This is a genomic window from Acinetobacter sp. 1207_04 (genome assembly GCF_052850415.1).
Genome location: NZ_VXCQ01000017.1, coordinates 1 through 56,534, shown reverse-complemented (window position 1 = coordinate 56,534; position 56,534 = coordinate 1). Strand labels below are relative to the sequence as shown.

Annotated in this window: 50 protein-coding genes; 28 read left to right on the top strand and 22 right to left on the bottom strand. The window is 36.4% G+C overall.

The annotated features are described in order from the left end of the window. A partial coding sequence (locus tag FW754_RS14280; protein ID WP_446325015.1) for an Ig-like domain-containing protein occupies nt 1-819 on the bottom strand: 819 nt, incomplete at its 3' end. Between the two features lie 350 nt (nt 820-1,169). Between FW754_RS14280 and FW754_RS14275 the strand changes: the two genes are divergently transcribed. After that, nucleotides 1,170-2,540: a phosphomannomutase CpsG gene (locus FW754_RS14275; RefSeq protein ID WP_446325014.1), complete on the top strand. Its 1,371-nt coding sequence runs from the start codon at nt 1,170-1,172 to the stop codon at nt 2,538-2,540. Nucleotides 2,541-2,616: 76 nt separating this feature from the next. Here FW754_RS14275 and galE read toward each other — a convergent pair whose 3' ends face one another. Genes galE through tviB form a run of 12 tightly spaced genes read right to left on the bottom strand, consistent with a single transcriptional unit; the run spans nt 2,617 to nt 15,905 of the window. After that, a complete protein-coding gene (gene galE / locus FW754_RS14270) occupies nt 2,617-3,636 on the bottom strand; it encodes a UDP-glucose 4-epimerase GalE (RefSeq protein ID WP_446325013.1) in 1,020 nt (339 codons plus the stop codon). Nucleotides 3,637-3,639: 3 nt separating this feature from the next. Further along, entirely contained in the window at nt 3,640-5,292 is a 1,653-nt protein-coding gene (pgi, locus tag FW754_RS14265) for a glucose-6-phosphate isomerase (protein WP_446325012.1), read from the bottom strand. After that, nucleotides 5,289-6,545 carry a UDP binding domain-containing protein gene (locus FW754_RS14260; RefSeq protein ID WP_446325011.1) on the bottom strand — a complete coding sequence of 419 codons (1,257 nt, stop codon included), beginning with the start codon at nt 6,543-6,545 and terminating at the stop codon, nt 5,289-5,291. The genes pgi and FW754_RS14260 overlap by 4 nt, the downstream gene beginning before the upstream one ends. Before the next feature lie 18 nt (nt 6,546-6,563). Continuing rightward, entirely contained in the window at nt 6,564-7,439 is an 876-nt protein-coding gene (gene galU, locus FW754_RS14255) for a UTP--glucose-1-phosphate uridylyltransferase GalU (protein WP_446325010.1), read from the bottom strand. Between the two features lie 30 nt (nt 7,440-7,469). Continuing rightward, nucleotides 7,470-8,090, bottom strand: coding sequence for a sugar transferase (locus FW754_RS14250; protein ID WP_409512221.1), 621 nt, complete (start codon nt 8,088-8,090; stop codon nt 7,470-7,472). Beyond that, nucleotides 8,074-9,234 carry a glycosyltransferase family 4 protein gene (locus FW754_RS14245; protein ID WP_419348470.1) on the bottom strand — a complete coding sequence of 387 codons (1,161 nt, stop codon included), beginning with the start codon at nt 9,232-9,234 and terminating at the stop codon, nt 8,074-8,076. The genes FW754_RS14250 and FW754_RS14245 overlap by 17 nt, the downstream gene beginning before the upstream one ends. After that, entirely contained in the window at nt 9,224-10,318 is a 1,095-nt protein-coding gene (locus FW754_RS14240) for a glycosyltransferase (protein ID WP_446325009.1), read from the bottom strand. Before FW754_RS14240 ends, FW754_RS14245 begins: the two co-directional genes overlap by 11 nt. A 3-nt stretch (nt 10,319-10,321) precedes the next feature. Then, nucleotides 10,322-11,311, bottom strand: coding sequence for an EpsG family protein (locus FW754_RS14235; RefSeq protein ID WP_446325008.1), 990 nt, complete (start codon nt 11,309-11,311; stop codon nt 10,322-10,324). Next, nucleotides 11,304-12,383, bottom strand: coding sequence for a glycosyltransferase family 4 protein (locus FW754_RS14230; RefSeq protein ID WP_446325007.1), 1,080 nt, complete (start codon nt 12,381-12,383; stop codon nt 11,304-11,306). The genes FW754_RS14235 and FW754_RS14230 overlap by 8 nt, the downstream gene beginning before the upstream one ends. Next, entirely contained in the window at nt 12,383-13,339 is a 957-nt protein-coding gene (locus tag FW754_RS14225) for a glycosyltransferase (protein WP_446325006.1), read from the bottom strand. Before FW754_RS14225 ends, FW754_RS14230 begins: the two co-directional genes overlap by 1 nt. Beyond that, nucleotides 13,332-14,627 (bottom strand): polysaccharide biosynthesis protein, encoded by a 1,296-nt coding sequence (locus FW754_RS14220; protein WP_446325005.1) that lies wholly within the window; start codon nt 14,625-14,627, stop codon nt 13,332-13,334. The genes FW754_RS14225 and FW754_RS14220 overlap by 8 nt, the downstream gene beginning before the upstream one ends. A 3-nt stretch (nt 14,628-14,630) precedes the next feature. Continuing rightward, nucleotides 14,631-15,905, bottom strand: a complete 1,275-nt coding sequence (tviB, locus tag FW754_RS14215) for a Vi polysaccharide biosynthesis UDP-N-acetylglucosamine C-6 dehydrogenase TviB (RefSeq protein WP_409512214.1) — start codon at nt 15,903-15,905, stop codon at nt 14,631-14,633. Nucleotides 15,906-16,121: 216 nt separating this feature from the next. Between tviB and FW754_RS14210 the strand changes: the two genes are divergently transcribed. The 5 genes from FW754_RS14210 (at nt 16,122) to FW754_RS14190 (ending at nt 21,712) form a co-directional block, all read left to right on the top strand. After that, the gene (locus tag FW754_RS14210; protein ID WP_446325004.1) at nt 16,122-17,219 is read left to right on the top strand and encodes a polysaccharide biosynthesis/export family protein; all 1,098 of its coding nucleotides are present in this window, start codon (nt 16,122-16,124) and stop codon (nt 17,217-17,219) included. After that, nucleotides 17,219-17,653, top strand: coding sequence for a low molecular weight protein-tyrosine-phosphatase (locus tag FW754_RS14205; protein ID WP_446325003.1), 435 nt, complete (start codon nt 17,219-17,221; stop codon nt 17,651-17,653). The genes FW754_RS14210 and FW754_RS14205 overlap by 1 nt, the downstream gene beginning before the upstream one ends. A gap of 14 nt (nt 17,654-17,667) precedes the next feature. Continuing rightward, nucleotides 17,668-19,860, top strand: coding sequence for a polysaccharide biosynthesis tyrosine autokinase (locus FW754_RS14200; RefSeq protein WP_446325002.1), 2,193 nt, complete (start codon nt 17,668-17,670; stop codon nt 19,858-19,860). A gap of 224 nt (nt 19,861-20,084) precedes the next feature. Next, nucleotides 20,085-20,789 (top strand): FKBP-type peptidyl-prolyl cis-trans isomerase, encoded by a 705-nt coding sequence (locus tag FW754_RS14195; protein ID WP_446325001.1) that lies wholly within the window; start codon nt 20,085-20,087, stop codon nt 20,787-20,789. 236 nt (nt 20,790-21,025) lie between these two features. Beyond that, nucleotides 21,026-21,712, top strand: coding sequence for an FKBP-type peptidyl-prolyl cis-trans isomerase (locus FW754_RS14190; protein WP_446325000.1), 687 nt, complete (start codon nt 21,026-21,028; stop codon nt 21,710-21,712). Between the two features lie 79 nt (nt 21,713-21,791). Here FW754_RS14190 and murJ read toward each other — a convergent pair whose 3' ends face one another. Continuing rightward, a complete protein-coding gene (murJ, locus tag FW754_RS14185; RefSeq protein WP_446325018.1) occupies nt 21,792-23,342 on the bottom strand; it encodes a murein biosynthesis integral membrane protein MurJ in 1,551 nt (516 codons plus the stop codon). Nucleotides 23,343-23,419: 77 nt separating this feature from the next. Continuing rightward, a complete protein-coding gene (ampD, locus tag FW754_RS14180; protein ID WP_419348505.1) occupies nt 23,420-23,992 on the bottom strand; it encodes a 1,6-anhydro-N-acetylmuramyl-L-alanine amidase AmpD in 573 nt (190 codons plus the stop codon). Nucleotides 23,993-24,169: 177 nt separating this feature from the next. Here ampD and nadC point away from each other — a divergent pair, with 177 nt between their 5' ends. From nadC to FW754_RS14165, 3 genes are all read left to right on the top strand, one after another. Then, nucleotides 24,170-25,015 carry a carboxylating nicotinate-nucleotide diphosphorylase gene (gene nadC / locus FW754_RS14175; protein WP_446324999.1) on the top strand — a complete coding sequence of 282 codons (846 nt, stop codon included), beginning with the start codon at nt 24,170-24,172 and terminating at the stop codon, nt 25,013-25,015. Between the two features lie 178 nt (nt 25,016-25,193). Beyond that, a complete protein-coding gene (locus FW754_RS14170) occupies nt 25,194-27,059 on the top strand; it encodes an LTA synthase family protein (protein WP_446324998.1) in 1,866 nt (621 codons plus the stop codon). Between the two features lie 637 nt (nt 27,060-27,696). Next, entirely contained in the window at nt 27,697-29,550 is a 1,854-nt protein-coding gene (locus FW754_RS14165) for an LTA synthase family protein (protein ID WP_446324997.1), read from the top strand. A gap of 83 nt (nt 29,551-29,633) precedes the next feature. Here FW754_RS14165 and rph read toward each other — a convergent pair whose 3' ends face one another. From rph to FW754_RS14145, 4 genes are all read right to left on the bottom strand, one after another. Then, on the bottom strand, nt 29,634-30,350 hold the full coding sequence (gene rph, locus FW754_RS14160) for a ribonuclease PH (RefSeq protein WP_409512204.1): 717 nt from the start codon (nt 30,348-30,350) through the stop codon (nt 29,634-29,636). A 331-nt stretch (nt 30,351-30,681) separates the two neighbouring features. Further along, nucleotides 30,682-32,835 (bottom strand): TonB-dependent receptor, encoded by a 2,154-nt coding sequence (locus tag FW754_RS14155; protein WP_446325017.1) that lies wholly within the window; start codon nt 32,833-32,835, stop codon nt 30,682-30,684. A 260-nt stretch (nt 32,836-33,095) separates the two neighbouring features. Continuing rightward, a complete protein-coding gene (locus FW754_RS14150; protein WP_446324996.1) occupies nt 33,096-34,235 on the bottom strand; it encodes a fatty acid desaturase family protein in 1,140 nt (379 codons plus the stop codon). A gap of 137 nt (nt 34,236-34,372) precedes the next feature. Continuing rightward, the gene (locus FW754_RS14145; RefSeq protein ID WP_446324995.1) at nt 34,373-35,392 is read right to left on the bottom strand and encodes a ferredoxin reductase; all 1,020 of its coding nucleotides are present in this window, start codon (nt 35,390-35,392) and stop codon (nt 34,373-34,375) included. 190 nt (nt 35,393-35,582) lie between these two features. Here FW754_RS14145 and FW754_RS14140 point away from each other — a divergent pair, with 190 nt between their 5' ends. Beyond that, nucleotides 35,583-36,230, top strand: a complete 648-nt coding sequence (locus FW754_RS14140) for a TetR family transcriptional regulator (RefSeq protein WP_446324994.1) — start codon at nt 35,583-35,585, stop codon at nt 36,228-36,230. A gap of 85 nt (nt 36,231-36,315) precedes the next feature. Here the strand turns inward: FW754_RS14140 and FW754_RS14135 are convergent, their stop codons facing one another. Then, nucleotides 36,316-36,930, bottom strand: coding sequence for a thiol:disulfide interchange protein DsbA/DsbL (locus tag FW754_RS14135; protein WP_419348519.1), 615 nt, complete (start codon nt 36,928-36,930; stop codon nt 36,316-36,318). A gap of 192 nt (nt 36,931-37,122) precedes the next feature. Between FW754_RS14135 and ubiG the strand changes: the two genes are divergently transcribed. The 13 genes from ubiG to FW754_RS14070 all read left to right on the top strand — a co-directional run bounded on the left by ubiG (nt 37,123) and on the right by FW754_RS14070 (nt 48,732). Continuing rightward, nucleotides 37,123-37,836, top strand: a complete 714-nt coding sequence (ubiG, locus tag FW754_RS14130; RefSeq protein ID WP_409512199.1) for a bifunctional 2-polyprenyl-6-hydroxyphenol methylase/3-demethylubiquinol 3-O-methyltransferase UbiG — start codon at nt 37,123-37,125, stop codon at nt 37,834-37,836. Next, nucleotides 37,836-38,522, top strand: coding sequence for an HAD family hydrolase (locus FW754_RS14125; protein WP_446324993.1), 687 nt, complete (start codon nt 37,836-37,838; stop codon nt 38,520-38,522). The genes ubiG and FW754_RS14125 overlap by 1 nt, the downstream gene beginning before the upstream one ends. Before the next feature lie 42 nt (nt 38,523-38,564). Then, nucleotides 38,565-39,311: a YciK family oxidoreductase gene (locus tag FW754_RS14120; protein WP_409512197.1), complete on the top strand. Its 747-nt coding sequence runs from the start codon at nt 38,565-38,567 to the stop codon at nt 39,309-39,311. A 162-nt stretch (nt 39,312-39,473) separates the two neighbouring features. Continuing rightward, nucleotides 39,474-39,629 (top strand): hypothetical protein, encoded by a 156-nt coding sequence (locus tag FW754_RS14115; RefSeq protein ID WP_409512196.1) that lies wholly within the window; start codon nt 39,474-39,476, stop codon nt 39,627-39,629. A 263-nt stretch (nt 39,630-39,892) separates the two neighbouring features. Continuing rightward, nucleotides 39,893-40,285, top strand: a complete 393-nt coding sequence (locus tag FW754_RS14110) for an RcnB family protein (RefSeq protein ID WP_419348526.1) — start codon at nt 39,893-39,895, stop codon at nt 40,283-40,285. A gap of 196 nt (nt 40,286-40,481) precedes the next feature. Next, nucleotides 40,482-40,880 (top strand): RcnB family protein, encoded by a 399-nt coding sequence (locus tag FW754_RS14105; RefSeq protein ID WP_446324992.1) that lies wholly within the window; start codon nt 40,482-40,484, stop codon nt 40,878-40,880. A gap of 204 nt (nt 40,881-41,084) precedes the next feature. Beyond that, nucleotides 41,085-42,437, top strand: coding sequence for an amino-acid N-acetyltransferase (gene argA / locus FW754_RS14100; RefSeq protein WP_446324991.1), 1,353 nt, complete (start codon nt 41,085-41,087; stop codon nt 42,435-42,437). 332 nt (nt 42,438-42,769) lie between these two features. Further along, nucleotides 42,770-43,744: a sulfonate ABC transporter substrate-binding protein gene (locus FW754_RS14095; RefSeq protein WP_446324990.1), complete on the top strand. Its 975-nt coding sequence runs from the start codon at nt 42,770-42,772 to the stop codon at nt 43,742-43,744. A 48-nt stretch (nt 43,745-43,792) separates the two neighbouring features. Next, nucleotides 43,793-44,782: a sulfonate ABC transporter substrate-binding protein gene (locus FW754_RS14090; RefSeq protein WP_446324989.1), complete on the top strand. Its 990-nt coding sequence runs from the start codon at nt 43,793-43,795 to the stop codon at nt 44,780-44,782. A 30-nt stretch (nt 44,783-44,812) separates the two neighbouring features. Next, nucleotides 44,813-46,018: an FMNH2-dependent alkanesulfonate monooxygenase gene (ssuD, locus tag FW754_RS14085; protein WP_446324988.1), complete on the top strand. Its 1,206-nt coding sequence runs from the start codon at nt 44,813-44,815 to the stop codon at nt 46,016-46,018. Nucleotides 46,019-46,056: 38 nt separating this feature from the next. After that, a complete protein-coding gene (ssuC, locus tag FW754_RS14080) occupies nt 46,057-46,836 on the top strand; it encodes an aliphatic sulfonate ABC transporter permease SsuC (RefSeq protein ID WP_446325016.1) in 780 nt (259 codons plus the stop codon). 12 nt (nt 46,837-46,848) lie between these two features. After that, nucleotides 46,849-47,688 (top strand): ATP-binding cassette domain-containing protein, encoded by an 840-nt coding sequence (locus FW754_RS14075; RefSeq protein ID WP_446324987.1) that lies wholly within the window; start codon nt 46,849-46,851, stop codon nt 47,686-47,688. Nucleotides 47,689-48,102: 414 nt separating this feature from the next. Next, nucleotides 48,103-48,732, top strand: coding sequence for a TetR family transcriptional regulator C-terminal domain-containing protein (locus FW754_RS14070; protein WP_409512187.1), 630 nt, complete (start codon nt 48,103-48,105; stop codon nt 48,730-48,732). Nucleotides 48,733-48,815: 83 nt separating this feature from the next. On the opposite strand, the gene FW754_RS14065 is transcribed toward FW754_RS14070, so the two are convergent. Then, entirely contained in the window at nt 48,816-49,379 is a 564-nt protein-coding gene (locus FW754_RS14065) for a 5'-methylthioadenosine/S-adenosylhomocysteine nucleosidase family protein (protein ID WP_409512186.1), read from the bottom strand. Between the two features lie 117 nt (nt 49,380-49,496). After that, entirely contained in the window at nt 49,497-50,633 is a 1,137-nt protein-coding gene (locus FW754_RS14060; RefSeq protein ID WP_446324986.1) for a TDT family transporter, read from the bottom strand. A 203-nt stretch (nt 50,634-50,836) separates the two neighbouring features. On the opposite strand from FW754_RS14060, the gene ribF reads away from it, so the two are divergent. From ribF to FW754_RS14035, 5 genes are all read left to right on the top strand, one after another. Next, nucleotides 50,837-51,838 carry a riboflavin biosynthesis protein RibF gene (gene ribF / locus FW754_RS14055; protein WP_446324985.1) on the top strand — a complete coding sequence of 334 codons (1,002 nt, stop codon included), beginning with the start codon at nt 50,837-50,839 and terminating at the stop codon, nt 51,836-51,838. A 64-nt stretch (nt 51,839-51,902) separates the two neighbouring features. Further along, nucleotides 51,903-54,749: an isoleucine--tRNA ligase gene (gene ileS, locus FW754_RS14050; protein ID WP_446324984.1), complete on the top strand. Its 2,847-nt coding sequence runs from the start codon at nt 51,903-51,905 to the stop codon at nt 54,747-54,749. After that, complete coding sequence (gene lspA / locus FW754_RS14045; protein WP_446324983.1) at nt 54,742-55,281, top strand: signal peptidase II; 540 nt, start codon at nt 54,742-54,744, stop codon at nt 55,279-55,281. Before ileS ends, lspA begins: the two co-directional genes overlap by 8 nt. Continuing rightward, nucleotides 55,274-55,756: an FKBP-type peptidyl-prolyl cis-trans isomerase gene (locus FW754_RS14040; protein WP_409512181.1), complete on the top strand. Its 483-nt coding sequence runs from the start codon at nt 55,274-55,276 to the stop codon at nt 55,754-55,756. Before lspA ends, FW754_RS14040 begins: the two co-directional genes overlap by 8 nt. A 147-nt stretch (nt 55,757-55,903) precedes the next feature. Continuing rightward, nucleotides 55,904-56,446, top strand: a complete 543-nt coding sequence (locus FW754_RS14035) for an NADPH-dependent FMN reductase (protein ID WP_409512180.1) — start codon at nt 55,904-55,906, stop codon at nt 56,444-56,446. The last annotated feature ends 88 nt before the right edge of the window (nt 56,447-56,534 follow it).

Here is a 56,534-nt window from a genome sequence, read left to right as displayed (position 1 = left end):
CGGTGTTAAATCTGGAGCATTCACTTCTGTTGGTGGTGATACCAATGTTGTATTTAAATCAGTCGCTGTTACAGAAACTGGTTCACCATTTTTTTGTGGAACATCCAATTTAATTTCAAAATTACCATTGGAATCAGTTATCCCTGTTCCAATATCTTTACCATTTGCATCTTTGATATCAATTTTTTGACCTGATTCAGCTTTACCTGTAACAGTCGTACCACCATCGACAACTTCAACATCAGTGGGTGACTTTGGTAAAATAACCACTGGAGCTTTCACCACTGCAGGCTCAGATATCAAGTCACTCAAGTCCATCGCTGTAACTTCGATCTCTTGACCATTTGTTAAAGCAGGTTTTATAGTTACTGAATACGTCCCATCCTTATCTGCAATTGCTGTAGCAATGATACGGCCTGAGGCTGAATCAACAATTTTAATTCGGGCATCAGGTTCACTCACCCCTGAAATATTACTACCAGCGGCATTAAACACAACAGACGGTGGTTCTGGTGGTGTAATATCTGGAGCAGTAGCTCCCACTGGCAATGAAGAATTTCCGCTCCCATCTGTTAATGTTGCAAATAATTTTTCACCATTTAGCTGTGGTTTTGTTAAATTAAATGAATAGCGGCCAAGGCTATTATATAAACCACTACCGACAATCTCGCCTTTCTGATTGGTAATTGTAACTGTACCTGTAAAGCCAATCTCCCCTAGTCCAGACACGTTAAGACCATTTAGACCTACGTTGAAAGTAGGTGAAGGAAGAATGCCTGCAGCGACTGCGTTCAAATTTGTAATATCTTGATTAGACATATTTTTTATACCTTAAGCAAAGTTGCATGAATTTTTATAGATGTTGCAATATTTTTTGCATTTCTGTGATTTGGTAGGCATTTTTAACATTTTTATTTAAATTGATCAATTTTTTTTCAACCCCCTCCGAAATTTCCGATCAATAACATTTTCACGTATCACATCAATATTCATAACAATTTGTTTTTCTAAATCTTTTAATAATTTATAAAAATATCTGACAGTTTATCGGAATATATAAATTTAACTTTTGCTTTACATTTCTGAACAATAAACAAGAATCTGATCATTTAATCCAATTTAAGCTATACTTTTGATATATATCACTAACACTAAAGAACGATCGAAGAATGAATAAACTCACCTGCTTTAAAGCCTACGATATTCGTGGAAAGCTCGGGACAGAGCTGAATGAAGATATTGCCTATAAAATAGGTCGGGCTTATGGTCAGATCTATCAACCCAAAAAAATTGTAGTCGGATGTGATGTTCGTCTAACCAGTGAAGCTTTAAAACAAGCCACGATTCGGGGCTTAAATGACGCGGGTGTAAATGTTCTTGACCTAGGTATGACGGGTACGGAAGAAGTTTATTTCGGTGCATTTCATTTAGATGTACAAGGTGGTATTGAAATCACTGCCAGCCATAATCCAATGGATTACAATGGACTTAAGCTTGTACGTGAAAATGCTCGTCCCATTGGTGCGGATTCTGGTTTAAAAGAGATTCAGACTTTGGCTGAATCTGAACAATTCATTGAAGTAAATCAAAAAGGCTCAACAGAAAAATATAATATTCTTCCTGAATTTATTCAGCATTTGATGGGATATATTAATCCTTCTTCAATTCGTCCATTAAAACTCGTGATGAATGCTGGCAATGGTGCAGCAGGTCATGTCGTTGATGCAATTGAAGCTCAATTTAAGCAGCTCAATATTCCAGTTGAATTCATTAAAATTCATAATGATGCTGATGGTACATTTCCAAATGGTATTCCCAATCCAATTTTAATTGAGAATCGTGCAAGTACCTCAAATGCTGTACTTGAGCATCAAGCAGATATGGGTATTGCATGGGATGGTGATTTTGACCGTTGCTTCTTATTTGATGAGAAAGGGCAATTCATTGAAGGTTATTATATTGTCGGTTTACTAGCACAGGCTTTCTTATTGAAACAAGCTGGGGAAAAGATTGTTCATGATCCGCGCTTAGTTTGGAATACGCTTGATATCATTGAAAAATATCAAGGTATTGCAGTTCAATCACAATCTGGTCATTCATTTATTAAAGATAAAATGCGTGAACAAAATGCAGTATATGGTGGTGAAATGAGTGCTCATCATTATTTCCGTGATTTTGCCTATTGTGATAGTGGTATGATTCCATGGCTATTGGCGATAGCCGTATTATCTGAAACTAAACAATCTCTTTCCTCTTTAGTTGAAGGGATGATTGCTAAATTTCCATGTAGTGGTGAAATTAACTTTAAAGTTGAAGATACTCAAAAGACCATTCAGAAAATTTTTGACAATTATGTAGATCAACAACCTACGATTGATCGTACCGATGGTGTAAGCCTTGATTTCGGTGCATGGCGTTTAAATATTCGCGCCTCGAATACAGAGCCGTTGCTCCGTTTGAATATTGAAAGCCGTACAGACAAAAATCCAAAACCGATGCAAGATTATGTAAATGAATTGACCCAATTGATTCAAGGTTAATCTTCTGTCGACTAAAAGAAAAAGGAGCCCTTATGGACTCCTTTTTTCAATCTGAATAAAACTGCCTTTATATCAATCAGTTTTTATAGCCTGTTGGATTCTGCTTCTGCCAGTTCCAGCTATCAGCAAGCATGTCTTCCAATTGATATTTTGGCGTCCAATTTAATTCTGAAACAGCACGAGCATTATCGGCAAATGAAATCGCAACATCACCCTCACGACGTGGTGCAAATTTAAATGCAACAGGAACACCATTTACTTTTTCAAAGGCATTTTTCACTTCTAAAACAGATGAACCATTACCTGTTCCAATATTCCAAGCACGGCAACCTGTTGCAAATAAGCGATTATTCAATGCACATAAATGTGCATTCGCTAAATCAACCACATGAATATAATCACGTACACCTGTACCATCTACAGTGTCGTAATCATTACCATAAATAGAAAGCTCTTCACGGCGACCCACTGCAACTTGCGTGACAAATGGCATTAAATTATTTGGAATTCCTTGAGGATCTTCACCAATTCGACCACTTTTATGTGCACCAACAGGATTAAAATAGCGCAACAAAGCAATTGACCAACGCTCATCAGAAATCGATAATTTTTCTAATAATTGCTCTACAATCAATTTAGTATAACCATAATTATTGCTTGGCATACCTGTTGGCATTGTCTCATTTAAAGGTGAAACATTAGCTTCATCGTAAACTGTTGCTGAAGAACTAAAAACCAGTTTCAAAACATTTGCTCGAGCCATCGCTTGAACAAGGTTAATTGAACCCGCAATATTATTATCAAAATAAGTAAGTGGAATTTGCTGGCTTTCACCTACCGCCTTTAAACCTGCAAAATGAATCACTGCATCAATCTTATACAGACTAAAGAGTTGATCCAATGCTTTAGCATCACGAATATCACCCTCAATAAACGTTAGGGTCTTATTAGCTAACACCTGAACTCGCTTGAGCGATTCTTCTGAACTATTAGACAAATTATCTAGTACAACAACATCATGCCCTGCCGTCAATAATTCGACACAAGTATGTGAACCAATATAACCTGCACCACCTGTTACTAAAATATTTGCCATTTTTTAAATCTCTTCCTGATTCAAGAGGACTTTAATCAACCCCTGAGTTGATGCATCTAAATGTTCAAAATTATGTGCTGTACCATTTAAAATAGGTAACAACTGGTTGGCAATTTCTTTGCCTTTTTCTACGCCCCATTGATCAAATGGGTTGATATTCCAAATCACTGACTGTACAAACACTTTATGTTCATAACTCGCAATTAACATACCCAAGCTATAAGGATTCAGTTCTTTGAGCAAAATTGTCGTACTTGGTTGATTGCCAGTATATTGTTTATACATGGGTAATGATTCAATTTCTTGCTGATTTAAAGCTTTGTTACCAAATGCCAATAATCTTGACTGTGCCAAACAATTCGACAACGCTAAATGATGCTGTTCAATCAATGCTTCTGCATTTTCTGCATAAGTAAATTGGTTGGCTTTGTAACGATGTACAGGAGCAATAAAATCACAATGTACCGAATGTGTCCCTTGATGCAATAGTTGATAAAAGGCATGCTGCGCATTTGGCCCTACTTCACCCCATAAAATCGGGCAAGTATCCATATCGACAGACTGTCCATTGCGTTGAATGGATTTGCCATTTGACTCCATTTCTAACTGCTGTAAATACGCCGCAAAATATTTTAAACGACCATCATAAGGTAATACCGCATGTGTCTGAATATTTAGAAAGTTATTATTCCACACCCCTAACATTCCCATTAAAACAGGAATATTTTGCTCAAATGGCTCGTTCTGAAAATGCTCATCTATCGCATAAGCACCTGCAAGAAATTGTTTAAAGCCTTCTACACCAATAGTTAATGCTATCGGGAAACCAATACATGACCATAAAGAATAGCGCCCCCCCACCCAGTCCCAAAGTAAAAACTGGTTATCAGGATGAATCCCCCATTCGGTCATCTTTTCAGGTTTAGTTGAAACACCAATAAAGTGACTTTTAACAACACCCGTATCTTGCCCCAGTGCTTTTTCAAGCCATTGACGAACCGTATGTGCATTAGAAAGCGTATCAATGGTGCCAAAAGATTTAGATGAAATAATAAATAAAGTCGTTTCTGGACGCAGTTGATGTAACAATTCTGATAGCTGACTACCATCAATGGTCGAAACAAAATGTACATCTAAAGATTGCGTTGTGTGAACCTTAAAATCTTGTAATGCATGACTGACCATCAATGGCCCAAGATCAGAACCACCGACACCAATATTCACGACATCACGAATGACTTCCCCCGTATAACCACGGTACTGTCCAGCATGAATTTTTTCAACGACTTGATACATCCGATCAAGTTGTTGATGAACATCATGATTAATCTCAGTTTGCACATGTTTAGGCACACGCAAAGCCCAATGCATGGCTGCACGTTGCTCTGTATAGTTAATCTGTTCATCTGAAAATAATCGATGAATCCATGACTTTAATTGCTTTGATATCGCAAATTGTAATAAAACATCCATCACAGGTTGCTGTAGACGTTGCTTACTATAATCAAAAACCAATTGTTCAAATTGCGTAGACAATTGCTCAAAACGCAAATTATCTTGATCAAAGAGATCATTTAAATGTAGTTCTGAAAATTGTTCAGATAATAGTTTTAACTGTAAAAAGGTCGGATCTTTTATCTGATTTGAATCACTCATGAACGCCCAACCCCTTGATAAGTAAAACCTTGAGCTTTCACAAAAGCTGGATCATAAACATTACGCCCATCAAGCAACAGTAAATGCTTCATTTGAGATTTTAATTTTTGAAAATCAGGACTTAAATATTGTTTCCAAGCTGTCATCAAACATAATGCATCGGCCTGAGCAGTCGCCTGATATTGATCTTCAAATAAGATTAAATCTGAACGATCACCATAGTGCTGATGAATTTCAGGTAAGGCTTGAGGATCATGTAAATGTACGATTGCCCCTTGCGCCCACAAGGCTTCAAGCAAAGCATGGATGGGTGCATTATGAATACTTGAGGTATTTTCTTTAAATGAAGCACCCCAAATCGCAATTTTTTTATGTTTTAAATTAGTTTGAAAATGATTCCATAATTTTCGGAATAATACTTCTTTTTGTCGTTCATTATTTTGCCAAACTTGTTCAAGCAATTGACTTCGTACACCAATATCTGAAACTGTATTGGATAAAGTTAAAATATCATGTGAAAAATTTTCACCACCAAAGCCTGCACCTGCCGACAAATAGGCCGAACCAATTCGACTATCTGCGGCTAGACCTTGTTGTACATTAAAAATATCAATACCAAGCTTTTCTGATACCAATGCAAGATCATTCATATATCCAATACGCATTGCCAACATGCCAGAAATACTCAATTTTGTAAATTCCGCATCAAGAATCGGCATAAATAAATACTGATGTTGGAATTGAAAAAATGGACGGAGCAACTCTTGCATCATTGACTTCACATCATCATGATCCACACCCACAATGACTTGTTTTGCATAGGTAAAACTACCAAGCGCATTCCCTTCCTGAATAACATCAGGTAAATAAGCCCAGTTTTCGGTATTTAATTTTTGTTTGAGTGCTTCAGTACCGTGCAAACCAAAAGTTGACCCATTGATGAATAAACCCTTTGGTTCAACTGTAATCTTATGAATACGATCCAATAAGGCTAATGTACGATCTTGCTCAGTTGCGGCATAACTAAAAACATACACATCATTGTCTACAGGTAATTCATCAAAAGAGCCTAGATGTAAAAACCCTGATATAACTTGTTGTTGAATCAACCGATTCACATCTTCATTTTGATAATGAACTTGATCCTTACGACCAAGTTCATTTGAACACCAAAATACTTGATGCCCATGTTCTGCGAACAATCCCGCAAGTACACCCGCTTGCAGGGTCGCTCCAAAAACATTAATTTTCATGCAACACCTAAAATTTTATTATAATTTTAACGCTTGAATAAGCTGTTTAAATTCATCACCCAATTTTGGATGTTCAATGCCATAATGCAAGACTGCTTTCAAATAACCAATTTTACTACCACAGTCAAAGGTCTGACCTTTCATGCGGTAAGCTTCAACATTTTCAATTTTTTGTAACGCTGCAATTGCGTCTGTAAGTTGAATTTCGTTTCCCGCACCTTTAGGCGTATTTTCTAATAACTGCATAATTTTTGCAGGTAAAACATAACGACCCACCACAGATAAATTCGATGGTGCTGTGCCTACAGCGGGCTTTTCAACAATACCTTGCATGATTGAACTCTCACCTTCAGCAGGTGCTTGAGTAACATCAACAATTCCATACTGATCAACTAAATCATCAGGCACAGCTTCAACCATAATTTGTGCTGCTGAGGTTAAACTAAAGCGTTGAATCATCAAGTTTAAATCATTATCAGCATCAGTATTCTTAACCAATACATCGGGTAAAAGTACAGCAAAATCCTCATCGCCAATAATATCTTTAGCGCAAAGCACAGCATGACCTAAACCCAAAGGCTGAGGCTGGCGTACACTGATCACAGACACATTTGGTGGTAAAATTTCAGTAATTTCTTTGAGTAAATCAAACTTTTTCTTATTTTCAAGAGTCGTTTCAAGTTCAAAATTACGATCAAAATAATTTTCAATGGATGCTTTTGAAGAATGTGTGACAAGTACAATTTGCTCTATACCTGCTGCTACAGCTTCCTTAACAACATACTCAATTGCAGGTCGATCGACAACGGTGACCATTTCTTTTGGAATAGATTTACTTGCTGGTAAAAAACGAGTACCCAAACCTGCAACTGGAAGAATAGCTTTTTTGATCATTAACTTATACTGACTCAAATAAATAAAAAATTATGATTTAACTTCATCATTTGTTTTTTGTGATTCATTGCCTTGAAACAATGAAGGACCAACATGACCAGGAGCATTAATGCCCTCTTTATTAGTCATAACGGAAACTGTTTTAAACATAATTTTAAAATCAACGAATATATTATGATGATCGACATACCATACATCACATTTGAAGCGCTCTTCATAATCAAGATCGTTACGACCACTGATTTGTGCAAGTCCTGTCATACCTGGACGAACTTCAAGGCGTCGAGCTTGCTCAGGCGAGTAAAGTTCAACAAATTCTTTCAACATTGGACGCGGACCAACTACACTCATATCGCCTTTAAGTACATTGATGAGTTGTGGCATTTCATCCAAACTTGTTGAACGAAGTTTTTGACCAAATGGTGTAATTCGCTGTTCATCGGGTAATGGATTGCCTTGGCTGTCATTCGCATCTTTCATCGAGCGAAACTTCATCATTTTAAAAAGTTTTCCATTTTTACCAGGTCGTTCTTGGTAAAAGAAAATTGGAGAACCCAAATTTTTACGAACTTTGAAAGCAACCAATATAAAAACAGGGGAAAGTAACAACAACGCTATTGATGCTATGATGATATCAAGTAATCTTTTCATTTGACTGTTTTAAACCCATTATTTCAAATAATTTTTTATTTGCCTTATCAGCATCGAAGTGCTCTGTGGCCATTTTATGACTTTCAAACCCCATCAAGCCGACTTGTTCTGGATGTTCTATAAAATAACACATTTTTTCTGCCAATGCTTCAGGATTCCAGCAGGGAACTAAAAAGCCGTTCACACCATCAACAACAGTTTCACGGCAACCAGGTACATCCGTAGTTATTATTGCTCGCCCAATAGCCATTGCTTCTTGAGTGCTACGTGGTACACCTTCCCTATATGATGGCAGAACAAACACACTACTGTCAGCTATCCAATTTTGTACATTTGTAACATAACCTGGATATTCAAATAATTTCTCTTGGATTAACTGATTTAAGGTATCTTGGTTTAAAGCCCCCATATTTTGATGATCAATAGCACCTAAAATTGTAAAATGTGCTTGTGGATAATTTTTCTTTACAATACGCATTGCTTCGATAAGTTCAAAAACTCCTTTTTCTTTAAGCAACCGACCTATAAATAAAAATTTTATAGGATCTGATGACGCTATTGAAAAAGGATATTGATCTAAATGCAACCCAATTCCACCCAAAATATGTACTTCAGGAACATTTAAACCATATGTATGCATCAAATCTTGTTGATCATCTTTATTAAGAAAAATCATTTTATCTAAACAAGGAAATGCAATTTTATAGAGCATAACCTGCACACTTTTGACTAATTTGGTTTTATTGCTTTGCCCTTCTGGTTGATTGGTAAATGTGTAACCCAACCCTTCTAGCATACCAATAACACTTGGAACACCTGCTGCCTTAGCTGCTAAACTTCCATAGATCACAGGTTTTGCAAAATATGAAAATACTATATCTGGTTTAAGTTCTTTTAAAATACGCTTTAACTGTAAATAAGAAGCAATATCTGCAAAAGGATTAAGACCACCTCTATTTAAGTTATACGTAATTGGCTCAGCACCTAATGCTTTGATTTTATCAATACATTGCTCTGTATACTCAGATGTAAGGGCATATACATAATGTCCTTCCAACACTAATTTTTTAATTAAGTCTGCACGGAATCCATAAAAACTCGCACCTGTAGTACCAATTAACGCAATCTTTTTTTTATGACTCATATATTTCGATCCATTGCCCTACTATGTTGTCCAATGCAAGGGTATTTTTTACGTATTGCAATGCACCAATACAATTATTGTCTTTTTCACTAGAATCCAATTGCAATACTTGTTCGATAGCTTCGGCAAGTAATTTAGAATCACTTTTGGGAACTAATGTGCCAAATCCCCCCATGACTTCTTTAACTCCACCACAATCAGTAGCAACAACATACGTTTCGCATGCCATAGCCTCTGCGACAACTAAACCAAAACCCTCAAATGAAGATGATAAGATAAATATATCTGCAGCTGACATCAATTGTGGAATATCATTTCTTCTACCAAGTAAATGCACTTGATTCTTTAGCTCTTTATCTATAATTAATTGTTCTAATTCCAGTTTTAAATCACCATCTCCTACCACATACAGATGTAGATGCTTATATTCAATATTATTTTTCAATAATATTTCAATAGCATTAAATAAATTCGGATAATCTTTAGCTTCATGTAACCGTCCAACAGCCAATAACATTACATCACTATCTAATAAACCTAGAGATAAACGCATTTCATGATCAGTTTGCTCTGGGCTATGAAAACGATTTAAGTTTATTCCATTATAAACGGTTGTTATTCCATTTTTAGGAACAGCGCCCAAAGCTTCAAAACTTTGAGATGCCGACTGACTAACATTGGTTGTCAAATCAGATAAATGGTGCGTTAATCGGTAAGCGAACATCCGCCCCTTTCCACCTTCATTATTACTATGTGCGGTACAAATTAACTTTGGAACTGGAAAAAATATTCGTGAGATACGTGCAAAAATATTTGCATGTACCATATGTGCATGTACGACATCAGGCTGAAATTTTTGTAAGAGTTCCTTATATTTCTTATAAACACTTTTTGAATTTTTTACAGACTCTAACCCCAAATATACTAACTCAATTTCTCTATTTTCAGGACGTACAACAACCTCGCCCTTTAAATAAGCTATTTTGACTTGGTAACCACGTTGAAACATTTGGTCTGCCAAATCAGCAACAACTTTTTCAGCACCGCCACCGCCAAGACCAGTAATTAAATATAGAATTTTCATTAATCAAATCCAGTGCATAATTAATATTGATTGTTGAATAAAACTAATCATTAATAATAAAATTGCTAATAAACGATTTTTTAAACTTAACTGAGATACGGCAATAATAACTAAAACTAAAACAGCTGTTAAAAACCTATAAGGGTAACCACCTGTAAAAAATGGACTTATCACAACTAATGAAATAAAAACAATGCTTGTTGCGATTTCAAAACCAATCACTTTCTTTTTATAAACATCTATTAAAAAAATTATCAGTAAAGTTAACCAATACACTGAAGACAAATAAGAGGAATTCCATTCATTACTCGAATAAATTTCAGACCTCCGATTATCACCGATTGCTCCTAGAACAACTGAAATCAATGGCCCAGTTAAAAAAGCAAGTATGAAACCTAATAAAACTAAGAGCAATAATTTAATATTTATTTCACTAATTTTATTTAACAAAACATTAATACAATAAAAAACTGATATAAATAATAGCATTGAGGTATGCATTAACAAGCAACTCAAAACTAAAATAGAAAAAATAAGCATATTATTTTTAAAAAAATAATATGCATAAAAAAATAATGCTATTGCTAAAGCAAGTCGAAGCTGACTAAAATTGAATAAAATCAATAATGGATGTATCAAAAAAACACAATAAAAAATATTAGTTTTAAATATTAAAATACGAGCTAAAATAAAATAAATTAAAAAAGGTATGAAAGTAAAAAAAATAAATTTCGATGATAAGCCCATTGCACTTAAAAATGTTACTAGAAACCCCCAAACCCATTCATTTTTCACATATGAAATAATGTTTGAAAAACCATACTTTAATGATTCATCATACATACCTAAATCAAGTAAATTCACATATGTAAATGCATCTATATCCTTATAAGCAGGATAGTTGCTTAACCATGGAATACTAACTATTATTATTGCCAATGGAAAAGCCAATAACGAGTAAAATTTTTTCCTATTAATAATTAAATTAATCACTCAACATATCCTGCCATCGTTTAGTAATAGTTTCTATTTTAAATCTTTTGCTATTCCTAAATGCTGATTTAACAAAATTTTGATACCTATCTTCAGAAGATATTATTTTCAATATTGCAGAAGAAAAATTTGATACCTGACCTTGTTTACATAAATAACCATTTTCATCATTTAATAATATTTCAGCTGGACCTGTATCGCAATCAAAAGCCACAACCGGTAACCCATAGCTTTGTGCTTCTAGTAAAACCATTGGGAACCCTTCGTTTCTAGAAGTTAAACAATATATGGAAGCCTTTTTATAAAATGAATCAACATCTTTTTGTTGACCCGAAAATATCACTCGCGTTTCAATAGCTAAGTTTTGTGCCAACTGCTTTAAATTAGCATCTTCTTGCCCACCACCGACTATATTTAGTATCCATCTCTCATCTACCTCTTTACAGACCAATGCCCAAGCCTCTAGTAACAGGTCAAATCCTTTAATATAGTCTAAACGACCCACTGCCAATACTGTTCTACTCTCTAATGTCGGCTGATGGTCTAAATTTTCAAAAAGGCTCGGATTTGCAATAACAAATATTTTATTATTAATTTTTGGATATTTTTCAATCCAGAAACTTTTATCACGCTCGGTTAGCGTTACTATTTTTGTGCACCATTTTCCCGCCATCCAACGACCTAAATCTCGAAAACGTGTTCCTAAATTAACTTTAAAATTAAAGTGTTCCCAACAAATGTGGTTTATTTTTAAACCTAAACAAGCAGGCACTGTAAATACACAACTAATACTATCAACCACAACAAGCGTTTCGATCTGATGTTCTATTAAATATTTTCTAATTTTTGCAATTACAACCAATAAATGACGACGCATAGAAACATTTGTAGTGAATAAACTACTGTTTATAATATTCTCATGTTGCTCAAAAAAAGGATTACCCACCCCACTCAACGACAATATATGGACTTGTTTATTTTTTTTTGCAAACTCATTTGCAATAATTGTTGTAACTCGCTCTGTCCCACCAGAATGACTAATATTTCCGATTAAAAAGCAGATACTTTTCATTATGATTTACCTAATAAACGGAGAAAAACGATAAAGTATATTCCAAACCTGAAAAATAACTTATTACCTCTTTTATGAACGATATCAACGCTCACTAATTTTTTATTTTTCAATATTTGATTATAAGTAGCTTTAGCTCCTGAAAAACCTAAATTTTGATATACAAATGAAATGTAACCTTGCAACATCGATACAAAAGATGGGGAGTATATTTTTTGATCATTCAATTTCTGTATATAATGATTCAAAGCAAACTCATAACTTCTTATTTTTTTTTCAATATTTGTGTTTGACACATTTAGCAAACTGCCTTCATTGTTAATTCGGTAAAAATATAGAACATCATTTAAAAAATATATATCTTTAGCACGCAGAAACACTTCTGGAATAAGCACGGCATCTTCAAAATAAACACCTATTGGAAATTCCAAGCTATCAAACAAAACTCGTTTATAAACATTTAACCAAGGAAACCAAGCACTTTGATTAAAGATATCAATCATTAGATCTCTAGAAGTTTCATACACTCCTTGTTGTTTAGCCAAACCAACATTAAAACTAACCATTTCTGATGTATTATCTAAAAATCTTGCGCTTTTAAATTGAATAATATCGACTTCACTCAATAAAGGAACTAACTTATTAAAATACTCTTTTGATAAAACATCATCTGAGTCGATAAAAGATATATATTCTCCAGTTGCTTTTTTGAGTGCGACATTCCTTGCTACACTTTGTCCTTGGTTCTCTTGATCAATAAAAACAAACTGGTTTAAATACTGACTATAATTTTCATTAATATATTCTTTTGCAATAATCATTGAACGATCTGGTGTTCCATCATTTACCAAAATAACTTCCACCCCCTCAACAAGCTGACAGCATATGCTTTCTAAACACTCTACAATGTAGTTTTCCACTTTATATATGGGAATAATCACACTTAGTTTAATCATTGAAAGTATTCTTCCTGTAAGTTGACAAAAGGAATATTCGTTTTTGTGTATCGAAAACTATTCCATTCTTATAAAAATAATTAAATACGGTATAAGACATAATTTCTGTAATTAAAATTGCAGTAATTGCTCCTTTCAGCCCCCATAAATAAACAAATAGGGCAGTTAGAACAATATTAAATGCAACAAGGTATAATGTTTTCTTCTTTAAATAATCATACGCATTAAATTTTAGTAGATATTTTTCTGCAACAGTCGATAAACCTGAAAATAGTGTAACAAGGACTGTAAACAGCAAAATATCATTAACACTCGCGTATTCTGTACCATACAACCACTGGACAATATAGACACCACTAACAGCAAAAAACACCATCACAACTAGACATATACCAACAATGACCACACTTAATTTTGCGACCATATTTTGACTTTGTTCAAAATTTTTTTCTGTATAAATCTGGGTAAAATACGAAGAAATAATTGCAACTAAAACAAAATAAAAACTATTCCCTAAAGTCATTGCGACTGTATATATTCCAAGATCATATTGCGACTTAACCCCTAAAAATAGCTGAGAGGTTTTAGTAAAAATTGCAACAGATAAAGAATAAAACACCAGTTTACGACCAACTCCAATCATAAATTTACGATATCGATCAATTTTTTCTTGCGTCACTCCCCCTTGCGCTAGTCTAACTTTACTAAACAAATATTTACGTATGAAAAAAGGCACCATCGTAATTAATATGATTGGCACACTCAAAAGTTCTACAGCAAGTTGAAATTTCGCAATACAGTAACGGACAATCAAAGAAAGTACTAATGCAAAAATATTACAATAGGCATTGATTTTAGACTGAAGAATTGCATTAAAATAAATAATGTAAACATCATGGACTGCAAAATATATTGCAATACTCGTCGCTACCGAAAAAACAAAAGTAAGCTGATCTGCAAATAAATATATATAGACTAATGTTAATAAAGATAAACTTACATAAACAAGATCACGAATAATTTTCGTTGAATCAATAATATATTCGCCTAACCTTCTATCTTTTGCTGTTTTTTGAAAAATAATGTTTTCAGAGCCTAACATCGCTATGGTTTGAATAATTGCAAAAATTGAACTTGCAAATGTTAGCTTTCCAAAATTCTCTGGTCCTATATATTTTGCAACAAAAGAGGTTACAAATATTAGACCAAAAATAGATATTAACTTTTCAGACATCATCCAAATAGAGTTGGTAAAAACTTTATTTTTTAATTTTTTAACCAAGCTCATTGATTATAGTCTTATATCACTGTGTTCTTTATCCAATACATATTTTAAATCATATAAAACATATTGGTCCTTACCTAATTTTTTAAATTCATCTATCGACATTTGTTTGAATTCATCATGGGCAACAGCTATAACAATTGCATCGTACTGACTTTCAAGCTCAGAAATAGGAGCAAGCCCATATTCATTTTCGGCTTCAGACACATCAACCCACGGATCATAAATATCTAAATCAAGATCATATTCTTTTAATGCCTTAACCATATCTACAATTTTAGTATTTCGAATATCTGGACAGTTTTCTTTAAAACTTAATCCCATAATTAGAATTTTTGAGCCAACAACCTGAATACGTTTTTTAACCATTTCTTTAATTAGTTGGGTTGCAACATATTCACCCATACGGTCATTTAAACGACGAGCTGCAAGAATAATTTCAGGATGCAAACCAATTGATTGTGCCTTATGTGTTAGATAATAAGGATCTACACCAATACAATGACCTCCGACCAATCCTGGTCGGAAATTCAAAAAGTTCCACTTAGTTCCTGCTGCTTTGAGCACTTCCTCAGTATCAATACCCATCTTATTAAAAATAAGCGCTAGCTCATTAATTAAAGCAATATTGACATCGCGTTGGGTGTTTTCAATGACTTTCGCAGCTTCAGCAACTTTTAAAGACGGTGCTTTGTAAGTGCCCGCTTCAATAATTAGCTTATAAACTTGATCAATATAATCTGCAACTTGCTCAGTAGATCCAGATGTAATTTTTAGAATATTGGTTACATGGCGTTGCTTATCACCAGGGTTAATACGTTCTGGACTATAACCCACAAAGAAATCTTGATTAAACCTCAATCCTGACATTTTCTCTAATACAGGTATACAGACTTCTTCTGTAGCACCTGGATATACTGTAGATTCATAGACTACGATATCACCGTTTTTAAGTACCTTTGCAATACTTTCAGATGCTTTAATAAGTGGTGTTAAATCTGGTTGTTTAAAATCATCAATTGGTGTTGGTACAGTGACAATATAAAAATTGCTTTGATCCAATTGTGCTATGTCGGATGTATAGCTCAATAAAGTTTGCTTTTGCAACTCTTGCTGAGTTACTTCAAGCGTATGGTCAAAACCATTTTTTAATTCATTGATTCGTGTGGTATTAATATCGAAACCTACTGTTGAAACATGTTTTCCAAATTCAACAGCCAAAGGTAAACCAACATAGCCAAGACCAATAATTGCAATTTTAAGCTGTTCTATTTGAAACATATTTTTATCCAACAGGAATTAAGAGTGTTAATACAAACAAACTCAAACTTTATATAAGCGTAAATATAGCAGATTTTACCTGAGTATGCTGTGCTTGATACACTTGGTTAATACATTAAATATACCCATTGGATAAATTATAGAATACAATCAAAAAATATAATGGATACATTTTAAGTAAACGCAAATAGCACTACAAAATTAAGGGTCTTGAATGTGAAGTACCAACGCACATTATTTTTTTTAGCAGTTTCTTTGTCTTTTTCTGGTTGTGCAGTCACATCTGGTCTACAAACCTATGATCTTCCAGATCAAGGATCCTATAAAACTGATCAAGGTGCTGAGCTATCTGTAGTTCAACTTACTCAAAATAGCCTTCCTGAAATCGCACTTAGTACCACTCAAAGTACAACGAATATCATCGGTTTATTTAAAAATCAACAAAACATATATAAATTAAGCCCAGGTGATGTTCTTTCCATTCAGCTCTGGGCTTATCCAGAAATTACGCCACCGATACAAGATGCAACCAATATTAAAGCTGTCGGCTACCCAATTGATCCAAATGGAAATGTCTACTTGCCTTTAGTTGGTCAAATTAAAGTCGCAGGTAAAACACTTGCTGACACCAATCAATTGCTCCGCAATCAATTTGCTAAATATTTAAAGCATCCTGATGTTGTTGTTCGTGTATTGTCTTATGAAGGGCGTCGCTATTTTGTTAATGGACAAGTACTTCGTAGTGGGCAGTTTACTTTAAATGATCAACCCATCAGCATATATACAGCACTTGGACAAGCTGGTGGTGTTAATCCTGAAACAGGTGATAATACTAGCATCCAACTTATTCGTCAGGGTCAAACGTATAATCTCAATGTACTGACTTTAGAGAAACAAGGCCTATCTTTACACAACCTACTCATTCAACCTAATGACACTATTTTTGTAAATACTAAGCAAAATCAGAAACTTTATGTAATGGGTGAGTCTAATAAAAGCCAAGCACTTCCGTTACGTGATCAGGGCATGACTCTCAGTGATGTTCTGGGTGAAAGTGAAGGTATTAACCCCTACTCTGCAAGTGCTGCTAAAATTTATGTAATGCGTACTGACTTAACGACTCGCCACTCTACAATTTATCATTTGAATTTAAGTAGCCTCGGTAACTTCTCTTTAGCTAATCAATTTGCCATGCAAAAAAATGATATCGTTTATATTGATGCAACGGGTCTGACTCGCTGGCAGCGCATTATGAACCAGATTGTACCATTCTCAAGCGCACTGTATTCATTTGATCAATTAGGGGGTAATTAATGCAAATTAGAAATATCCTCGTTGTTTGTGTTGGTAATATTTGCCGTAGCCCGATGGGTGAGTTCTTACTCAAAGCCAACCACCCTGAACTACAGATTGATTCTGCTGGATTATCTGCAATGGTTGGACATTCTGCGGACGATAAAGCAATTCTGTGTATGGATACCTTGAATATCGATATGCGAAGTCATGTTGCAAAACAAATCAATTCGGAACTGATCAAAAAATCTGATTTAATTCTTGTTATGAGTACAAATCAGCAGAAACATATTGAGCAGATTTGGCCCTTTGCTAAAGGTAAAGTATTCAGACTTGGACACTGGCAAAGTCAAAATGTACCTGACCCTTATAAGCACGATCAGGCTTTTTTTGACGAAACTTGTATTAACATTCAAAGCTATGTTTCAGATTGGCAATCACACCTTAAAATTTAATCAGTTATTTACTTATGAATCAGAACTCAAAAACTAGCGAAGATACTATTGATTTAAAAGAGTTATTTTTCTCTTTAATTGAACAATGGAAAGTAATTGCTCTTTGTGTCGTACTCAGCTTAATCTGCGCTTTACTTTATTTACGGGTTACACCTTCTAGTTATTCTACAGATGCAATGATTCTTGTAGAGGATGGTAAAAGTGCCGCATCTGCTGCCTTATTAGGGAACTTAGGGTCACTTGCAGGTAGCGTTGGTGGAAAATCGCCTGCGGATGCCGAAATTGAAATCCTAAATTCAAGATTAATTTTAGGTCAAGTCATTCAAAATTTAAATCTCAATATCCGAATTGAAGACAACCAAAATAATTTATTTGACCGCTTAGTTTCACAAGATAAAATTAGCCTTGACTACAAACCTGATGCTGTTATTTATACACGTAATCAGTCAAGCTTCTTCATCAAAAAACTTGATGTACCAAGCTATTACAATGACAAACCATTAGTTTTAAGTTTTATAGACCAAAATCGATTTAATTTAAGCTATAAAGATGAAATCGTTTTCAAAGGTAATTTAAATCAGATTAATCAATCTTCCGATTTAATGGGTCTTTGGAATGTTCAAATTTATAGTAAGACACCATTTAAACAAACATTCACTTTGAAAAAACTATCACTCCCATCTGCCATGAAATTGGTTACATCTGACTTTACTGTTGCTGAAAAAGGTAAAATGACAGGTGTAATTGGATTAAATTATTCTGGGATAAATAAAGCAACGATTACAGAAGTATTGAATAATATTCTTAATGTTTATTCCGTACAAAATATTGAACGTAAATCGTTAGAATCTAAACAAACGCTTAGTTTTTTGGATAAACAGCTTCCTGAATTAAAAAAACAACTCGAAGAGTCTGAAATTAAGTTCAACCAATTCCGTGAACAATATAATACCATTGATGTCACGCAAGAATCTGAGCTTATGCTTAGGCAAAATATCGATCTTGAAAAAATGAAAATCGAGTTGAAACAGAAGCAAGCTGAACTTTCTGCAAAATATACACCTGATCATCCATTAATGGCTGAAATCAATGCACAAGTCGCTTCACTCAATGATAAGACGGCTGAACTTAACCAATCTATTAAAAAGCTACCTGAAACACAGCGCTTGTACTTACAAATCTATCGTGATGTAAAAGTTAATACTGAGCTTTATACTTCTCTACTTAACAGCTACCAACAATTGAAGATTGCTAAAGCGGGCGAAATTGGTAATGTTCGGATTATTGATACTGCTGTAGAGCCTGTTAAACCTGTTAAACCACGTAAACTCATTATTTTAATTTTATCTCTATTTGTTGGTGGGTTTATTGGCGTTCTTATTGCATTAACGCGTAATATGCTACGTTCAGGAATTAAAGACTCTACTCAGATTGAAAATGAGCTTGATCTCCCTGTATACGCAACGGTTCCACGTTCTCCTATTCAGGAAAGTCGCATTCAAATACTCAAGAAAAAGAAATCAATTCCTATTCTTGCAGTAAAGAATTCGGAAGATGTAGCGATCGAAAGCTTACGCAGTATTCGAACCACAATTCATTTTGCTTTGGCAAATGCTAAAAATAATATTATTGCAGTTTCTGGCCCTGCACCAGAAGTCGGTAAATCCTTTATTTCAACTAACCTTGCTGTAATTTTTGCTCAAAGTAATAAACGTGTTTTATTGATTGATGCCGATTTGCGTCGTGGGTATTTACACAAATATTTTGATCGTGAACCTGCACCAGGGCTAACTGAATTAATGGCTTCGAAAATATCTTTGGAACAAGCCATTCATAAAACAACTGTTGCAAATCTAGACTTTATTGCGCGTGGTAAGAATCCAGGAAATCCTTCTGAAATGCTATCTTCAGTGCAATTCAAAGAATTACTTGAGCAATTGTCTACGCAATATGACCATATCATTATGGATACTCCACCAGTACTTGCAGTAACAGATGGCATTATCATTTCACAATATGCTGGTGTGAATTTGATCGTTGCTCGTTTTGCTAAAACGCAGATTCAAGAACTTGAAATAACAGTGACTCGCTTTGAACAAGCTGGTAGTAAAGTACATGGTATAATTCTCAATGATATTCAGAAAATGGCAGGCAGTAGTGCATACAATTATTCCTATGCCTATACCGCTCATAAAGATTTAGACTGATTTAAAAAAGCTGGGTTCCAACCCAGCTTTTTTAAAGCTAATTTTTTTTATAAAAAAATCAATCTATAAGCAAATGCTAAATTAGGAATAAAATAATCCTACACAATATTTTTCATTGATTTTATTCAAAAATGATATCGTTTGTTATACAGAAGCGATATGCTTTATCAATTAAACTATGACGATTAATTTCGTGTTGTAATGATTAAAAACTGAGAAAACCTATGAGTAAAGCCTTACCCATTGCTGTCGCTGTCTTATTAGGCGGTGCTGCACTTGTACCTGTATATTATGCAACGCAGCATCCTGCTCAACCTACCGTTGCAACCATGTCTAGAGATGCAAAACCGATTGATAAAATCAGTTATGCTTTGGGTTATGAAATTGGTCAACAAACGCCTCCTGAGCTTAATGTTGATGGTTTCATTACTGGCATTCGAGCGGCACATGCAAAGCAAGAGCGTATTTATACCGATGAAGAGCTTAAAGCTGCTTCTGCATTGCTTCAAAAAGAATTAGAACAAAAACAAGTAGATGCTGCCAAAACCACAGTATCAACGAATGATCAATTCCTTGCTGAAAATGCTAAAAAACCAGGTGTAATTACGACTGCATCGGGTCTACAGTACAAGATTACTAAAGAAGGTACGGGCGCTCATCCAACGGCAACGTCTATGGTTAAGGTCCATTATAAAGGGCAATTAGTTGATAACACTGTTTTCGATAGCTCTTATGACCGTGGTGAACCAATTGAATTTCAGCTGAATCAAGTGATTCCAGGGTGGACTGAAGGTTTACAACTGATGAAAGAAGGCGGTAAAGCGACTTTATATATCCCTTCTAACCTAGGTTATGGTGAACAAACAGCGGGTTCTATTCCACCAAACAGCGTTCTCATTTTTGATGTAGAGCTCATTAAAGTTAAATAATTTAAAATTAAAAAGATGGGAGAGCATGCTCTCCCTTTTTAAGTGACATAAAATTAAAATCAATATTTATTCAATCTTTTAGCGACAACATACATTATTGGTTTTCTTAATTATGTTATATCTATACCCCTAAAATATTCACTTTTGCAATCTACAGCATCGAACAAGCATCCACAAATATTTGCCTTCTGAGCTTGCATAAATATTAAGCCTTTTGTTAAATCATGGAAATATATATGAAAAATATGGTTTTAGCGACCTCGCTCCTGAGCCTTAGTGTCATCAGTACGGCAGCCCCAATCACCACAAAAAGTACGCAACAAGATCAATTAGGCTATAGCTATGGCTATGTCATGGGTCGTAGTAATGCTGAAACCTTAAAAGATATTAATTTAGATGCATTTATACAAGGTATTAAAGAAGGTTCTAATGGTCAAAAAGCCACATTAACCGATGAAGAAATGGCAAAAGCGCTCGCAAATTACAAACAACAAAGTGAAGCGAAACAATTACAAGACTTTAAAAGCCTTGCGATCAAAAATGCTAAAGAAGGTGATGCGTTCTTAGCTGAAAATGCAAAAAAATCAGGTGTTATCACTCAAGCAAGTGGTTTGCAATATCAAGTTTTACAACAAGGTACAGGCAAATCTCCTTCTGCATCATCTAAAGTACTTGTGCATTACGAAGGTCGTTTAATTAACGGTACAGTTTTTGACAGTTCAATTGCTCGTGATCAACCTGTAGAATTTCAAGTCAGCCAAGTCATTCAAGGTTGGACTGAAGGCTTACAACTGATGAAAACTGGTGCTAAATATCGTTTCTTTATTCCTGCAAAATTGGCTTATGGTGAAATTGGTGCAGGTGATACCATTGGACCGAATAACACACTTATTTTTGATATTGAACTGATTAAAATTTTATAAAATTGATCTGAAAAATAAATTTTTGACATAAAAAATCGCACAATTTAAGGTGCGATTTTTTATACTTATTATTAAAATATTAATGCTTTAATTGGCGAGGTCTAAAGCCTGTAACCAATAATCCTACTGCATAAGCGACAACACCGAGTACACATAATCCAACCACTTCGACTATACGAAGCCATTGTGATGCATTGCCATCATACCAAGTTAAGCCATACCACAACGCTGTAATCATAACGATATTGGCTACAGCAAATTGTATAAAAAGTTTTTTCCAATGAGCGCCAAAACGGAAAATATCACGCTTATGTAAATAAAAATATAATAAACCTGCATTGACCAATGCTGAACCTGATGATGCGATCGCAAGCGCCATATGTTCTGCTTGCCAATCAATTAGCTTAAAAATACCAATAAAAACAATGTTTAAAATTGCATTGGTCGCAACAGCAATTAAGCCCACACGGACAGGCGTTTTAGTGTCTTGAATTGCATAAAAACCTGGTGCAAAAACTTTAATCAACATAAATGCCAATACACCACCACTCATACATTGCAGTGCCATAGCTGTCATTTGCGTATCACGCACATCAAATGCACCATGCTGAAATAAGGCTTGAATAATTGGGGTTGAAAGCATGAAAAGTGCAATACTCGCAGGTACACCGACAAGCACAATAATCCGTGCGCCCCAATCGAGCATTCTACGGAATTTCGCTTGATCTTCTTCTGCCTTACTCATTGAAAGTGATGGCAAAATTACAGTACCAATCGCTACACCAATCAAGCCTAAAGGTAATTCAGTCATACGTTCTGCACTATATAACCATGACACTGAGCCATCTTGCATAAATGATGCCCAAATAGTATTGAGCAATAAATTGATTTGCGTTACTGATACACCAAAAAGCGCAGGCAACATCAATTTTAAAATACGATCAACACCTTCATGTTTAAAATCGACTTTGGGTGGAATCAGTAATTTTTTCTTCCACAACTCTGGAATCTGAATCGCTAACTGTAAAATACCTGCGACGACCACTGCCCAACCGAGTGCCATAATCGGCTCAGCCATATATGGCGTTAACAACCACGCCCCTGCAATCATCGCCAAATTCAGCAAAACAGGCGAAAATGCAGGTGATGCAAATGATCCGTAACTATTTAAAATGCTACTCGCAAATGCTGTCAGTGACATAAACATCAAGTAAGGAATGGTCAAACGGAACATATCAACCGCAAGATCAAATTTTACAGGATCACTGTGAAAACCTGGTGCATAAAGATACAAAATTGCAGGTGCTGCAATCATCGCGATCAAGGTCAGCGTTGACATTGCGAGTAATAAACAACCGAAAACACGACTAATCAGAATTTGTACTTCTGTATGCAATTTTGTTGTTTTATATTCAGTTAAAATAGGAATAAATGCCTGAGAAAATGCCCCTTCGGCAAATAATCGCCTGAAAAAATTTGGAATACGAAATGCAACTACAAAGGTATCGAAGTCTTTACCTGCGCCAAATACATTCATTAGCACGATGTCACGAACCAATCCTAGAACTCGTGACAGCATTGTCATTGCACTGACAATAAAGGTCGATCGCCAAAGCGCCATCGTATATATCCCATTATAATAATGTCGCTATTGTAATTAAGTTGGCTTAAAAATACGTTGTTAATTCTTAATTCGATTGGCTATTTTTAGTCACTACGTTGCTGTGCCAACATTTCACGGAATTTTGCCCATTCAAAGTACATGCCTGGATCGGTTTTACGTCCTGGTGCAATATCAGAATGTCCTGCAATATGTTGCTTAATTTGAGGATAGGTATCTTGTAATGTGATGACTACATCGATAAGGCTTTGATATTGTAAAGCTTCAAAAGGTAGATCATCACTACCCTCTAATTCAATCCCAATTGAATAATCATTACATTCTTGCTTTGCCAAATAAGTCGAACGACCTGCATGCCACGCCCGATCCTGACAATTGACAAACTGTAGGACTTCACCTGTACGTAAAATCAAAAAATGTGTTGATACCTGCATGCCTTCAATGGTTTGAAAATAAGGATGTACAGACCAATCGAGCTGATTTTGAAAAAATTGCTCAATGTAGCCACCGCCAAATTGAGAAGGTGGCAAACTAATATTATGAATCACAATCAATTGAATTTCAGTTTGATCAGGGCGTTGATTAAAATTAGGTGAAGGAATTTGCCGAGCCCCTTGAAGCTGACCATCAATAAGCTGAAAATTTGCGGTTGCAGACATGATTTCATCCTAAGATTGATTGCACATTTTGATTCAATATGGAGTCGAGTATCCGACCATAAAAAATCAATGATTGTTGTGCAGTGTACTCTGAACACATACAAATAAAAACTTCCTCAAACTAATACGGACAATGCTAATATATCGCTCAGTTTTTGAGGGATATAAGGGATTTCCATGAGCATACCTGCCGCACTGCTTGAACAAGCGATTCAAATCAACATTCAACATGCTTTACAGGAAGATATTGGTGATGCCGATATTACAGCTTTACTGACACCTGAAGATGAGCAAGCGACTGCGACCATTATTACTCGTGAAAATATGGTGCTTGCAGGTCAACCTTGGGTCAATGCCTTAATTCAAGCCTATGATCCCTCTGTACAAATCACTTGGCTTAAAAATGATGGTGATGCTGTTTCTGCCAATGAAACTTTGTATACCTTACAAGGTTCTGCACGTAGTTTATTGACTGTTGAACGTCCTGCATTAAACTTTATTCAAACCCTGTCTGCAGTTGCTACTAAAACTGCGGAGTATCTAAAATATTTAGAAGGTACAAATACTAAATTATTAGATACACGTAAAACTTTACCAGGCTTACGCATCGCACAAAAATATGCTGTTGCCATTGGTGGTGGGCAAAACCACCGTTTAGGTTTATTTGATGCATTTTTAATTAAAGAAAATCACATTATGGCAGCAGGTGGCATTGCACAAGCCATTGCTAAAGCGCATCAAATTGCCCCAGGAAAATTGGTCGAAGTCGAAGTCGAAACATGGGATGAACTCAATCAAGCACTTGAAGCCCAAGCAGATATCGTGATGTTAGATAACTTCAGTCAACAACAAATGATTGATGCGGTTAAGTACGTTGCAGGACGTTGTAAATTGGAAGCCTCAGGCAATATTACCCTCGATAATTTACGCGAAGTTGCAAGTACAGGTGTGGATTATATTTCCATGGGTGTCTTGACCAAAGATGTACAAGCAATTGATTTATCTATGCGTTTTAATGCTTAATCCTTGCTCTTTAACTCACAATTTTATATCAGCTTCGGGATATCTATTTTTCTTTAAATAGATATGCCGTTTCACCTTAAAATTGATCACATTTTATACAAATATTTTCTTCTAAAAACCTATTGGGAAGCCTATAATATCGCTCCACTCATTTATTGATATTTAGGCATAAAAGCGCATGAAGACATTAGGACAACAAGTACTTTTTCTACTTGTAGCTTTCTTATCTGTATTTGCTTTTTTTCTCTATCAAGAAGATATCAATAAATTCTTTCAATTAAATGACATCTATCTAAAACCTCGTTTATATAAATATGCATTTTCAGTGCTCATGAATTATGCATTTATTAGTTTGTTTTATGTGTTTTTAAGAAAAATGTGGTCAAGTCTATTTTTCAGCCAATTTATTATTTTTTTATTGACGTTTATTAATATCAAAAAAGAACAGTACTTGTCTGCAAGCCTTGTACCTAGTGATTTTTTACTATTTAAAGAAACGTTTATTGCATCCCCCCTGATTTTAAAATTTGCGGTTTTTGGTGGAATTACAGCATTTATCGCTCTCTTTATATTTTTATATAAAAAAGAAAAATTTGGTTCAAAGCCTAATTTTTGGGTCAATACTGTACTTAGCGTTGCGATTTTAGGTTTTTTTGTCACCGCAAATTTTAAAAATAATTTTAGTGCAAATTGTCCTGTTCGAATCAAAGGGACTTTATGTGAATATGCAATGTATTTGCCTGCAACACGTGGCGATTGGATCGGTGATCATCTCACTATAAAATATTTAGGATTCTCTACCTTCTTTTTTTCAAAGTCTGTTGATGGTTTGAATACTAAAATTTTTCAAACTGAAAATATTCCTGAAGATAAAATTCAGGCTTTATACCCAAACACACCTGTACAAGTTGCTCCTGAAGCAGCACAATCTATGGTCAATACAAATAAAGAAACAATTTTACCTAATATTATTTTTGTCATGAGTGAATCACATTGGGATGCAACACGTTTAGATAAAAGCATACCTAAAAATATCACGCCAACAATTAATAAAAATCAAGTGTCTAGTGTACTCTCACCAAGTTTCGGTGGAGGAACGGCAAATGTTGAGTTTGAAGTCTTAACCAGTCTGAATGTCTATTTAAATCACAATGAATTGGCTTATGTATCTAAATTAAAACGCCCAACATATTCACTTGCGACCTATTTAAATTCATTAGGTTATGACTCAACTGCCATGCATAACAATGGCAAATATTTTTATAATCGTAGTGCCGTTTATCAAAACTTAGGTTTTCATCGTTTCACCTCGCTTGAAAATATGGTCAACACCCAAGATCGTAGTAAATACATCAACCAAGCAGGTTGGGCAACCGATGATTTACTGTATAACGGTATTCGTGACCAGCTCAAAAATACCGACCAACCACAGTTTATTTATGCGATTAGTGTAGAAAACCATCCAATGTACAGTGATGACCGTTTTGGTAAAGATCATTTTAAAATTACCAAAGATGGTGTCAGTGATTCGACTAAACGTGCTTTAAATACTTATTTAACTGGTATGCAACGAGCTGATGAGAAGTTTAAAGGCTTGATTGAAGATGTGAAGCAGTTAGATCGTCCAACGATCATTGTTTTCTTTGGTGATCATTTACCAAACTTGCAACAAGTTTATGATGAATATGGCTTCTTTGCCTCTACTCAAGAAAAAGCTGAGAAAAAGGATGTAAAATTCTTTGAAACCCCACTTGCTGTATGGGCAAATTTCCCTATTGAACGTAAAACATTGCAAGAACCATTTATTCCTGCACACTTCCTTGCGCCTCGTATTTTAAGTGCTGCAAATATTCCATTGTCACCTTATTATTCATTTATTCAACATGTGAATAGCTGTTATAAAACCGTACATCAAACAGGTATTCAGCCACAAAAGAGCTGTGATACCCCTACTGAACTAGTTTTACAGCAATATAAAGACATGAATATGGATGTACTCAATGGTAAAAACTTTACTTATGAAATTTTATCCAAAAAAAAATGAATCAACTCTAAAAATTAACTGAAATATTAAAGAGTTCTTGTAAACGTTGAAAACTGAAAATTTATGATTAAAACGTATATGAAAAGTTCCTTCTCCCTTTACGGAAGACTAAGATGATCGGGTTTGAATAAAAAACCTCTCTTGCCCAGCAGTACGGCTCATCTTCTAAAAGGGAGAGTACCTCATATGTAAACTTCAATTTTGTTCAATTAATAACTCACATAGAAGGTCTAAAATAAAGTCGGATAATTTTGTTAATTGCTAATTTATTGCAGGTTACTCTCTCAACTTAATTTCACAGTTATTACTACCATTAGAATGCTAATGCTCCGTTGATGAACTATTTAAAAAAGTTATTCATCCTTTGTCTTTACTTCTGTTCTATAAGAACTATGAAAATCTATGTATTGTTATATAGAATGTTTTCCACTTCTAAAATAAATTTAAATAATCTGTTATCTATATAGTAAAAAACTAAAATTAAACTATAAAAATTGCCTTATTATCACTTAGTTTGTATATTTGTTTAGTTATAGTTATTAAATACCGATTAAAACATGATATACACCGCAAAATATTTAAAAAGCATGAATTTTAATACAAATGTTGAAATTAAAGAATAATGGATTCATCTCATATGTCTTATTTTTTAAGAAGTTTTATTAAACAACAAATACTATTTTTAATGATTGCTTTTTTTGCAGTGTTTCTTTCAAGAATAGTCAATAATGATTTATCATTTGCGTTCAATATTCAAAATAGTCTTTTATACAGTTTTATCCAATATTTTATTTCTGTTTTAATCGTTTTTTCTTTCATTAATCTAATTTATTTTTGTGTTAGAAAATTAAAGCTCTCACTCTTTATTTTCACCTCCATTCTTATCTTATTGAATTTTATAAATATAAAGAAACAAGAATATCTATCAGCAAGTTTTACTCCCACAGATTTCTTATTATTTAAAGAAACGTTAATTTCAGCACCTATTCTTCTCTTAATTAGCACAGCGATTAGTATTTTTAGCTTTGGTTGTATCATTTATTTCATATCTAAAAAAGAAGTTATTACGAAAAGTAAAAGTATCTATTTCAATTTAGCTATCCCTTTAGTAGTTCTTTCTTTATTTATTTTTATGAATTCACAAGAAAATTTCTCTGCTTACTGTGAGAAATTAGAAACTAGCTCTAAGAGTTGCATATTAGCATCGGCAATCCCTAAAACACGAAATAATTGGATCGGAGATCATGAAGCGATAAAAACTTATGGCTTTTTAACTTTCTTTTTATCAAAGAGTCTTGATAACTTTTTTGTTCAAAAAAGTAGTTCTCATATTACTGAACATCAAATATCATCGCTGTATGAAAAAAATAATTTGCCTACCAATTTAAGCCCTCCTGAGCTACCTAATATTATTTTTGTCATGAGCGAGTCTCATTGGGATGCGACTCGGCTAGATCAGAGTATTCCGAAGGATATTACTCCAACGATCAACAAACATCAGGTTTCATCTGTACTATCACCTAGCTTTGGTGGAGGTACAGCAAATGTCGAATTTGAAGTTTTGACTAGTTTAAATACATTTTTAAATCATAATGAGTTAGCGTATACATCAAAACTAGATCGCCCGACCTACTCGTTAGCAAGTTATTTAAATTCGATTGGTTATAACTCTACTGCGATGCATAACAATGGTAAGTATTTCTATAACCGCAGTACGGTATATCACAATCTTGGATTCCATCGCTTCATATCTATTGAAAATATGATCAGTTTGAAAGAACGTAGTAAATACATCAATCAAGCTGGTTGGGCAACAGATGACTTACTGTATAACAGTATTCGTGACCAGCTCAAAAATACCGACCAACCGCAGTTTATCTATGCCATTAGTGTAGAAAACCATCCAATGTACAGTGATGACCGTTTTGGTAAAGATCATTTTAAAATTACTAAAGAAGGCATCAGTGATTCAACAAAACAGGCTTTAAATACTTATTTAACCGGTATGCAACGAGCTGATGAGAAATTTAAAGGCTTGATAGAAGATGTGAAGCAGTTAGATCGTCCAACGATTATTGTTTTCTTTGGTGATCATTTACCAAACCTGCAACAAGTTTATGATGAATATGGCTTCTTTGCCTCTACTCAAGAAAAAGTGGAGAAAAAGGATGTAAAATTCTTTGAAACCCCACTTGCTGTATGGGCAAATTTCCCTATTGAACGTAAAACATTGCAAGAACCATTTATTCCTGCACACTTCCTTGCGCCTCGTATTTTAAGTGCTGCAAATATTCCATTGTCACCTTATTATTCATTTATTCAACATGTGAATAGCTGTTATAAAACAGTACATCAAACAGGTATTCAGCCACAAATGAGCTGTGATACCCCTACCGATCTAGTTTTACAGCAATATAAAGACATGAATATGGATGTACTCAATGGTAAAAACTTTACCTATAAAATCTTAGAACCAAAAGCTGAAATTTAATCCTAAATCATTTTCAGCCCAAATAAAAAACGCATCTCATGATGCGTTTTTTATTTTCAAAACTTTAAATATAAATTAAATGCTTACCAACCTAATGCTTCTTGCTGTTTTTTCACAAGTTCTGCAATACCTTTTTCAGCCATATCGAGCATTGCATTAGACTGCGCGCGAGTAAATGGTTTTTCTTCAGCAGTTCCTTGAATTTCAATAAACTCACCTGCTTGCGTCATCACCACATTTAAGTCAGTTTGGCAATTTGAATCTTCTTCATAGCAAAGATCAAGTAGTACTTCATCTTGGAAAATACCAACTGAAACTGCTGCAACTAAACCTTTTAATGGGTCTTGTTTGATTTTCTTTTTCTCTAAAAGAACATTCATTGCATCAATGAGTGCAACTGCTGCACCTGTAATGGCTGCTGTACGTGTACCACCATCCGCTTGGATTACATCGCAGTCAATTGTAATAGTATTTTCACCAAGCTTTTTCAAATCGACCATTGCTCGTAGGCTACGACCAATTAAACGTTGAATTTCTTGAGTACGACCTGATTGTTTACCACGAGCCGCTTCACGGTCACTACGTGTATGAGTAGAACGTGGCAGCATGCCGTATTCAGCAGTGACCCACCCTTGACCTTTACCTTTTAAAAAACGCGGTACAGAATTATCGATACTTGCAGTACAAAGTACTTTTGTATGACCAAATTCAACCAATACTGAACCTTCCGCATAACGCGTATAATTACGAGTAATTTTAACATCACGTAATTGGTCTAATGCACGTTGGTCAATACGCATAATTTGTCCTAAATTTTGACTGAAAATGAATTGCGCAACATTATAGCAGAAGCGAGTCGGATGGTTTTGTTACATCTTGGTGGTTTTTAAAATTGGCGATATCGTTCATACAATACGTGAACCACAAAATTATAAAATGTTGCTCTTTTTTGAAAGATATCCTGTGATCTAAATCTCTAGTTTATGAGCGTAAAGCCATCATGAACTAGAGATTTTATTAACGGATCATATAAGGACTTAAATAAATTTCTAACCAAGAAATTTTATATCAAAACTATGCTGTAAATAGTTCCGAAACTCTTTGCCGAAGCCTTGTCATTAAAACCTTATATTAGAAATAATAGTTGAGTTTCAATAAATAATTTCTTGGCGTTCCAGGCATTGAACTTGAACGCCAATATTCCTTATCTGCTAAGTTATTTACTGCAACAGTTGCGCCCCAATTCTTGTCTTTATAACCTAAAGCTGCATCTAGACGTGTCCAATCAGGCATTTTGGCTGTATTTTCATCTGACGTATAGTATGAACCCATATACGTTGCACCAATTTCACCATAGAATTTTTCTGTAGGTAAATATCGAACAAAAAGATTCCCCGTATGTTTAGAAACATTACGTAAATCATTATCGACTAACTCAGGCCTAAATTTGTTTTCAGTAATCTTCGCATCTGTATAACCATAACCACCTCGAACATATACTTTCGAGAATGCTTGACCAATGAAACTAAATTCTAAACCTTGTGATTCATTTTCACCGACAATTACATAAGGTGAACTCGTATCATCTGGATCTTCATGCGCTCGTATATTGTGCTTTTGAATATGAAATACTGAAAACTGAGTATTTAGCTTTGAATCTAGCCATTCACTTTTGATACCCACTTCATATTGATCAAGATATTGAGGTTCATCATTAAATGCATTTAAATCCTCAGTTGCCGATACTGCATTGACCCCCATATTCCCACCAAAAGGAACAAAACTTTTACTATATGAAGCATATAAGCTTTGTGCTGGGACAGGTTGCCATACAAAACCAATATTCGGACTTAGTGTTTCATTTTCTACAGTTTTAGATTGACCATAGCTTGATGAACTTTCGAGCTTATTTGTTGTTTTCGCTTCATAGTAATCATATCTTGCCCCTATCATCATTTTAATTTGGTCATTAAAACTGATCAAATCCTGTAGGAACAGACCGTAATTTGTCCCTTCATTATAGTTATGTGAAGTCACTACATGACCACTACCACGATTACTAAATCGATCACCTGTTAACGGATTAACAAAACCATATATTAATGAACCATCTTGATTTTTATTTGACAGTAATGGCTCACGTTGCTCATAAGTCCAATCTGTTCCTACCAGAACATTATGTTTTAACGAACCTGTTGTGAATTCACCCGATATATCCCACGTATTTGCAGTCGTTTTATTTGTGGTTTGTTGCCAATAATAAATTTGATTGATATAACCTTTATAACAGCCCTTATCTTTTGCTGTTGGGGTCTTATCAGCCGCACACATTGACCCTAAATAAAAATGATCAAAGTTCTGTTCTGCTTCACGATGGCTTAAGCCCCAATGAAACTTCCAGCCTGGCGCAAACTCATACTTCACGTCTGTTCTTGCCGTTTTTAAAACATCTTCAACATAGTCTCCGCTTTGTGCAAAGCCCATTTTAATTGAAGTTCCATCAGGCAAGTTTTCATAAGATGGACCACGATCAGGAACACGATTTAAATCGTCATAGGTAAATTCGGTTGTCCACAATAATCTTTCATCATCACTACGATAGGTAAAGCTTGGTGATATCATTTCTTCATTTGAACCAATACCATCACGGAAACTGTTGGTATCTGATTTTTCACCGACTAAACGTACAGCCCAGTTGTCATTTAAGACCTTATTGATATCAACGGTTCCACCTACATTTTCATAAGAACCAGCATATGCACCAATAGTACTTGGTGATTCAAAGTTAGCAAATTTAGTCACCATATTGATGACACCACCACCTCCACTCCGACCATACAAAACGGAAGCAGGTCCTTTTAAGATCTCAATGCGTTCAACATTGGCTGTACTACGTCTTACTTGACCACTTTCACGGACACCATCTCGATAGATATCACCAGTATCTGCACTAAAACCACGTAGCATAATGCCATCGCCACGCATATCGTAAGATGTTGATACACCTGGTGTACCTTGTAACATTACGCTTAAATCATTTGCCCCATAAAGTTTGTATTTTGATACATCAATGGTGTCTACAGTCTGTGGAATATCTTTTTTGTCCAATCCATTTCTTGTGACATTTGCTTGCTTATAGTCAACATATGTTTTTATTGGATCACCTTCCGCCATTGCCTCAATCACAATAGTGGGCAAAGTCGCCGATACTTTCACTTGTTCATTCATTTCTGAATTTGCGAAAGCTGCTGAAGATACAAAAAGATACCCTGTAGAAAACATCATCAGAGCTAAAGTTTTTTTTGCGTAAGGCACAGACACACCAACAGTAAATGATAATATTTCTCAATTATATTATTATTTACAACAAGACCACAATAATATTCATGAAAAAATTCATAATTTATTCACAATTAAACATAACTCTTTAGAAATACAGAATAAATAGTTTTGCATAATATGGAAAGCCCAATGACTTACATTGGACTTTATGAATGAATATTGATCTTTCAACAATAATTTTTATACAATTTTATTTTGTGAGACTAAGCAAAAATTCCTTTCACTTTTTGCAAGGATTGCGTGATTTTAGCTGTCATATTATTTGGCAGAGAATGCTTTGCTAAACGTACCCATACGCTACCAAACTGTTGAAAAAAATTCGCTTCGTTATAGTTAATTTCATATTCAGCACATAATGCTTTAATTTTTGGGGCAACTTCTGCATAACGATTAGCAGGCATATCTGGAAATAAATGATGCTCAATTTGATGGCTCAAATTACCACTTAAAATATGTAGCCATTCTGTTCCTGTAAAATTACTTGAACCGCGAATTTGACGTAAATACCATTCAGCACGCGTTTCATTCTCAGTATTATCCATTTCAAAAGTTTCAGCATCTTCCGTAAAATGACCATTAAAAATTACAGCTGAAGACCATAAACTACGAATGACATTGGCAACCGCATTACCTACAAATACAGGTAAAGCATTCGGCCCTGCAATTACAGGAAAAAATAGATAATCTTTTAAAACCTGACGGCGGACTTTCTTACGGAATTTAGCCGCATCTGCCCAAACTTGTTTCCACGTTTTAGTCTTATAAATTAAAGCATCTTCCAAATGTAGATTTTGAACCCCCACATACCATTCAAAAAATACCATCAACTGAATTGCTAAAGGAATATTAAATAAAAAACGAGGTTCCCATTTTTGTGACTCACTCACTCGAAGTAAACCATAGCCAACATCATGATCTTTGCCAACAATATTGGTATAGGTATGATGCAGATAATTATGGGTATATTTCCAATCATCGCCCGATGACATCGTATCCCAATCATAATTTGCACCGTTTAGACTCGGATCATTGAGCCAATCAAACTGACCATGCATCACGTTATGACCGAGCTCCATATTTTCTACAATTTTAGAAATGCCCAATAAACCTGTTCCGATCACCCAAACAGGTGGAATCCAACCACCAAACATCAACATGCCACGAGATGCAATTTCGCTATACCGAACAAAATTGCGAATTTTATAAATATATTTCGCATCTTGCTCACCTAAGCGATCCATTACTTCACGGCGTATTTGGTCAACACGGCGACCAAATTCTTCAGTTTGTTCAGGACTTAAATGCTTCGACTTACTGCTTGGAAAATTCACTGACATATTCATCTTTTCTACTCCTACACAGTGCATTTTGAGCGACTGTGACTAAATTTTATGTGCAATTTCCCCGAGCTTTAGATTCAATGAATCGAAAACGATTTGATCTTGAAATTGCGTAAAGGATTAAAAATTAAATTTTTATATTACAAATTAATCGTTACTGGACTAATTGCCTGACTAATACACAGCTTTATTTGAGTATTTGATCCATGATCAATTTCGCCTGTCAGCACATTTCTAGTTGAACCACTCACTTTGGTACAGGTGCAAGTATTACAAATTCCCATACGACAACCATGCGTTGGTCTTAAACCTGCTTTTTCTGCACTTTCTAGCAAATTACTTTGTGCTTCAAACTCTTGCTGTGAGCGTAAGAATGTCACAGGCTGCACAGCTAGATTTTCATCAACCGTAATTTTGAAATATTCCTGATGTAATTGATGCTGTAAACCATGTTGCTTATAAATTTGATTCAAACTTTGCATCATTGTACTTGCACCACATGCATACGTTTGGCGTTGCGTAAAATCAGGAATCAATTGTTCTAATAACGCTAAATCTAAGTGCTGTTTCTGCGTTACTGTATTGATGTGATGATATTTCAAAGCCGCACACTGTTGTGCTAACTGCTCAAGTTCCACGTGAAATGCACCATCACGACTAAAGTAAATGAGATCAATCTGATGCCCTTTTTGTATAGCTTGTTGTAACAATGAATAAATTGCAGTAATACCACTACCTGATGCGAGCAATAGCAACGGAGATAAATCAGCTTGCAGTATAAAATTACCTTGCGGTTGAGATAACTCAACAATACTTCCTAAGTCAGCTTGTGTAATAGCTTTAGATACAAGACCTTGCTGTTTAACACCAAGAATAATATCGCCATTACTTAGAAATTTTACTACAGAGTAATTACGCTGTTGGCGCACACCAGCAATTTCTACAGTGACGAGAACACTTTGCCCTGCTTTAAACTGTTGATGTTTAAAATTACGATTCGGACGTAACTGTATTTGATAAAAATCAGTACTTAAACTCCGAATTTTAATAATACTGGCTTTGACCTTTTTCCAAGCCCAAACAGGATTGATTTTTTCAGCGACAAAATCGACAAAATCTTCACGTACCCATTGTGGCTGATACTGCATTTGGCTACTCATAAAACGTTCCTCTTTATGCTTGCTATTTATTGAGTGAACAAATGTTCTTTTAGTGAACACTCGTACACTATAATTTATTTTTATAATTTGAGTCAACAGGTGTGCACTGACATTCATCGCTTAATTTATCATTATTTTTATATCGCTATTTTTGATAGACTCATCACACCACAAAAATACAGGTGTACACATGTCAATACGGGATGAACGCAAACAGCAAAGTCGTCAGGCTTTACTTGATGCGGCTTTGACATTGAGCACTTCAGGTCGTTCATTTTCCAGTATTAGTTTGCGTGAAGTAGCTAGAGAGGTTGGTTTAGTTCCAACGGCGTTTTATCGTCATTTCCAAGATATGGATGAACTTGGCAAAGAGTTAGTTGATCAAGTTGCGCTATATTTAAAAAATGTAGTGCATCAACTTGGGCATGGCTTAGCACAGCCGAATGCTAAAACTCAAACCAGCATGGAACACTTTTTTCATGCGGTTGATGTCTATCCACAACAGTGGATTTTTATGATTGCAGAGCGTTGGGGTGGTTCAGAAGTTGTACGTCATTCCATTGCACGAGAAATTGAGTTTCTCAATGACGATCTTGCTAATGATCTGACGAAATTTGAGATTGTACAAAATTTTGATGATGTTGCTGATTTACGTGGACTCACCAATATTCTCATTAATCTTTCTTTTACTTGGGCAATGTCGTGGATTAGCCTCTGCCGTCAATACAAAGGTATAGAGCTTGAACTACAAAAAATGGTTCTAAAAAAGCAAGCTGTGACGCAAGTTCATTTAATTTTTAAAGGTATTTCCAATTGGGAAGGTCGTAAAGAAGTATAAAAAATAATGTATCACGTCATTTTTCTAATCATTAAATCAAAAAAGCCAATCAAAATTGATTGGCTTTTCGCTATAAGTCTAAGAACTACTTCGACTTACGTTCTAAATTAACTAAATAATCAACTACTTGAGTAACTTTAGCATCTTCACCAGTAACAACATATTTACCATTTACAACCACAGCAGGAACACCTGAAAGTTGGTACTGTTGTGCAAGTTTATTTGACTCAGCCACTTTTGCAGTAATTGGGAAAGAATCATACATACTATTAAATTTTGCTTCAGGTACACCATAATGCGTTAAAAACTGAGAAAACTCTGCTTTTTGTAAAACTTGTTGACCATTTCCATTTGCATGGAAAATTGGTAAATGCGTATTTTTACGCACACCAAGCGCTTCCGTTACATAATATGCACGAGCACCTTGTTCCCAAACTTTATTCATTGCGGCAGGTGTACGCACAAAGTAAATATCTTTTGGCAATTTTTTCAGCCAAGTCTGCATATGTGGTTCTAACTTGATACAGTGAGGACATCCGTACCAAAAAAATTCACGAACTTCGATTTTACCTGGAACCGCAGATTTACCAGGGTTCTGAATCACGGTGTAATCTTTACCTGCAACATAATCTGCTGCCATTGTGTTTGCAGAAAATGCCATAACCATAGCGGCTACACCGCCAAGAATAAATTTTTTCATTACAATTTTTGTCCTCTATGCATCATCTTATATAGCTGTCATTAGCTTATCTGCTAACTATAAAACAAATATGGGAAAATCGTTTTCCTTCTGTGAAGATTTTTATACGATTCATCGCTTTTTTCAGAATTATGGTTACACTAGCACATAAACTTATTTTTGATGAAAACAATTGATTTAGAGGTGACTTGCATGTCGCAACTTAACGTTGATCCACAAGAAATTGCAAAATTTGAAGCCCTTGCGGCACTTTGGTGGGATCAGCAATCTGAGTTTCGTCCACTACATCAAATTAATCCACTACGTTTAAATTGGGTTGATGAACACGTAGGCGGTTTAAGTGGTAAAAAAATTCTCGACGTCGGCTGTGGTGGTGGTATCTTGGCTGAAAGCATGGCGCGTCGTGGTGCAGATGTTTTAGGCATCGACATGGGTGCAGCACCACTCAATGTTGCTCGTTTACATGCAGAACAAGAAAATGTAAATAATATCGAGTATCGCCAAGTTCCTGTAGAGCAACTTGCCGAAGAACAAGCAGGACAATATGACGTTGTGACCTGTATGGAAATGCTTGAACACGTACCGAATCCAGCATCCATCATTCAAGCCTGCCAAAAACTCGTCAAACCAGGTGGTCATGTCTTTTTCTCGACCATTAACCGTAATCCTAAAGCCTATTTACTGGCGATTATTGGTGCAGAATACGTTTTGCGTATGCTAAAAAAAGGTACGCATGATTATCACAAATTTATTAAACCATCAGAACTTGCACATGACATTCGTGGAGCAGGCTTAAAACTCAAAGATATGACAGGTTTACATTTTAACCCACTGACTCAAAACTATTGGTTAGCCCCAAACGTTGATGTCAACTATATGGTCTATACCGTAAACGAAGGTGTGTAATGCAAGCCGTACTTTTTGATCTTGATGGAACCTTAATTGATACTGCTGCTGACTTCATTCGCATTATTCAACAAATGTGTCGTAATGAAGATCGTACTGTTGTCGAAGCCGATCTGATTCGCACCCAAGTATCAGAAGGTGCACGAGCGATGGTGAAATTAGTTTATCCTGAACTAGAAGTGGATGACCCGATTTTTCTTGCACATCGTCAGCGCTTTTTAGATTTATATGGTGCAGATATTGCGGTAAATACAGACCTTTTTGAAGGTATGTATCCCCTACTTGAACAGCTTGAACAAAATAATATTCCTTGGGGAATTGTCACCAATAAACCGCGTGGTTTAAGTGAGTCATTACTCGAAGCACTCAATTTGACGGAGCGTTGTGCAGTTTTAGTTTGCCCTGAAGATGTCAGCAAAACAAAGCCTGATCCTGAACCAATGTATTTAGCAGCAAAGCAGATTAATATCGCGCCTGAACAATGTATCTATGTGGGTGATCATCCACGAGATATTGATGCTGGGCGTCATGCAAATATGTATACCATTTTAGCAGCTTATGGCTATTTACCATTGCAACACAAAGATGATCTTGTTGCATGGCAAGCAGATGCCATCGTAAATAATGTCGTCGAATTACATCAACTCATCGAAAACTTAGTAGATATTCCATCGGCAACAGCGTAATTTAGCATTTTCAAGCATCATAAAAATTACAGGAGGTCACGCATGAAATATTCAGAATATCAACCTCGTCCCGACTTATTGAAAGATAAAATTATTCTGATCACGGGTGCAGGTGATGGAATTGGTCGTGCTGCTGCAATTAGTTATGCCCTACACGGCGCAACGGTGGTTTTGCATGGTCGCACGCTCAATAAGTTAGAAGTGATTTATGATGAAATTGAAGCTCTTGGCGCACCACAACCTGCCATTTTACCGCTACAACTTTCTACCGCTTCTGCAAGAGATTATGAATTATTAGTCGATACACTCGAACAACAATTTGGTCGCTTAGATGGAATTTTGCATAATGCTGGCATCTTAGGTGAACGTGTCCCTTTAGCACAATATCCTGAAGAGGTTTGGGATGATGTCATGGCAGTTAACTTACGCGCACCTTTTGTACTGACGCAAGAACTTCTGCCTTTATTGCAAAAATCTGAAAATGCGTCTGTCGTCTTTGCGAGTTCTGGTGTAGGTCGTGAAGCACGTGCAGAATGGGGTGCATATTCGGTTTCAAAAATTGCCATTGAAGCCGTCAGTCAGATCTTTGCTAAAGAAAATACTTATCCAAACATTCGTTATAACTGCGTTAACCCTGGTGGCACACGAACGGCAATGCGTGCCAAAGCCTATCCACAAGAAGACCCAAAAGTATTACCAACACCTGAAGCTATCATGCCTGCATATTTATATCTCATGGGTGACGACAGCTTGCATATGAATGGGCAGAGTATTGACGCCCAAGATTAAACTCTGATGATTCATTTTTATCTTACCCGATTTTGTTTATGAAATCGGGTTTTTTTAATCGCTTTACCCAATTATTATTAGATTTTTAATCCATTTAACACATTGAATAAAATATTCTATGCTCTACTTATCATTCACAACATACTGAGTTAAGTAGATCCTATGAAAGACCAGAAACATAAAGTTGAAATCATTCGTTCAATTGAGCAATTTCAATTACCTCAACATTTAATCCAAGCTTTAGACAATCCTCACCATGCTAAACAAGTCATTGAAGCCGTAGATTATTTAAATTTAATGCATGAACAGTGGTATTAAGTCAGCGTATTTTCACGTTATATTGCAAAATATTCTCTTTTCATATAAATATTTACAAATTAAAATGAACTACGTCACACCCTAAAGTTCGTGATAAAACACCGTACAGTGAGGTTTTGCAGGAAATACTTTCAAGCGATTTGAAAATATGTTCTTATTATCTCTGTAGTTTTAATCGAATTACTCTTTATTCTTCACAGTTTCTCTGCATTTTGGCAGTACATTAGTCGGGTCAACAAAAATATCATCCACGAGGACATTACATGAAAAAGATAATTGCTATTTTGGCTATTTCTTTCAGTGCGTTAATGACGAGCCATATCGCCATTGCTGGTCCACATTGGGACGATGACCGTGGCTCTGAACGTGGTGGACAAGGTAAAAAATATCGAGATTATCAACAAGATGATAATGATGATGAACTTCGTGAAAAACGCCGTGAGCGTGAAGAACGGGGTGTACGTCGTCTACAGCAACATAAGTGGCAAACAGGTTATGTGATGCCGCAACATTACCGTGGTAATAGTTATAAAGTCGATTATAAAGATACCAATTTACCAAAACCTGCTCGAAATCAACAATGGTACAAAATTAATAATGACTATATTTTAGTTGATTCAGATAGCAACAGTATTATAAATATTCGGGGCATGTAAATTTTTTAAATACATTCAAAACTCAGTCAATGCACTGAGTTTTTTATTTTTATCATTTCATCGAAAGCCTTGTTAGTTACAGATCTCCATAAAGCCTCCATATACTTCACAATTCAACTAAATTTCCCTCACCATTTATCTCTAATCCACACGTAATCTAAAACGATCGAAGGATGCGAACATTTAGGTGAGCGACATGAATAAAGTATTTACAGCAATTACATTTTCTCTTGGTGCACTACTTACAACATCAAGTATGGCAGCCTCATATGATCATGACAGATATCAGAATGACCGTCATGGACAAAATCCAGGTTGGAATTCAGATCGCTATAATGATCGCCACGATCATTACGATAATAAAGATCGTTATAATCAGCAATATGCACGCTACCATTCTCGTGTAAATCCAAGCCGTGAATGGCGTTCAGGTCAAATTTTTCCAAGTCAATTAAATTCGTCACGTTATGCAGTGAGTCATAAGAGCCACCGTGATTTGTATAAACCTGGAAAATATCAACAATGGTATAAAGTGAATGGTGATTATGTTCTAGTCAATGAACGTAGTAATCGTATTATCCGCATCATGGGTTAATGACTGCAATATTGAATAAAATGAAACGACCCCAAAGCCTAAATTTAGTTTAGGCTTTTCATTGTCTCTAATGTTAAGCCGATCAAAACGCCCCTTACAAGCACTCGTTACATCATGTTCGAGTGCTTTTTTTATTTTCACTCTTCTTCTTTCTCATTTTTTGTTTAGAATCTCTATATAGAAATGGGTGATACCGAGGTAAACATGCAAACTGATCTGACTGAACCAACTCAAAGTACGACACAAAACTATGTGCATTGGTTTCGTCATTCTGCACCTTATATCAATGCACATCGTGGCAAAACCTTTGTGCTTATGTTTGGTGGTGAAGCGGTTCAGCATGAAAACTTTCAACATATTATTCATGACATTGCCCTTTTGCACTCACTCGGTATTCGCTTAATTTTAGTTCATGGCGCTCGTCCACAAATTAATGCAAATTTAAAAGCTAAGCACATCGCAAGCCCAATTCATATCAACCGCCGTATCACAACACGCGAATCTCTATCTTGCGTTATGGATGCTGTTGGTTCAATTCGCCTACAAATTGAAGCTTTACTGTCGATGGGACTTGCCAATTCACCGATGTTTGGTGCACGCATTGATGTCGTTTCAGGTAACTTCATTACCGCAAAACCTTATGGCATCCGAGATGGGATCGATTATCAACTTACAGGTGAAGTCCGTACTATTGATACCGAAGCGATTCAACGTCATTTAAACAATCATAATATTGTGGTTCTTGGACCAACAGGATATTCCACTACAGGTGAAGTGTTTAATCTTTTAGCAGAAGAAGTTGCAACACAAACTGCGATTCGACTACAAGCGGAAAAGCTAATTTTTCTCGGTAACCAACAAGGTCTACTCGACGAGTTTGGACAATTACTCCGTGAAATTACACCTCATCAACTCGATCAACACATCACTAAATTTCAAGATTCCAATTATGAAATTGCACTGCATTTACACAATGCCAAAACAGCTTCCTTGAATGGTGTACATCGGGTTCATTTGTTGCCTTATGCTTATGATGGGGCACTCATTGAGGAATTATTCACCCGAGATGGTCACGGGACAATGATTACCGATGCACATTATGAAGATGTGCGTATGGCAAATATTGGTGATGTCGGCGGGCTGATGAACCTACTCCGCCCACTTGAGGAAGAAGGAATCTTGGTCTATCGTTCACGTGAACGCTTAGAAAATGAAATTGAACAATTTGCCGTGATTGAGCGTGATGGTACTGTACTTGCATGTGCTGCTTTATATCCAATTCCAACAACCGATTCTGAGATCAAATCTGCGGAAATTGCCTGTGTTGCTGTTCATCCGAGTTATCGAAAATCGAATCGAGGAACACAAATTTTACATTTCCTTGAAGAAAAAGCACAACAATTGCAGATTCAACAACTCTTTGTTCTTACGACACGTACGGCGCATTGGTTCATCGAACACGGATTTACACCTGCAACAGTCGATGATCTTCCTGAGACACGTCAGGCGCTTTACAATTATCAGCGTAATTCAATGGTTTTTAAAAAAATGATTTAAAGCAAATCTTGTATATAACGGTGCTGTGTTAGCAGAATTTTTGCAAACCTTATTCAATTGTTTAAATTAAATTCTCTTACCGAAGGCAATAGGCAGATGTTTAAACATCTGCCTATTTTTAATTTAAATCCATTATTTCATTTAAATTCAACATAATAAGATAAAAATCAAAAAAAATAATGTTATGTTTTTATTGCACTTTTTAAGATAAATTGTGCACTTTATCTTTTATCTTTTTTCCTGATAAATAATGTTGGAAAAGTTATTTTTTTTGCAATGAAAATCCCGACAGCATAGGTGAATCTTCTCCACTTTGCTGACGGACAATCTTCATGGCTCGCAATACTTCAAAATCTTTACTCAAAATCACTGCACTTAGTTTGGGTATTGCAAGCACGATGCTCCTTTCAGGATGTGACAAAAAACAAGAACAAATCACATTAAATATTGGTTATCAAAAATACGGCTTACTGCCAATTATTAAAGCCCGTGGCGACCTCGATAAAACCTTAAAAGAAAAAGGTGTCAACGTGAAATGGGTTGAATTCCCTGCTGGTCCTCAGCTTCTTGAAGGTTTAAACGTAGGAAGTGTATCTTTTGGTGAAGCGGGTGAAGCACCACCCATTTTTGCACAAGCAGCCAATGCCAATTTGGTTTATGTTGCCAACCAACCGAGTGCCCCACTTGCTGAAGCGCTGGTTGTCCCAAAAAATTCAGCCATCAAATCTGTTCAAGATTTAAAAGGCAAAAAAGTTGTCTTAAACAAAGGTTCAAATGTTCACCATTTATTATTAAAAGTGCTTGAAGCTAACCATTTAACACTCGCTGATATTGATGTGGTTTATCTACCGCCTGCCGATGCCCGTGCTGCCTTTGAAAAAGGTGCTGTAGATGCTTGGGTGATTTGGGATCCCTTCTTTGCCGCAGCTGAACAGCAACTCGGTGCAAAAGTAATTGCCAATGGTCAAAGTGCTGACGGTAAAAAATTAGTCAATAATTATCAATTTTACCTTGCTGATCGTAAATTTGCCGAAAAATACCCTGATATTTTAAAAACAGTAGTGAATGAGCTCAATACGACAACACAGTGGGTTGCACAGCATCAAACAGATGCAGCAAAACTTTTGGAAAAGCCTACGGGTCTGCCACTTGGCGTGTTAAACACCTCAATTCAACGCATGGGCTCTGGTGTTCACCCCATTTCAGATGAGGTTGCCAAAGAGCAACAATATGTTGCTGATGCATTTTATCAGCAAAAACTGATTCCCAATAAAATCAACATTAAGGCAGCAATTTTAGCCAATTAACATTCACCAATTCACTTAATAAAATGGCACTAAAAAGAGGATATAACAATGACTCAACTTGCTTTGCATCACTCATCTTCATGGTTCAAAAAAACAGGGCATGCTCTGACTACGATTATGCTTGGTTGTGCAATGTTGGGCTCATCTTCTGTTTGGGCGGTTGATCCGAGTGTAAAAGAATTACGAATTGGCTTTCAAAAAAGTTCGATTAACTTTGCGATTGCTAAACAACAAAACCTTTATGAAAAAGAATTTCCAAACGCAAAAATTTCTTGGAATGAATTTCCTGCAGGACCGCAAATTTTAGAAGCATTGGCTGTCGGTTCAATAGATGTTGGCGTAACAGGCGATACACCGCCTGTTTATGCACAAGCTGCAAAAAAACCGTTGTTTTACATTGCCTATGAAGCGGCTAAACCGTTGGCATCTGCCATTTTAGTTCCACAAAATTCAAAATTAACTCAGTTAAGCCAACTCAAAGGTAAACGCATTGCTCTACAAAAAGGTTCAAGTGCGCATTACTTATTGGTACAGGCTGTACGTAAAGCAGGCTTACAGTGGTCAGATATTCAACCCATTTGGCTCAGCCCAGCTGATGCTCGAGCAGCCTTTCAAAAAGGTGCTGTTGATGCTTGGGCAATTTGGGATCCATTTTTTGCCTCAGCGCAACTTGAAGATCACGCCAAAATTTTAGCTTCAGGACAGGGGTTAAGCCCAAATTATACATTTTATTTAGCATCCCCTGAATTTGTTAAACAGCATCCTCAAGCAGTCAAAGGCATCATTCAACAACTCAATGTTGCCGATCAATGGGTACAAGCAAATCGTATTGCAACGGCTCAAGCCATTGCAAAAAGCACAGGCTTAAAACCCCAAGTGAGTCAGACGTTTATTGATCGTCGTCCCCGCCCATCGGGTGCTGCGCCACTGTCTGCCAAAGTTATTGCTGACCAACAACAGCTCGCAAATCGCTTTACTGAACTCAAAATTATTCCAAATAGCATCGACATTAAACAAGCTGTTTGGGCAACGAAATAGCATTTAAATATTTTTCTAAGGATGAAAAAAATGAAGATTTTTTGGTTTATTCCCACACATGGTGACAGTCGTTATTTAGGTACAAGCAAAGGTGCACGCCAAGTTGATCATGCCTATATGAAGCAAATTGCGGTTGCTGTCGATAATTTGGGTTATGAAGGTGTACTCATTCCAACAGGGCGTTCTTGCGAAGACCCATGGATCACGGCGGCGAGTCTGATTGATGCGACAAAAAATCTAAAATTCCTTGTCGCATTACGTCCAGGTGTCACTACACCTGCACTTGCAGCACGCATGGCAGCCACATTTGACCGATTATCGAATGGTCGTGTTTTGCTAAATTTAGTGACGGGTGGCGATGAACAAGAACTCAAAGGTGATGGTGTTTATGAAGATCATGCTACACGTTATAAAACCGCAGCCGAATACACCACTATTTGGCGTGAAATCTTAAAACGTTCACATACAGGCGAAAGTTTTACGTTCAATGGTGAACGACTACAAGTCGAAGATGCAAAACTTCTTTACCCACCCATTCAGCAGCCTTACCCACCACTTTGGTTTGGTGGATCTTCAGAAGATGCCATTGAACTCGCAGCAGAACAAGTCGATACCTACCTCACTTGGGGCGAGCCACCTGCATCAGTGAAAGAAAAAATTGCTGTGGTTAAAGCACGTGCTGATGCTAAAGGACGTCAATTAAATTATGGTATTCGTCTGCATGTGATTGTTCGTGAAACAAATGAACAAGCATGGCAAGCAGCTGAAGAGCTTCTGCAATATGTAAATGATGCCACCATTGCAGCGGCACAAGCAAAATTTAAAACGATGGATTCAGTTGGACAACGCCGTATGGCTGAACTACACAATGGCGACCGTAGCAAACTCGAAGTTTCACCGAACCTTTGGGCAGGTGTGGGCTTAGTTCGTGGTGGTGCAGGTACAGCGTTGGTCGGTGATCCACAAACGGTTGCTGACCGTATTCAAGAATATGCTGACCTTGGCATTAGTACTTTTATTTTCTCAGGCTATCCACACTTAGAAGAGTCTATTCGTTTTGCTGAATTGGTCTTCCCACTATTACCAATCGAAACCCGTAAAAAATTAACTCAGCCAAATTTAACCGGACCTTTTGGTGAAATTGTGGCAAATAACTACCTGCCGAATGCAACAAAAAATGAAACAACGCTAGCAAGTGTCGCTCAGCACAAAGATTCGCTGAAGGAGCTTGCATGAATGTCTTAACGCCACCAAATACTCAGCAAAAAAAACCCATGGTTTCACGTGGAACACAGCAACTTTGGCAGCGTTTGCTGCCATGGGTTGTTCCGATCCTACTTGTGACTATTTGGCAAATCGCATCTAAAACAGGATTATTACAAAGTCGTATTTTACCTGCACCTACTGCTGTCCTCTCCGCTTTTTGGACACTACTCGTCAGTGGTGAGTTATGGCAACACGTTAAAGTCAGTGCAGGCCGTGCATTGATGGGGCTTTTTGTCGGTGGAGGCTTAGGGCTAATTCTTGGGCTACTAAATGGTTCATCAAAAATAGCATCAACCTTACTTGATACAACCTTGCAAATGATCCGAAATATTCCGGCTTTAGCACTTATTCCATTGGTGATTTTATGGTTCGGTATTGATGAATCTGCAAAATTATTTCTCGTAGCAATTGGTGTATTTTTCCCTATTTATATCAATACCTATCATGGTATTCGTTCAGTTGATCCACAGTTAATCGAAATGGGAAAAAGCTACGGCTTAACTCGTTGGCAATTATACAAAGAAATTATTTTACCAGGTGCTATGCCTTCAATTTTAGTCGGTTTACGCTTTTCTTTGGGCTTGGTTTGGGTCTTACTTATTGTTGCAGAAACTATTTCAGCTCAAGCAGGCATTGGTTACATGACCATGAATGCACGAGAGTTCTTACAAACCGATATCGTACTCGTTGGTATTTTACTGTATGCCCTACTTGGCAAACTTGCCGATGTATTTGCACAAGCACTCGAAAAATATCTTTTAAGATGGCATCCCGGCTATCAATCATAGGAGTCACAGATCATGACCGATTTAAGTATTAGCCAATATGCCAATGATGCAGCTTCAACAAATGACGCTGTGCAAAAAAAAACAACGAAAATACACGACGACCAAAACCTTCCCTCGTCACAGCAAAATCTTGTCGGTGCAGAGATTCTAATTGAGCAACTGCATAAGTTTTATGGCGATGTTAAAGTCCTCGAAGACTTGGACTTACATATTGGTGCAGGGGAATTTGTTGCAATTGTTGGGCGAAGCGGTTGTGGTAAAAGTACCCTTCTACGTCTAATTGCAGATTTAGAACAACCAAGTTATGGCGAAATTAAATTTAAATCTTTGCAGAATTTTCGTGAAGGTATTACATCCAGTGATATTCGAGTCATGTTTCAAGACCCACGACTGTTACCATGGAAAAATATTCTCAGCAATGCACAGCTTGGCTTGAATAAAACACATTTCCCTAAGGCGATGCAACTGCTTGAAAAAGTCGGTTTAAAAGATAAAGCTTTACTATGGCCATCACAGCTTTCAGGTGGGCAGCGTCAACGTGTTGCGCTTGCTCGTGCTTTATCGCACACCCCTCGTATTTTATTACTTGATGAGCCTTTGGGTGCACTCGATGCCCTCACCCGCTTAGACATGCAAAATCTCATTGAAAAGCTTTGGCTTGAACAGGGTTTTACCACTATTTTAGTCACGCATGATGTCAGTGAAGCAGTTCAGTTGGCAGACCGTATTATTTTGCTCGATAAAGGACGAATTGCTCAACAATTTAATGTCGATTTACCTCGCCCTCGTCAAAAAAATATGGCATTTACTAAACTTGAACAGCAAGTTTTAAATGCTGTTTTGTCTACCTAAAATTTACTCATTCAAGCATTGAATCGATTTTTTATACCGCTCATGCTTTTCGATTTAGTTTGGGTGGTGAAGTCATTAGATATACACAGGGAAAATTATATTTCACACTCCATTTAGAAAATAAATAAAGGGTTGAAATATACCGAAAATGATCCAATAACGCCTTTTATTTGAGGTCGCTCTTACCAAAAAACCTTAATTAAAAAAAATGAAAATATGATTCAAAATATTATTTTTAAACGTATTTTGTGCCCTTATTTTGTGCAACTACACACGAACATCATCGAAATAGATTAAATACATCATTCTTACTATAAATTATTCGATTTTATTTAAAAATAAGCCATTCACTTGTGCACAAATCAGACATTTTACCGTACAATTTAAAGATCATTTTGAAGATATACAGCTGAGATGGAACAAAAAAAGAGTATGCAAAAAAGGCAGCAATTACTTGCCGCCGCATTGGATGTATTTTCACTCTATGGCTTTAATGGTGCGAGCCTCGATGAAATTGCCCAAATTGCAGAAATGCATAAATCCAATATTTTTTATTATTATGAAAATAAAGAAGCATTGTATGTAGAAGTCCTCACGACTGTTATGCAGAAGTGGCTTGCGCCATTGCAAGCACTTGAAGCAGAGCTTGAGCCTGTAGAAGCACTTACGCATTATTTGATGACCAAAATTGAAACAGCAAAAACTCAACCAAAAGCCTCTCGATTATTTGCTTTAGAAGTAATTCAAGGTGCGCCACATATTTTGCCAATCTTAAAAGGTCCACTGAAAAAACTGTTTAAACGCAAAGCTAAAGTCATTTCAAATTGGCAAGAACAAGGTAAAATTTCAGCCGGAATTGATGCTGAATTACTAATTTTAAATATTTGGGGCTTAACGCAAAATTATGCCGATTTCCACACCCAAATTGAAATGGTCACAGGAAAGTCTTTACGTAATAAAAGCATGTATCAACGTATGATTGAACATACCATTCACATGATTTTATACGGTGTGATTCCACGCGATCAAAACCCGCAAACATAAATAGACCTAAAGAATTCTTTAGAATTATTTTTGGCATACGACCATAGTTCTCCTATGGTCGCCGAATTTTGAAAAATACAATCTCAGATACTTTCATATAATTCTAATAATTTCTGAGCCCCTAATAATAAATTCTCTTCCCACTCTAAATGTGCTGTATCCCCTGCACCATCGGTAATATATTTGACAGAAATAAGGCGTACACCTAGTTTTTTACATACTTTTGCCAAAGCATAACCCTCCATATCGACCAAATTACACGATACTTTAGATAAACCAGTTTCAAAGCTATCCCCTGTACCGCATACACCTTGTGTCAACTGCTCAAAATAACGTTCAAATTCAATTTCAGCAGGATAATCTTGATCCATGGGTGTAACTCCCACTTCAAATCCAAGCGGTGATACGTCCATGTCACGTTGTACAAACTGCACTACTTCAACCAACTCATGTGCATTGAAATGTGAACTACCTGCTGTGCCTAGATTGAGTAAAACTTTACAGCCTGTTTGTTGAATGACCTCAAAAGCTTTAAATGCGGCATTGACCTTGCCAATACCACTGTAATGCACCTTAATACCAGCTTGTTCAAATAAGCCTTTCGACTCACTCGGTAGTGCCATAATTAAAGCGAGTTGATCTTTCATACCATACGATCCACAAAATTTTTGCTCATTTAAATGCAAAATGCACCAATCTGCAAATATCGATTGATGCATTTTATAAATAGTGAGCTTCGTCAAATTGACTTTAAACCCAGATACTTAAACCTGCTCACGTTGTAGTAAATTTTGCAAACATGGGGAATGGAATAAATAACCTTGATACATACCACGCAATGTTTTCAGCATCACCATCCCCCATAAAGCAATCAATAAGACCGAAAGTGCTAAACCACAGTTTACGATAAAATTAACCTGCAACTGATGCCCTAAATTAAGGATGGCAAGCGTAAATACACCGAGTGGAAATGTCAGCCCCCACCAACCTAAATTAAACGGTAAACCTGTTTTCACATGACTCAATGTAGTGAGAACAGCAATAGCAAACCACCACACACCAAAGCCAATAAGGATTAAACTACTTGCAATACCTGCATAGTGCAAAAAATCTGCTAAGCCATTTAAATGATAGGCTTGTAAAATATGCGGTGCTTGTGCGCCTAAAACGAGTAATGCCAATGCTCCTGTTCCTATTGGACCAAGTGCCAACCAACTGCTGATCGCAAGTTCTTTACTAGGAAGCTGATGCAAGGCTAAACGCAACAATAAAATCGTCAAAATCGCAAATGCAGGTAACACTGACATGCCCCACAAAATGTAGCTACCAAATAAAATACCTAAAGTGGTCTGTCCCACAGCCAAATGTTGAAGCAATAAACCTCCGCTCGCTGCCGTAACTTCACATGCAACAATCGGTAGTAGCCACATCGCAGTCATGGTTTTTAACTCATGTTTTTGGCGACTAAACATTAAAAATGGAACAAAAACGCTAAGCAGTACCGCCAAGAATACATCGACATACCAAAGCATTTGTGCAATCTGTATAGCAATATCACCATATAACACTACACCAAACTTTAAGAAACCATTGATAATGGTCGCAAGTCCCATGGGAATTGTGCCCAAAAACAATGCCATACTTGAGTGAGTAAAAATTTGTCGTGCTTCATGCGGATAAATGAGCCATCTCAATATATAGAGCACGCTAAATAATGAAAATAAAACTATATTCATTTGCCATAATAAAGTCGCAAATATGTTAATCGACTGTGCGAAAACAGAAAATTCAGCTAAAATCAATGCCACAACACCCGTCCCCATGGTGACAGTGAACCAGTTTGGTGTGAACTGTCGAATTACATCATGTCGTTGTTTAAGTTGATACAAAGGCTTTTTCATCGTCTGAACCTCTTAAGTCGATGTTTATATCTTACAAACATTCCATAATAAATAAAATTGATTAATATTTATTAAATGAATCAATTTAGTTGATATAAAACTCAATAATTCAAAAAATATTTTGAGTAAAAACACAACAACAAGACGAATCTGTGAGAATATAGCAATATATATCCTTTCAAATTTAAGCCTATTTTGAAATCATGAAGCTGTTACGTTTAAATGCTTTAGCCACTGACTTACAATTGCCCGAAACCGCAGTGACGATCGGCAATTTTGACGGTGTCCATTTGGGTCATCAAGCCATGATTTCACAGCTTCAGCAATTTGCTGAACAGCGCCATTTAAAGACAATGGTGATGATTTTTGAGCCACAACCGCTCGAATTTTTTAAAGGTTATGATGCCCCACCTCGAATCAGTTCATTACGTGAAAAAGTAGAATATTTAGCTGAGCTTGGTGTTGATTATGTTGCGATTGCTAAATTTGACAATCAATTCCGTAGTTTAAGCGCAGAAGCATTTGCCGACTTACTCAAAAATAAACTCAATGCACAAAGCCTTATCTTAGGTGACGACTTTCACTTTGGCAAAGACCGTCAGGGCAATAGCGAATTTTTAAAACAATATGGCTTTGATGTCACCAATCTTAAGACTGTTGAGTTTGACGGTGAGCGAGTCAGTTCAACACGCATTCGCCAAGTGTTACAACAAGGTAATTTAAACCTTGCAGCCAAATTACTTGGTCGTCCTTATAGCATGACAGGTCGTGTACAATATGGCGACCAGATTGGTCGTACATTGAATTTCCCAACCATCAATGTACGTATGAACCGTCATAAGCCTTGTTTAAATGGTATTTATGCGGTGGAAGTCGCATGTGAAACTACACCATTGGCAGACAAAGTTCGTGCTGCGCACCCTGAATTACACGGTGTTTCAGGCTATCATGCGCAAACGCTTTTTGGTGCAGGGCATGTCGGCACACGACCAGCTATTAAGCAGGAACATCCAGAGTGGCGATTGGAAGTACATTTCCCCCAAGTTTCTGCTAATCTGTATGGTCTATTAATGCGGGTAACTTTCCTCGACTATTTACATGGCGAGTTAAACTACCCTTCGCTTGAAGCACTTCAAGCAGGAATTGATGATGATGTCGTGAAGCTCCTTGAGTTTCGCCAAAACACCCCCAAATTCCCTTTATAAACTTAACTATTTTTCTTGTAAAACGTGTCAGCAATGATGCTGATAATATTGGATGACAACTTGCATGAGCGATAAGCAAACTACTGAAAATGCAGTAGATTATAAATCTACGCTAAACCTGCCGGGTACTGAATTTGCAATGAAAGCAAATCTTGCAGTACGTGAAGCGAAATGGTTGGAAGAGTGGTATGCCGACAACATTTATCAGCAGATTCGTACATCGCGTATTGGCAAGAAAAAATATGTTCTGCATGACGGTCCTCCTTATGCCAATGGTCAAATCCATTTGGGTCATGCAGTCAATAAAGTCTTAAAAGATATCATTATCAAAAGCCGTATTATGGATGGCTTTGATGCACCATACGTGCCAGGTTGGGACTGTCATGGTTTACCAATCGAACTTAAAGTTGAAGAAAAAGTCGGTAAAGTTGGCGTTAAAGTCGATGCCTCAACTTTCCGTAAAGCCTGCCGTGAATATGCGTATACACAAGTCGAATTACAGAAAAAAGACTTTGTGCGTATGGGTGTGTTTGGCGATTGGGACAATCCATACCTGACAATGAACTTCAAACAAGAAGCTGATATTGTTCGTTCTGTCGGTGAAATTGCCAAAGCAGGTCATATTGAACCGGGTCTAAAACCAGTCAATTGGTGTTTAGATTGTGGTTCGTCATTGGCTGAAGCTGAAGTTGAATATGAAGATAAAAAATCGGATGCGATTGATGTTGGTTTCACTGTCGTTGATCTTGCTGATTTATCTGCACGTTTAGATCTAACCGTCACTGATTCAACTGACATCGTGATTTGGACAACGACGCCTTGGACGCTTCCTGCCAACCAAGCGGTTGCCCTACACGCTGAAATAGAATACCAATTAGTACAAGCAACAGGTGAAAATAAAGTTGCTCAAAACCTTATTCTTGCTAAAGATTTAGTTCAATCTGCAACTGAACGCTATGGTTTTGAAGCATTTGAAGTACTTGCTAATTTTGTCGGTAGCAAACTTGAAAACTTACAATTACAACATCCTTTAATTGCTGAACGCCAAGTGCCTGTGATTTTAGGCGAACACGTTATTGCAACGAGTGGTACAGGTGCTGTGCATACTGCGCCTGGTCATGGTGTGGACGATTATAAAGTTGGCTTAATCTACAACTTAAAAGTGGATAATCCAGTTGGTGGTAACGGTGTATATTTGCCGACTGCGCCAATTTTTGCAGGTGAGCACATTTATAAAGCCAATCCAAAAATTATTGCGACACTGACTGAGTGCAGTAAACTTTGGGCACATGTAGTGATTAAACACAGCTATCCACATTGCTGGCGCCATAAAACACCGATTATTTTCCGTGCAACACCGCAATGGTTCATCAGCATGGATGCACAAGGCTTACGCCAAAAAGCACTCAATGCGATTGAAAATGAAATCAGCTTCGTGCCTGATTGGGGTAAAAACCGAATTCAATCAATGATTGAAGGTCGTCCTGATTGGTGTATTTCACGTCAACGTACTTGGGGTGTGCCAATTCCATTCTTTGTACATAAAGATACGAATGAACTACACCCTCGTACACCTGAATTGATTGAAGAAGTTGCTCAATTGATTGAAAAAGAAGGGATTGATGGTTGGTACAACCGTGACGCAAAAGAGTTCATCGGTGATGATGCTGAATACTACAACGCTATCCGTGACACGCTTGATGTATGGTTCGACTCAGGGACTACACATTACGCAGTATTACGTGAACGTGAAGAACTGACTGATCCTGCTGATTTGTACCTTGAAGGTTCAGATCAACACCGCGGTTGGTTCCAATCATCATTACTTACATCAATTGCAATTAATGAACGTGCGCCTTACAAAGGCTTATTGACTCACGGTTTTGTAGTCGATGAAAAAGGGCGTAAAATGTCGAAATCCATCGGCAATGTGATCACGCCACAAGAAATTATTAAAGATATGGGTGCAGATGGCTTACGTTTCTGGATCGCATCTGCGGATTACCGTTATGAAATGACCGCAGGTAAAGAGATCTTTAACCGTGCGTCAGATGGATACCGTCGTATTCGTAATACCCTTCGTTTCTTGCTTGCGAACTTAAATGGTTTTGAGCCATCAAATGATTGCTTAGCGATTGATGATTTAATTGCACTTGATCAATACATCTTGCAACGTGCAACTGAAGTTCAAAAAACCATTCAACAAGCCTACGAAGAGATGAATTTCCATCTTGTGACCAATGCTTTAACCAATTTCTGTATCAATGACTTAGGTGGTTTCTATTTAGACATCATCAAAGACCGTCAATACACGACTAAAGCAGATTCTCAAGCTCGTCGCTCTGCACAAACTGCGTTGTATCATTTGGTACAAGCTTTTGTCCGTTGGATGGCACCAATCTTGACCTTTACAGCACAAGAGGCTTGGCCACTGATTCCAGGTCAAACTGAAAAGTATGTGTTCACAACAGAATGGTATGATATTCCTGTTGCATCTACAGAAAACGTCGTGACTGAAGCTGAATGGCAAACTTTGATTTCAGTAAAATCTGCAGTAAATAAATTTATCGAAACAGCACGTACAGCAAAAACTGTCGGTTCTAATTTATCTGCAAAAGTTGAACTTTGGGCAAATAAAGAATTGAAAACTGTACTTGACCGTTTAAGCGATGAATTACGTTTCGTTTTGATCACTTCTCAAGTGATCGTCAATACTTTTGATGAAACTCAAGGCGAAGCTTCTGATCTTGACGGTTTACGTGTTCAAGTTTCAGCGGCTGAAGGTGAAAAATGTGCACGTTGTTGGCATGTACTCCCAGATGTAAATACACATCTAGCACACCCAGGTCTTTGTTCTCGTTGTATTATTAACCTTCCTACAGGTCAAGGCGAAGAGAGAAAGTATGCCTAATCCAGAAAATAAAAAGGGATTATTCCAATTCTACCCACACAATTTAGTGTGGGTGGGTTTATCCATTGTCGCAATTATTTTGGATCAATGGACAAAATGGATTGCCACTGAACATCTAATTTATGGTCAGCAAAATCCAGTATTGCCCTTTTTAAATTGGACATTATTACATAACTATGGCGCAGCCTTTAGTTTCTTGTCCGATGCTGGTGGATGGCAACGTTATTTCTTTACAGGTCTTGCAGGTGTTGTTTCCATCATTTTTTTATTTTGGTTAATGCGTATGCCAAAAAAAATGATGGTTCTACCTGTTGCCATTGCTTTAATTTTAGGTGGTGCCGTCGGTAATCTAATTGACCGAGTAAGTTTGGGTTATGTCGTGGATTTTATTCATTTTTACTACAATAACAGCCACTTCCCTGCCTTTAATATTGCAGATAGCGCCATTACCTTAGGTACCATTTTATTACTTATCGATACCTTCTTTTTAGAAAAGCAACGTATCCAGCGTGCGGAAGCGCAAAATGACTGATTTAATTCATCCAAATGAAGAAACCCGTGTTGCAGAAGGCTCTAAAGTTGATCTGCATTTTTCTGTTGCCATTGAAAATGGTGTAGAAATTGATAACACACGCAGCCGTGAAGAACCTGTCAGCCTTGTTATGGGTGATGGTAGTTTACTCGCAGGTTTTGAAAAAGCACTCTTTGGTTTACGTGCCGGTGATCGCCGCACAGTAAGCCTTCCTCCTGAAGATGCTTTCGGTCCATGGAATGCTGAAAATGTACAAAAATTTGATACTGTAAAGTTTGAACAGCGCCCTGTCGAAGGTCACATGATCGAATTTGAAGACAAAGCAAAACAAAGCCTATTTGGTGTGGTGAAAACAGTAGGAGAAGACATTACTGAAGTGGATTTCAACCATCCATTAGCAGGTAAAAATATTACTTTTGAAGTTGAAATTTTCAAAGTGACACCTGCAGGTCAACAAGGTATTAAAATTTTATAAAGTCATTTTAAATGGCTAAATATCTATTAAAAAAGCTCCTTTCGGAGCTTTTTTAATTAAAACAAATCAATACTTTCAATATATTTAAAATCAGACTAATTTAAATCAATGAAATTTCCCTATTCTAAAGATCAATTAGGACTCAAAATGAATATTCAAATTATCGTGGGCAGCATCCGTGAAGGACGTGTTGCAATTAAAGTTGCAAAATGGCTGAAAAAAGAAATTCAAAACCTTGAATTTAGCACAATAAATGTTGAAATTTTAGACTTAAAAGAATGGGATTTACCATTTTTTGCAGGTAAACACTCCCCTGCTAGCGGTATTTATGACCAACCAAAACAACAAGAATGGGCAGATAAAATTGCTTCAGGGGATGCATTTATTTTCATCAGCCCTGAATATAATCAAGGCTACAGCCCTGTACTTAAAAATGCACTTGATTATATTTATAAAGAATGGCATGGAAAACCGTCTTCTTTCATTAGCTATGGTGGTAGCAATGGTACAAGTTCGATTGCACAAATACGCCTTATATGTGCAGGTTTAAGTATGATTGACTCAAATGCCGTGATTCAATTACGAGATATTTTCAGTCGTACCCATGGAGAAAGCTTTGAAGGAAATGAATTTGACAATAAAGCAGTTAAATCTGTGGTCAATAAATTGATTCAATATAGTAATGTCTAAGCACTTTATTATTAATGTAAGCTATAGCCTACAAGTATTGCTGCAACAAACAACTATTCGTACTTCATTATCAATCGTATTCTACTTG

Coding starts and splice junctions, on each gene's coding strand:
- FW754_RS14060 (WP_446324986.1), bottom strand. CDS start 50,633: ATGAAAAAGCCTTTGTATCAACTTAAACAACGACATGATGTAATTCGA.
- FW754_RS14150 (WP_446324996.1), bottom strand. CDS start 34,235: ATGAATATGTCAGTGAATTTTCCAAGCAGTAAGTCGAAGCATTTAAGT.
- FW754_RS14075 (WP_446324987.1), top strand. CDS start 46,849: ATGACCGATTTAAGTATTAGCCAATATGCCAATGATGCAGCTTCAACA.
- FW754_RS14245 (WP_419348470.1), bottom strand. CDS start 9,234: ATGAGTCATAAAAAAAAGATTGCGTTAATTGGTACTACAGGTGCGAGT.
- FW754_RS14220 (WP_446325005.1), bottom strand. CDS start 14,627: ATGAGCTTGGTTAAAAAATTAAAAAATAAAGTTTTTACCAACTCTATT.
- nadC (WP_446324999.1), top strand. CDS start 24,170: ATGAGCATACCTGCCGCACTGCTTGAACAAGCGATTCAAATCAACATT.
- lspA (WP_446324983.1), top strand. CDS start 54,742: ATGCCTAATCCAGAAAATAAAAAGGGATTATTCCAATTCTACCCACAC.
- FW754_RS14165 (WP_446324997.1), top strand. CDS start 27,697: ATGTCTTATTTTTTAAGAAGTTTTATTAAACAACAAATACTATTTTTA.
- FW754_RS14225 (WP_446325006.1), bottom strand. CDS start 13,339: ATGATTAAACTAAGTGTGATTATTCCCATATATAAAGTGGAAAACTAC.
- FW754_RS14065 (WP_409512186.1), bottom strand. CDS start 49,379: ATGAAAGATCAACTCGCTTTAATTATGGCACTACCGAGTGAGTCGAAA.
- FW754_RS14190 (WP_446325000.1), top strand. CDS start 21,026: ATGAAAAATATGGTTTTAGCGACCTCGCTCCTGAGCCTTAGTGTCATC.
- FW754_RS14195 (WP_446325001.1), top strand. CDS start 20,085: ATGAGTAAAGCCTTACCCATTGCTGTCGCTGTCTTATTAGGCGGTGCT.
- ssuD (WP_446324988.1), top strand. CDS start 44,813: ATGAAGATTTTTTGGTTTATTCCCACACATGGTGACAGTCGTTATTTA.
- FW754_RS14230 (WP_446325007.1), bottom strand. CDS start 12,383: ATGAAAAGTATCTGCTTTTTAATCGGAAATATTAGTCATTCTGGTGGG.
- FW754_RS14205 (WP_446325003.1), top strand. CDS start 17,219: ATGCAAATTAGAAATATCCTCGTTGTTTGTGTTGGTAATATTTGCCGT.
- FW754_RS14070 (WP_409512187.1), top strand. CDS start 48,103: ATGGAACAAAAAAAGAGTATGCAAAAAAGGCAGCAATTACTTGCCGCC.
- galU (WP_446325010.1), bottom strand. CDS start 7,439: ATGATCAAAAAAGCTATTCTTCCAGTTGCAGGTTTGGGTACTCGTTTT.
- ileS (WP_446324984.1), top strand. CDS start 51,903: ATGAGCGATAAGCAAACTACTGAAAATGCAGTAGATTATAAATCTACG.
- FW754_RS14260 (WP_446325011.1), bottom strand. CDS start 6,545: ATGAAAATTAATGTTTTTGGAGCGACCCTGCAAGCGGGTGTACTTGCG.
- FW754_RS14250 (WP_409512221.1), bottom strand. CDS start 8,090: ATGAAAAGATTACTTGATATCATCATAGCATCAATAGCGTTGTTGTTA.
- ubiG (WP_409512199.1), top strand. CDS start 37,123: ATGTCGCAACTTAACGTTGATCCACAAGAAATTGCAAAATTTGAAGCC.
- FW754_RS14040 (WP_409512181.1), top strand. CDS start 55,274: ATGACTGATTTAATTCATCCAAATGAAGAAACCCGTGTTGCAGAAGGC.
- FW754_RS14135 (WP_419348519.1), bottom strand. CDS start 36,930: ATGAAAAAATTTATTCTTGGCGGTGTAGCCGCTATGGTTATGGCATTT.
- FW754_RS14095 (WP_446324990.1), top strand. CDS start 42,770: ATGGCTCGCAATACTTCAAAATCTTTACTCAAAATCACTGCACTTAGT.
- FW754_RS14115 (WP_409512196.1), top strand. CDS start 39,474: ATGAAAGACCAGAAACATAAAGTTGAAATCATTCGTTCAATTGAGCAA.
- FW754_RS14275 (WP_446325014.1), top strand. CDS start 1,170: ATGAATAAACTCACCTGCTTTAAAGCCTACGATATTCGTGGAAAGCTC.
- FW754_RS14240 (WP_446325009.1), bottom strand. CDS start 10,318: ATGAAAATTCTATATTTAATTACTGGTCTTGGCGGTGGCGGTGCTGAA.
- ssuC (WP_446325016.1), top strand. CDS start 46,057: ATGGTTTCACGTGGAACACAGCAACTTTGGCAGCGTTTGCTGCCATGG.
- argA (WP_446324991.1), top strand. CDS start 41,085: ATGCAAACTGATCTGACTGAACCAACTCAAAGTACGACACAAAACTAT.
- ribF (WP_446324985.1), top strand. CDS start 50,837: ATGAAGCTGTTACGTTTAAATGCTTTAGCCACTGACTTACAATTGCCC.
- tviB (WP_409512214.1), bottom strand. CDS start 15,905: ATGTTTCAAATAGAACAGCTTAAAATTGCAATTATTGGTCTTGGCTAT.
- FW754_RS14110 (WP_419348526.1), top strand. CDS start 39,893: ATGAAAAAGATAATTGCTATTTTGGCTATTTCTTTCAGTGCGTTAATG.
- FW754_RS14140 (WP_446324994.1), top strand. CDS start 35,583: ATGTCAATACGGGATGAACGCAAACAGCAAAGTCGTCAGGCTTTACTT.
- rph (WP_409512204.1), bottom strand. CDS start 30,350: ATGCGTATTGACCAACGTGCATTAGACCAATTACGTGATGTTAAAATT.
- FW754_RS14090 (WP_446324989.1), top strand. CDS start 43,793: ATGACTCAACTTGCTTTGCATCACTCATCTTCATGGTTCAAAAAAACA.
- FW754_RS14035 (WP_409512180.1), top strand. CDS start 55,904: ATGAATATTCAAATTATCGTGGGCAGCATCCGTGAAGGACGTGTTGCA.
- FW754_RS14170 (WP_446324998.1), top strand. CDS start 25,194: ATGAAGACATTAGGACAACAAGTACTTTTTCTACTTGTAGCTTTCTTA.
- FW754_RS14105 (WP_446324992.1), top strand. CDS start 40,482: ATGAATAAAGTATTTACAGCAATTACATTTTCTCTTGGTGCACTACTT.
- FW754_RS14155 (WP_446325017.1), bottom strand. CDS start 32,835: ATGATGTTTTCTACAGGGTATCTTTTTGTATCTTCAGCAGCTTTCGCA.
- pgi (WP_446325012.1), bottom strand. CDS start 5,292: ATGAGTGATTCAAATCAGATAAAAGATCCGACCTTTTTACAGTTAAAA.
- FW754_RS14145 (WP_446324995.1), bottom strand. CDS start 35,392: ATGAGTAGCCAAATGCAGTATCAGCCACAATGGGTACGTGAAGATTTT.
- FW754_RS14120 (WP_409512197.1), top strand. CDS start 38,565: ATGAAATATTCAGAATATCAACCTCGTCCCGACTTATTGAAAGATAAA.
- ampD (WP_419348505.1), bottom strand. CDS start 23,992: ATGTCTGCAACCGCAAATTTTCAGCTTATTGATGGTCAGCTTCAAGGG.
- FW754_RS14125 (WP_446324993.1), top strand. CDS start 37,836: ATGCAAGCCGTACTTTTTGATCTTGATGGAACCTTAATTGATACTGCT.
- galE (WP_446325013.1), bottom strand. CDS start 3,636: ATGGCAAATATTTTAGTAACAGGTGGTGCAGGTTATATTGGTTCACAT.
- FW754_RS14200 (WP_446325002.1), top strand. CDS start 17,668: ATGAATCAGAACTCAAAAACTAGCGAAGATACTATTGATTTAAAAGAG.